This is a genomic window from Deinococcus aerius (genome assembly GCF_002897375.1).
GTDB lineage: Bacteria > Deinococcota > Deinococci > Deinococcales > Deinococcaceae > Deinococcus > Deinococcus aerius.
This window is the reverse complement of the sequence record NZ_BFAG01000018.1, coordinates 1-57,671: the sequence shown is the minus strand read 5'-3', so window position 1 is coordinate 57,671 and position 57,671 is coordinate 1. Positions and strand designations below refer to the sequence as shown.

The 57,671-nt window shown below is 70.9% G+C and carries 44 protein-coding genes and 1 pseudogene (1 of these 45 running past the window's edge); 31 read left to right on the top strand and 14 right to left on the bottom strand.

Annotated features, from left to right (window positions below):
* Window positions 1-455, top strand: partial view of a peroxiredoxin gene (locus tag DAERI_RS19685; protein WP_103131147.1) — the 3' portion only. It extends 37 nt beyond the left edge of the window; only the last 455 of its 492 coding nucleotides appear in the window; its start codon lies off the left edge, out of view; its stop codon occupies window positions 453-455.
* Between the two features lie 429 nt (window positions 456-884).
* Here DAERI_RS19685 and DAERI_RS19680 read toward each other — a convergent pair.
* Together DAERI_RS19680 and DAERI_RS22155 are read right to left on the bottom strand one after the other, a co-directional pair.
* A pseudogene (locus DAERI_RS19680) lies at window positions 885-1,127 on the bottom strand (IS4 family transposase); the annotation flags it as partial.
* A gap of 468 nt (window positions 1,128-1,595) precedes the next feature.
* Window positions 1,596-3,239 (bottom strand): hypothetical protein, encoded by a 1,644-nt coding sequence (locus DAERI_RS22155; RefSeq protein ID WP_133162084.1) that lies wholly within the window; start codon window positions 3,237-3,239, stop codon window positions 1,596-1,598.
* Window positions 3,240-3,681: 442 nt separating this feature from the next.
* On the opposite strand from DAERI_RS22155, the gene DAERI_RS19675 reads away from it, so the two are divergent.
* Window positions 3,682-4,215: a GNAT family N-acetyltransferase gene (locus tag DAERI_RS19675; protein ID WP_235610477.1), complete on the top strand. Its 534-nt coding sequence runs from the start codon at window positions 3,682-3,684 to the stop codon at window positions 4,213-4,215.
* A gap of 56 nt (window positions 4,216-4,271) precedes the next feature.
* Here DAERI_RS19675 and DAERI_RS19670 read toward each other — a convergent pair whose 3' ends face one another.
* A complete protein-coding gene (locus DAERI_RS19670; RefSeq protein ID WP_103131145.1) occupies window positions 4,272-5,144 on the bottom strand; it encodes a DNA repair protein in 873 nt (290 codons plus the stop codon).
* Between the two features lie 165 nt (window positions 5,145-5,309).
* Here DAERI_RS19670 and DAERI_RS19665 point away from each other — a divergent pair, with 165 nt between their 5' ends.
* Window positions 5,310-5,843 (top strand): hypothetical protein, encoded by a 534-nt coding sequence (locus DAERI_RS19665; RefSeq protein ID WP_235610476.1) that lies wholly within the window; start codon window positions 5,310-5,312, stop codon window positions 5,841-5,843.
* A 3-nt stretch (window positions 5,844-5,846) separates the two neighbouring features.
* Here the strand turns inward: DAERI_RS19665 and DAERI_RS19660 are convergent, their stop codons facing one another.
* The 4 genes from DAERI_RS19660 to DAERI_RS19645 all read right to left on the bottom strand — a co-directional run bounded on the left by DAERI_RS19660 (window position 5,847) and on the right by DAERI_RS19645 (window position 8,880).
* A complete protein-coding gene (locus DAERI_RS19660) occupies window positions 5,847-6,680 on the bottom strand; it encodes an ABC transporter permease (protein WP_103131144.1) in 834 nt (277 codons plus the stop codon).
* A gap of 83 nt (window positions 6,681-6,763) precedes the next feature.
* A complete protein-coding gene (locus tag DAERI_RS19655) occupies window positions 6,764-6,976 on the bottom strand; it encodes a TOBE domain-containing protein (protein ID WP_103131143.1) in 213 nt (70 codons plus the stop codon).
* Window positions 6,977-6,985: 9 nt separating this feature from the next.
* Window positions 6,986-7,744, bottom strand: a complete 759-nt coding sequence (gene modA, locus DAERI_RS19650; RefSeq protein WP_103131142.1) for a molybdate ABC transporter substrate-binding protein — start codon at window positions 7,742-7,744, stop codon at window positions 6,986-6,988.
* 8 nt (window positions 7,745-7,752) lie between these two features.
* On the bottom strand, window positions 7,753-8,880 hold the full coding sequence (locus DAERI_RS19645; protein ID WP_103131141.1) for an XRE family transcriptional regulator: 1,128 nt from the start codon (window positions 8,878-8,880) through the stop codon (window positions 7,753-7,755).
* A 397-nt stretch (window positions 8,881-9,277) separates the two neighbouring features.
* Here DAERI_RS19645 and DAERI_RS19640 point away from each other — a divergent pair, with 397 nt between their 5' ends.
* Together DAERI_RS19640 and DAERI_RS22150 are read left to right on the top strand one after the other, a co-directional pair.
* Window positions 9,278-10,753 carry a chymotrypsin family serine protease gene (locus DAERI_RS19640; RefSeq protein ID WP_103131140.1) on the top strand — a complete coding sequence of 492 codons (1,476 nt, stop codon included), beginning with the start codon at window positions 9,278-9,280 and terminating at the stop codon, window positions 10,751-10,753.
* Window positions 10,754-10,794: 41 nt separating this feature from the next.
* Entirely contained in the window at window positions 10,795-11,253 is a 459-nt protein-coding gene (locus tag DAERI_RS22150; RefSeq protein WP_133162083.1) for a hypothetical protein, read from the top strand.
* Between the two features lie 722 nt (window positions 11,254-11,975).
* Here DAERI_RS22150 and DAERI_RS19635 read toward each other — a convergent pair.
* Both DAERI_RS19635 and DAERI_RS19630 read right to left on the bottom strand, forming a co-directional pair.
* Window positions 11,976-12,902 (bottom strand): tyrosine-type recombinase/integrase, encoded by a 927-nt coding sequence (locus tag DAERI_RS19635; protein WP_103131139.1) that lies wholly within the window; start codon window positions 12,900-12,902, stop codon window positions 11,976-11,978.
* Between the two features lie 671 nt (window positions 12,903-13,573).
* Entirely contained in the window at window positions 13,574-15,064 is a 1,491-nt protein-coding gene (locus DAERI_RS19630) for a glycoside hydrolase family 3 protein (RefSeq protein ID WP_235610475.1), read from the bottom strand.
* Window positions 15,065-15,193: 129 nt separating this feature from the next.
* On the opposite strand from DAERI_RS19630, the gene DAERI_RS19625 reads away from it, so the two are divergent.
* The 10 genes from DAERI_RS19625 (at window position 15,194) to DAERI_RS19580 (ending at window position 27,068) form a co-directional block, all read left to right on the top strand.
* Window positions 15,194-15,919, top strand: a complete 726-nt coding sequence (locus tag DAERI_RS19625) for an N-acetylmannosamine-6-phosphate 2-epimerase (protein ID WP_103131138.1) — start codon at window positions 15,194-15,196, stop codon at window positions 15,917-15,919.
* On the top strand, window positions 15,916-16,770 hold the full coding sequence (locus DAERI_RS19620; RefSeq protein WP_235610474.1) for a MurR/RpiR family transcriptional regulator: 855 nt from the start codon (window positions 15,916-15,918) through the stop codon (window positions 16,768-16,770). The genes DAERI_RS19625 and DAERI_RS19620 overlap by 4 nt, the downstream gene beginning before the upstream one ends.
* A 31-nt stretch (window positions 16,771-16,801) precedes the next feature.
* The gene (locus tag DAERI_RS19615; protein ID WP_103131137.1) at window positions 16,802-18,031 is read left to right on the top strand and encodes an ABC transporter substrate-binding protein; all 1,230 of its coding nucleotides are present in this window, start codon (window positions 16,802-16,804) and stop codon (window positions 18,029-18,031) included.
* A 183-nt stretch (window positions 18,032-18,214) separates the two neighbouring features.
* Window positions 18,215-19,450: an ABC transporter substrate-binding protein gene (locus tag DAERI_RS19610; RefSeq protein ID WP_103131136.1), complete on the top strand. Its 1,236-nt coding sequence runs from the start codon at window positions 18,215-18,217 to the stop codon at window positions 19,448-19,450.
* 83 nt (window positions 19,451-19,533) lie between these two features.
* The gene (locus tag DAERI_RS19605; RefSeq protein ID WP_235610473.1) at window positions 19,534-21,564 is read left to right on the top strand and encodes a beta-N-acetylhexosaminidase; all 2,031 of its coding nucleotides are present in this window, start codon (window positions 19,534-19,536) and stop codon (window positions 21,562-21,564) included.
* Window positions 21,565-21,566: 2 nt separating this feature from the next.
* The gene (locus tag DAERI_RS19600; RefSeq protein WP_439952263.1) at window positions 21,567-22,493 is read left to right on the top strand and encodes a carbohydrate ABC transporter permease; all 927 of its coding nucleotides are present in this window, start codon (window positions 21,567-21,569) and stop codon (window positions 22,491-22,493) included.
* A gap of 30 nt (window positions 22,494-22,523) precedes the next feature.
* Complete coding sequence (locus tag DAERI_RS19595; protein WP_103131133.1) at window positions 22,524-23,405, top strand: carbohydrate ABC transporter permease; 882 nt, start codon at window positions 22,524-22,526, stop codon at window positions 23,403-23,405.
* On the top strand, window positions 23,405-24,772 hold the full coding sequence (locus DAERI_RS19590; RefSeq protein ID WP_103131132.1) for an FAD-dependent oxidoreductase: 1,368 nt from the start codon (window positions 23,405-23,407) through the stop codon (window positions 24,770-24,772). The genes DAERI_RS19595 and DAERI_RS19590 overlap by 1 nt, the downstream gene beginning before the upstream one ends.
* Window positions 24,769-25,539, top strand: a complete 771-nt coding sequence (locus DAERI_RS19585; protein ID WP_103131131.1) for an alpha/beta hydrolase family protein — start codon at window positions 24,769-24,771, stop codon at window positions 25,537-25,539. The genes DAERI_RS19590 and DAERI_RS19585 overlap by 4 nt, the downstream gene beginning before the upstream one ends.
* Window positions 25,536-27,068, top strand: coding sequence for a DUF4127 family protein (locus tag DAERI_RS19580; RefSeq protein WP_235610472.1), 1,533 nt, complete (start codon window positions 25,536-25,538; stop codon window positions 27,066-27,068). Before DAERI_RS19585 ends, DAERI_RS19580 begins: the two co-directional genes overlap by 4 nt.
* Window positions 27,069-27,284: 216 nt before the next feature.
* Here DAERI_RS19580 and DAERI_RS23190 read toward each other — a convergent pair whose 3' ends face one another.
* On the bottom strand, window positions 27,285-29,279 hold the full coding sequence (locus DAERI_RS23190) for an AfsR/SARP family transcriptional regulator (protein WP_133162082.1): 1,995 nt from the start codon (window positions 29,277-29,279) through the stop codon (window positions 27,285-27,287).
* Window positions 29,280-29,842: 563 nt separating this feature from the next.
* Between DAERI_RS23190 and DAERI_RS19570 the strand changes: the two genes are divergently transcribed.
* From DAERI_RS19570 to DAERI_RS19525, 10 genes are all read left to right on the top strand, one after another.
* Window positions 29,843-31,399, top strand: coding sequence for a hypothetical protein (locus DAERI_RS19570; RefSeq protein WP_103131129.1), 1,557 nt, complete (start codon window positions 29,843-29,845; stop codon window positions 31,397-31,399).
* 420 nt (window positions 31,400-31,819) lie between these two features.
* Window positions 31,820-32,719: an AfsR/SARP family transcriptional regulator gene (locus tag DAERI_RS19565; RefSeq protein ID WP_165794298.1), complete on the top strand. Its 900-nt coding sequence runs from the start codon at window positions 31,820-31,822 to the stop codon at window positions 32,717-32,719.
* Between the two features lie 104 nt (window positions 32,720-32,823).
* Window positions 32,824-33,072, top strand: coding sequence for a hypothetical protein (locus tag DAERI_RS19560; RefSeq protein ID WP_103131127.1), 249 nt, complete (start codon window positions 32,824-32,826; stop codon window positions 33,070-33,072).
* Between the two features lie 46 nt (window positions 33,073-33,118).
* Window positions 33,119-34,045: a hypothetical protein gene (locus tag DAERI_RS19555; protein WP_103131126.1), complete on the top strand. Its 927-nt coding sequence runs from the start codon at window positions 33,119-33,121 to the stop codon at window positions 34,043-34,045.
* Window positions 34,046-34,051: 6 nt separating this feature from the next.
* Window positions 34,052-34,585, top strand: a complete 534-nt coding sequence (locus tag DAERI_RS19550; RefSeq protein ID WP_103131125.1) for a hypothetical protein — start codon at window positions 34,052-34,054, stop codon at window positions 34,583-34,585.
* A complete protein-coding gene (locus DAERI_RS19545) occupies window positions 34,582-35,166 on the top strand; it encodes a hypothetical protein (protein WP_133162081.1) in 585 nt (194 codons plus the stop codon). The genes DAERI_RS19550 and DAERI_RS19545 overlap by 4 nt, the downstream gene beginning before the upstream one ends.
* 28 nt (window positions 35,167-35,194) lie before the next feature.
* Window positions 35,195-35,764: a hypothetical protein gene (locus DAERI_RS19540; protein WP_103131123.1), complete on the top strand. Its 570-nt coding sequence runs from the start codon at window positions 35,195-35,197 to the stop codon at window positions 35,762-35,764.
* Between the two features lie 62 nt (window positions 35,765-35,826).
* Window positions 35,827-39,726 (top strand): S8 family serine peptidase, encoded by a 3,900-nt coding sequence (locus DAERI_RS19535; RefSeq protein ID WP_103131122.1) that lies wholly within the window; start codon window positions 35,827-35,829, stop codon window positions 39,724-39,726.
* A gap of 36 nt (window positions 39,727-39,762) precedes the next feature.
* On the top strand, window positions 39,763-41,340 hold the full coding sequence (locus tag DAERI_RS21825; protein ID WP_114149465.1) for a DUF2272 domain-containing protein: 1,578 nt from the start codon (window positions 39,763-39,765) through the stop codon (window positions 41,338-41,340).
* Between the two features lie 18 nt (window positions 41,341-41,358).
* Entirely contained in the window at window positions 41,359-44,088 is a 2,730-nt protein-coding gene (locus tag DAERI_RS19525; RefSeq protein ID WP_103131121.1) for a peptidoglycan-binding protein, read from the top strand.
* A gap of 250 nt (window positions 44,089-44,338) precedes the next feature.
* Here the strand turns inward: DAERI_RS19525 and DAERI_RS19520 are convergent, their stop codons facing one another.
* On the bottom strand, window positions 44,339-46,249 hold the full coding sequence (locus tag DAERI_RS19520) for an SIR2 family protein (protein ID WP_103131120.1): 1,911 nt from the start codon (window positions 46,247-46,249) through the stop codon (window positions 44,339-44,341).
* An 83-nt stretch (window positions 46,250-46,332) separates the two neighbouring features.
* Window positions 46,333-49,371: an ATP-binding protein gene (locus DAERI_RS19515; RefSeq protein ID WP_103131119.1), complete on the bottom strand. Its 3,039-nt coding sequence runs from the start codon at window positions 49,369-49,371 to the stop codon at window positions 46,333-46,335.
* A gap of 471 nt (window positions 49,372-49,842) precedes the next feature.
* On the opposite strand from DAERI_RS19515, the gene DAERI_RS19510 reads away from it, so the two are divergent.
* The 6 genes from DAERI_RS19510 (at window position 49,843) to DAERI_RS19490 (ending at window position 55,405) form a co-directional block, all read left to right on the top strand.
* Window positions 49,843-50,127: a hypothetical protein gene (locus DAERI_RS19510; protein ID WP_103131118.1), complete on the top strand. Its 285-nt coding sequence runs from the start codon at window positions 49,843-49,845 to the stop codon at window positions 50,125-50,127.
* 18 nt (window positions 50,128-50,145) lie between these two features.
* Window positions 50,146-52,248 (top strand): transglycosylase domain-containing protein, encoded by a 2,103-nt coding sequence (locus DAERI_RS19505; protein ID WP_103131117.1) that lies wholly within the window; start codon window positions 50,146-50,148, stop codon window positions 52,246-52,248.
* A gap of 48 nt (window positions 52,249-52,296) precedes the next feature.
* Window positions 52,297-52,995, top strand: coding sequence for a vWA domain-containing protein (locus DAERI_RS19500; protein WP_103131116.1), 699 nt, complete (start codon window positions 52,297-52,299; stop codon window positions 52,993-52,995).
* A gap of 4 nt (window positions 52,996-52,999) precedes the next feature.
* Window positions 53,000-54,061: a hypothetical protein gene (locus DAERI_RS19495; protein WP_235610471.1), complete on the top strand. Its 1,062-nt coding sequence runs from the start codon at window positions 53,000-53,002 to the stop codon at window positions 54,059-54,061.
* Entirely contained in the window at window positions 53,992-54,375 is a 384-nt protein-coding gene (locus DAERI_RS22935; RefSeq protein WP_235610470.1) for a hypothetical protein, read from the top strand. The genes DAERI_RS19495 and DAERI_RS22935 overlap by 70 nt, the downstream gene beginning before the upstream one ends.
* 637 nt (window positions 54,376-55,012) lie before the next feature.
* The gene (locus tag DAERI_RS19490) at window positions 55,013-55,405 is read left to right on the top strand and encodes a DUF4397 domain-containing protein (protein WP_103131115.1); all 393 of its coding nucleotides are present in this window, start codon (window positions 55,013-55,015) and stop codon (window positions 55,403-55,405) included.
* A 177-nt stretch (window positions 55,406-55,582) separates the two neighbouring features.
* On the opposite strand, the gene DAERI_RS19485 is transcribed toward DAERI_RS19490, so the two are convergent.
* The gene (locus tag DAERI_RS19485) at window positions 55,583-56,464 is read right to left on the bottom strand and encodes an N-acetylglucosamine kinase (RefSeq protein ID WP_103131114.1); all 882 of its coding nucleotides are present in this window, start codon (window positions 56,462-56,464) and stop codon (window positions 55,583-55,585) included.
* Window positions 56,465-56,477: 13 nt separating this feature from the next.
* Window positions 56,478-57,671: family 10 glycosylhydrolase (locus DAERI_RS19480; protein WP_103131113.1), on the bottom strand; the 1,194-nt coding region annotated here is incomplete at its 5' end.

Here is a 57,671-nt window from a genome sequence, read left to right as displayed (position 1 = left end):
ACCTCGCCCCCGACTTCACGGTGACCGACGACGCGGGGCAGCCCCTCACGTTCTCGGGGTGGCGGGGCCGCTGGGTCGTCCTGTTCTTCTTTCCCCGGGCGGCGGCCACCCACTGCCAGATGCAGGCGCGGCGCTTCCAGGCCCTCTTCCCCGAGTTCCGGGCGGCGGGGGCGCAGCTCGTGGGCGTCAGCAGCGACACCCGCCAGAGCCAGGTGGAGTTCCGCGGCCTGTGCCAGCTCGACTTCCCCCTCATCCCCGACCGCACCCACGCCCTCAGCAGCCTGTACGGCGTGCTCGACGAGCCCGAGCCCGGCGACGAGGTCCGCCCCGCCCGACGCGAAACCTTCCTGATCTCGCCGGACGGGAGGATCGCCGCCCACTGGCGCGACGTGGTGCCCCACACCCACGCCGCCGAGGTGCTGGAGCGGCTGCGGGCGATCCGGGGGGCGGAGTAATATCGAGCGTCCCTCAGGGCCACCACATTTACCATGAAGCCCAGCGACCCGAACTGGTCCTCGGGTCCTTTGTCGCGGCCATTAGGCTATTTCGCGCATGGATTCCGTGGGTGGCCCGTCTTCTCCTGGAGCTAGGGCCGTTCATCTCTACCCGCTGCCGAATCTCGGAGTCATCACGCCCAGGCTGGAACTTGAGGTCACACGAGAGTCGGAACCGAAACCCGTGCTAAGGGCAAGACGACCAGAGAATCCCGCTAGAAGCGCCTCGATCGCTGGATTCTGTTTCTCATCTCTTGGGCGACCCGCAGGCCAAGCTCTCCACGCGCCGCACTGCCGGGCTCTTATCACGGGAAATGAGTTGCGGCAGGAGCGGCAGGATGCCTTGAAATGTGAGCCAGCTTTCTAGCGCAGGTTTCGCTTCCGCCTCTCGTCGGCCCCCAAGAACACCCTCCGGCCTTGAAGTAAGGGAAGTAGACGTTCGACCAGGGCGATACGGGTCGCCATGTTGCTGTTGCCGCCACGCGGCAACAAGGTCCACAAGAGCGGGAAGCTGAAGGTTTGCCACCGTACACTCAGCAACAGGATGTTCAGGTCGTGCTTACCGCCTTTCCAGTTGGTCCGGTCGAGGACGAGCAGCGCCTGCTGCTCGTCCCGGAGATGCGCGACAACGAAGAGGACAGGCCGTCCTCTTTTGAATAGTTCAAGTGACGCAACCCATGTCACACAGGTCACGTCACTTAAACCACTTGGTCCCTAAATAACGAACCTCAAATCGTATTCAGATGCATTTTACGGTACGATTCACAAATTCGCTTGCATTGCCCTCAACAACGTACTGCCCGCTCCTTTCACTAATATTAATGATTGTGGGCACGACTGTAGGAATCTGACCCCTAAAGCCCGTCGTCTTACCCTGTTGATCAAGTTCAATACAAATTTGTGTGCCCACTGCATCGTTGTAAACGTAACTGATGCCTTGACCAGCAGCGAGAACCGCCTGCTTGACGGGCATCGTGTTCAGATAGAATGAAACTCGCGCCTCACTACTCAAGTCGCTTACGGTCGCCGTAAGTTGGCCTACGTTTCGCTGACCACATGCCGTGAGGAACACCAGCAATGTTACCCCTATCCACCCTCGATTCATGGGGCCTCCTCAATCCAATATACACCTGCGATGGGAACCCACCAGGCACTGAGATTCAAGCTGGTGCGCCCGCTTACGGGACCATACTGCAAATCAGCCCAAAGGTCTCCAAACGGATCCCAGTTAAAAGACTTCAATACGCCGGAGTGCTGGATGCCCAAGCTGAACTCGAGCCCCACAACAGGCTGCTCTCGGCTGAACTGCTGTTTGAGGATATCTAGGGTCCGCCCCCAGGCTATAGGACCCCAACCATAGTGTGATTTTGCCGCAAGTTTGTATTTGTTGGTTAGACCTTGATTACGTCGATCGAGGTATGTTTGTAGTCCCGACGCATAATTCCAGGGGTTTGTTGCACGTTGCTTATTGGGTAGTTTGAAAAACCAAATGCTGTTATACGCCTGCATGTCGGATACGAGAGCCTTCGCGGCGCGCTCGTATCCCGAGTCGCGGTAACCGTAATAGACTCCATTGACTGGACGAGCGTAGCGATAGTCTACATCGTAGTCGTTGTCAATCACGTCTTTCCCACCGCGCACCTTCCACCACCACAACATAGACGCGCCGGAGGCAGGACCACACCCCCAGTACGAGCTACTATCGTACAGGAGCTGGTAGTCCTCCTTCGCGTACTTCGCCTCAGGCATTGCGCCGCGCCAACCAGTACGGCATGTTGTCCAGCCCCACCAGAGGAAGCGATAGTTTCGACATGTCTGGTATGAATCTATACTCTGGATTCCAATAGTAGAAGACCCGCCAACACTAGTTTGATTAATTGGGTCTATAACACACGTTCCAGGCTCTGTTCCGCCGTTGCACCCAGAGGGCGAAAGTTTGAACTCATTATTCATTGCCTGCCACTTATCAGTAGCGTACGAAGCAATATTGGAATCGTTCGCCATCCGATCAAGCATTTCGGCGTACTTTTGCCGAGCCTGTGTGACATCATTTGCACTTACCCAATCACGTTTAAGAAGGTCGAAGAAGCGGCCATCTCGCATCTCTGCCCAATATTGCCGCTCGGCAGGCATCACAAAGCGAGAGATGTTGTCAGGACTGAAACCCTTAGACTGAGATCCACTGCTATAGATACCGTAAAGAATGGGGAAACCGTAAAGAGTGTCGCCGATAGGTGTGCGTCGAGTATTGGCACCCGTAACATAGGTGCTATCTTGCCAGGTTGACTGATCTGGGCTCGGGGAGGCATCAGGATCATAACGTGCCGCCAGTGTTGAGGGATCATTGTCCGCTGTGTTCGTGGACTGCGAAACATGGTTAGCGTATGCAAAGCTTACGCCGTTCAGGTCATAAAAAGTAATTGTGTAACCGTCTTGTAAACTACTTCCCGTTGAACCCGAGGCTTGTGGCCGAAGGGATTGCGGGGCCTGGCTCGTATTGCGTGGTGCCCACGGTTTGAGTGGGTCTACAGCTTGGGCTGAGCCGAACACCTTTTGAATATCAGCTTGTACATCATTGCCTAGGGCTTGTATTTTGCCGACCCCTTGAGGTATGACCGGGGGTTGATCTATCAGGCTGGTGGGTCCCATCCCTAGCACGGCAACAGTGTTTGAAGCTGGTGCCTGCTTTCCACAAGAGAACAGAAGGAGGCCGAGTGCGATTAGAGGAAATGGCTTCGCGAGCATATATCTCCCTTCGTAAGACAACATGTCAATAGCACTAGGCGATTAGTGCGAAAGAATGAGACATGAGCCTTCTCAAGAACAGTAGCAATCCCAACCTCTCTACCTTGCCGCAAATTCGACCAACCTCCATGGGTTAAGTTTCCATTAAGCCAATCCCAGGTAAAGCTCATGGCTTTTCGTCTCAACGTCATGCATCCCCTGGAAAGCGGGTCTGGGTCAGGGCCAGTTGGTTTGGGCTTAGGCGACCCGCAGGCCAAGCTCTCCACACGCCGCACTGCCGGGCTCTTATAACGGGAAATGAGTTGCGGCAGGAGCGGCAGGATGCCTTGAAATGTGAGCCAGCTTTCTAGCGCAGGTTTCGCTTCCGCCTCTCGTCGGCCCCCAACTTCATGGGGCCACGGATGACCTGCTGGCCCGGCTCCTCCCCATCGTCCGCGCTGGAGTGGCCGGGCGGCAGCCTGACCCCTTCGACGACCCCATGTCCCTGTACGAGGACAATCCGCTGCGGGAACGGAAGTGGCTTCAGGCCATCTGGCGCGGGCGCGGCACCGTCCGCCCGGAGTCCTGGCGCCTGTACTTCGTGGTCCTGCTGGGCGGGGAGGCCGTGGGGATGCAGGATCTGATCGGCGTGAACTTCGACCGCTTCAGGACGGTGACCACGTTCTCCTGGCTGGCCCCGGGCGCCCGGCGACAGGGCCTGGGACGGGAGATGCGCGCGGCCATCCTGCACCTCGCCTTCGGGGGATTCGGGGCGGCGGAAGCGACGAGTGAGGCGTTCTTCGACAACGAGGCGTCGAACCGCGTGTCCGGGGCTCTGGGCTACCGGCCGGATGGCCGGGACTGGGCGACACGGCGCGGCGAGCCCGCCGTGCTGAACCGCTGGCGACTGGGGCGGGAGGACTGGGAAGTGCGGCGCCGGAGCGACATCGAGCTGATCGGCGTGGAGGAGTGCAAACCCGTGCTGTCCATCCAGTAACAGCGGCGGCCCCGCGCCCCTCCAACAATGGAGAGGAACGTGGGGCCGCCTGTCCCTCAGCGCAGGCCGTGGCTCAGCACGTCCGCCAATCGGCGCGTGGCGGCCCGCTGCATCTCGTCGAGCCCCTCGGTGCCCTCACGCAGCATGGCCTTCCAGCGGTCCAGGCTGCGGGCGTCCCGGCCGCTCTCCCGCACGACGGCGGAACTGACCGTGAAGTGCGCCGAGGGCAGTTGCGAGAGGGCGTCCCCCGCCCCGCTGCGCCGCGCCCCCAGCAGCGCGCCCAGCAGGCCGACGCTGTTGCTGCGCTCCATCAGCTCGCGCTGGAAGTTGCGGTCCCGGATGGAGGTGATCACGTCCCACGCGGCGTCCGAGAGGGCGGTCGCCGCCGAGGCCGGGCGGTGAACCTCGACCGCCAGCGTGTCCCCCTGGCGCCAGGTGCGGGTCCACACCCCGCCCCGCTCGGCGGCCCAGTGCGTCTCGAAGTCGCGCGCGTCCTCGACGAGCACCCGGAGCTGCCCGGTGCCACCCTTGAGGGTGACCCGGTGCCCCTCGGGGAGGACGCCCCACTCGCTCAGCCCCTCGGCGTTCGGGGCCTGCATGCTCGTGTACCGCGCGGCGAGGGCGGCGGCCCCCTCCGAGACCCGGCTGACCTCCGCGCCGTCCACCCGCAGCGACACGTCGGGGGTTCCGTTCTCTGCCCGGACTACCGCCGCCTCGTGCCGCAGGTGGAGCAGCCCCAGCCCCCAGCGGTCCTGCGCCAGCCGCAGCGCCCGGGTGAGTTCCCGGTTCAGCGTCTCCTCGTCCGCCCCGCTCTCCGCCAGGGACGCGATCTGGCTGTCCACGTCCGCCGTCGCCATCAGCGCGTCGAAGCCCCGGAAGGCGTCCTCCTGGGGGATGGCGGCTTTGTCCTTTTGTTTCGCTCTCGTCATGGCTGTCCTTCCGGTACGGCGGAAAATAGGACCGCCGCATTCTGTTCTGAACAGAGTATAGCCGAAAAAGGCGCGATGGGCGCGGGTGGGGTCTCCTCCACCAGACCTTGAGGAAACGCCCCTCGCGGCGCGACTTGCTGTACTTAGAGGGGAGAGGAGGCCGGCATGAGCGGAGACGTGGTCACGGACGACAGGACGAGGAGTGTGGAGGAGAAATCCCCGGAGCAGCCCCGACAGGAGAAGGGTCTGATTCAGCGCCTCTGGCCGACCCTCCTCGGCGGCCTGGCGGGGGCGGTCACGGTCACCCTGCTCAACGAGGTCGTGCGGCGCCGCCTGCCCCACGCCCCCCGCATGGACGTGATCGGCGAGCGGGCGCTGGCGGGGTCGCTCGAGGCCGCCCACGTGGACCCGCCCCGGGGCCGCGCCCTCTACGGGTGGACGATAGCCGCCGACCTCGCCTCGAACACCCTGTATTACAGCCTGGTGGGGGCCGGGAGCCCCGGGGGAACGTGGCTCCGGGGCGGGGCGCTCGGCCTGGCGGCGGGCCTGGGCGCCGTACTCCTGCCGCGCCCACTCGGTCTGGGTCGTCAGCCGGGCGCGCGGAGCCCTCGCACGCCCCTCCTGACGGTGGCCTGGTATCTGGCGGGCGGGCTCGCGGCGGCGGCGACCTCCCGGGTGGTGGGGAGAGACCAGGAGTGACCCCTACGGCGCCCGCTGCCGGGCGGCCAGCAGGCGCACGGTGAGCAGCACCCCGAAGGCCACCACGACCATCACCGCCGAGAGGACCAGCGCGGGCGCGAGGTCACTCTCCAGCGCCGAGTAGATCGCCAGGGTGACCGTCCGGGTGCGGCCCGGCAGCGACCCCGCAAACAGGATCGTCGCCCCGAACTCCCCCAGGGCGCGCGCCCAGGTCAGCACCAGCCCCTCCAGCAGGAAGGGGAAGGCCAGCGGCCAGGTGACGTGCCGAAAGGCCCCCCAGCGCGACGCCCCGTCGGTCAGCGCGGCGGCCTCCACGTCCCGGTCCACGGCCAGGAACCCGGCCTTCGCCGCCCGCAGGTAGAAGGGCGCCGCGGTGAAGAGCTGCGCGAGCACCACGGCGGCGGGGCTGAAGGCGAGGGACACCCCGGCGAGTTCCAGCGGCGGGCCCAGCAGCCCATTGCGCCCGAAGGTGAGGAGCAGCCCCACCCCCGCGACCACCGGCGGCAGCACGATGGGCAGGTCGAGCAGCGTGTCCAGCACCGCCCTGCCCGGAAAGGAGGAGCGCGCCAGCAGGAACGCGACCGGCGTGCCCAGCGCCACCGTGAGCCCCACCGCGCAGAAGGTGGTGGCCAGGCTGACCCGCAGCGCATCCAGCACGGCCGGGCTCGCCAGCGTGGGCAGGAAGGCCGGGGTCAGCCCCCGCCCGAGCAGCACCAGGGTCGGCACGAGGAGAAATAGCACGAGCAGCACCGACAGGGCGATTAGCGGGGCCGGAGGACTGCGGCGGCCCGAGCGGCGGGGGGAACGCGGGGGGGAGTTGGAGGGGAGGGCGCGCATCGGGGTTCAGGGGCCGGGCAGACGGGAGATGTTCCGGGCCGCCGGGGAATTCCCCCGAGCCGGAGCCGTCCCGGGGCGAAGCCTCACTCCCCCACCGCGATCATCACGTCGCTCGCCTGGATGGCCGCCGAGGCGAGGCGGCCCACCTCCAGCCCCAGCCGCTCGGCGGACGCGCGGGTGATGGTGGCGGTGGGTTCCACACCGGGCGACACCTCCAGCGGCACCTCGGCCCCGATGTCGCCGAGGGTGAGGGCCCTCACGGTGCCGGTCAGGGTATTGCGGGCGTTGATCCTCATACGGTCACCTCACCGGGGGGCGAGAAAGCCCCACTTGCGCAGGATGCGTTGCCCCTCGCCCGACAGGACGTAGTCCACGAAGGCCCGCGCGGCCTGCGGGCTGCCCGCGTTCCTCACCACACCGATGGGGTAGCTCGCCGCCTGGTTGAAGCGGGTGGGCAGCGCGATCACGCGCACCGCGCCCTTCAGGCTGGGGGTCACGTCGGTGGCGTACACGACGGCGGCGTCCGCCTCGCCAAGCTGAACCTTCAGGGCGACCTGGCGCACGTTGGGCTCCTCGCTCACGACGTTGCGCAGAAACCGCGCGGAGTAGTCCTTGCCGTAGGTGCCCGCCCCGTCGACGGCGGCGAGCATCCGCCGGGTGTAGTCGCCCACCGGCACCGCCCTGTCCGCGATCACCACCCGCAGGCCGGGCGCGGCGAGGTCCGCGAGCGTGCGGACCCTGGTGCTGTTCTTCGGAACAATGACCGTCAGCCGGTTGCGCGCGAAGGTCTGTCCCGCCGCGACCAGCCCCCGGCCCACCAGGGGGCCGAACTGGGCCGCGTTGGCACTCGCGTACACGTCCGCCCGGGCGCCGTTCTCAAGCTGGGTCCGCAGCGCCTGCGAGCCCGCGAACTGGAAGGTGGTCCGGTTCCCGGTCCGGGCGTCGAAGGCCCGCCCGAGTTCGGTGAAGGCGTCGGTGAGCGAGGCGGCGGCGAACACGGTGACGTTCGCGGCGGACGCGCTCCCCACGGCGAGCAGGGCGAGGGCGAGGGTGACTGGGCGCATGGGCCTCCTCAGGCGGTGATGTGCCACAGCTCCCCGGCGTGGGCGGGATCGTACCCCCCCAGCGCGGCGAGTTCGGCGTGAAAGGCGTCCTCCCGGGCGGCGGCGAGCAGCGCCCGCACTCCCGGATGGCCGAGATGCTCGGCGGGCACCACGAGGTCGAAGCGCTCGCGTTGCAGCGGCACGAAGTCCAGGCCCAGGGCGCGGGCGGCGGCGCGGGGGCCGGGTCCCGCGTCCGCCTCCCCCCGCGCCACGCTCCCGGCGAGCGCGAGGTGGGTGGGGTGCGCGGTGGCGTAGCCGGGCAGGCGGGCGCGCTCGGCGGGGGTGAGCCCGGCGGCCTCCAGCCAGGTGTCGAGCAGGACCCGGCTGCCCGCCCCCTCGGCCCGGTTGGCGAGGGTCACCCCCGGCCGGGCGAGGTCGCTGGGGGTCACAATCCCCCTGGGGTTGCCCGGCGCGACGATCAGCCCCTGCTCCCAGTCCCAGAGGGTGAACAGGTGCGCGGGCCGCCCGCCCAGTTCGCGCGTCACGAAGGGGCGGTTGGACTCCCCGCTGCCGGGGTCCCACAGGTGGATGCCCGCCGCGTGCGCCTCGCCGCACGCCAGGGCCCGCAGGGCGTCCAGGCTGGGCAGGTCGCGCCACAGCACGCGCGTGCCGGGGCCCAGCCGGGCGGCGTGCGGGGCGAGCAGCCCCAGGGAGGGGTCACACCCCGCGACGACGGCGGTGCGGCCCGGCAGGCCAGCGTCCACGAGGAGTTCGACCCGCACGGCGCCGTCCGCGACCTCGCCAGTCGTGAGCCCGTCCGCCGGGGCCCGCAGGGCCTCCTCTCCCCCCAGGGGAAAGGCCAGCAGTCGCCCGCCCACCTCGGCGAGCCGCACCCGCGTGCCCGGGGATACCGACCGGCCCACCAGCCGCGCGAACAGCGGCGCGCCGGGCAGATGAAACAGGTCCTCGACCCGGCACCCCAGGGCGCGGGCGAGGCGCAGGGCGGTGACGGTGCCCGGCACGTGGGTGTTCGTCTCGATGGCGTGCAGCGCCTGGCGCGACAGCCCCGCACGGCGCGCGAGTTCCGCGGGCCGCAGTCCGGCCGCCTCCCGCACCTCGCGCACCCGCGCCCGCACCTCCCCCTCCGCCCCGGGCATGGAGGCAGCGTAAACTCCTCTTGACGTACCGTCAAGTAGGGGTGACGGCGGGACAGGTCCGGTCCGGGGGAAGGGATAGGGCCACCCGGGAGCCGCCCCCGGGCCTGCGGGGGTGGGCGGTGGTTTAAGGAAACTGCTACGAAGTGCAAAGTGAAGATTTTCTCGACCGCTCTCACTGACACTTGCTATCCCCCGGGCCAAAGTGATCTTCGAGGACAGCTCGTGTGATATGTCACGTCAGAAGGACCGAAGCCGCAACTGGAGAACCTGACTGAACATGTGCAAAGCCCAAAGATTCAGCACAACGCTGCGCGTCATATCTGTCTGCAGCGGGCGGGGTGAGACCCTGACTTGCACTCCGCCCCCGGACTGACCCGGGGGACATTCAGGAGGCACAATGTCCATTCGGCCCACCACCGCTCTGGTCACCCTCACCCTGCTGGCCCTCACGGCCTGCGGCTCCTCCGAACCTCGCGTGGAGTCCAGCGCTCCCGCTTCTCTCGAGGCACAGTCCAGCCCCATGCCAGCCATGCTGAGCGTTTCGCCCAGCTCTCCGAACGCTGGCCCAGACGACGACCTGGCGGCCATTGCCCAGCAGTACCCTGCCTTCGGCGGCTACTTCGTCAACGACAACAATGAGCTGGTGGCGTTGGTGGCCAAACAGTTCAACAAGAAGCCGATTGGCGACGCGCCGCGTGGCCGCGCCGTGGGCCTGATTCGCAAGGCCGTGCTGGACTACGTCGGGGACGCCGATTCTCCAGTGGTCGCCGAAGACCAAGCCCCAGTCAAGATCCGCGACCTCAAGGTCAAGATCGTGGACTCCGAGCACTCCTTTGCCGACCTGCAATCCTGGCGCCTGCACCCGCGCGGCATGATGCAGTCGGACGCCATCTCCGAACTCAGCATCGATCGCGCGGCTGGCCAGATCAACGTGACGGTCTTTACGGACGCGGACCTGCCGAAGCTGAAGACCAAGCTGGGACAGATGGGGATTCCCGAAAACAGCCTCAAGCTGGGCGTGGGCCGAGCTGGCAAGACGGCCACCCTGCTCAGCACGGTGCGGCCGCCTATGGCTGGCATTGAAGTGCGCGGCCGTGAGGGCTGCACCATCGGTGCCAACGTCACCAACGGCACCACCTCCGGCTTCCTGACCGCTGGGCACTGCTCGGACGTTGAGGGACAGACGGAAGGCACCAACTTCTACCAGGGCCGTGACTCGAACAACGCCCCACTGCAGTACCGGGTCGGCTCCGAAAACAGTGAGGCGACCTGGCTCTCCTCCACCTACTGTGCGGCCAATTCCAGCCAGGGCTCGGCGCTGCCTTGTAAGGATCAAGACGTCACGTTCGTGGCCTACAGCGTGGCCTCCAACCGTGGCCGCATGGTCAAAACTACCGAGTCCACCTACAGCCGCACCATCGACACCACGGCCGCCGGCGAACTGGCGTCCTACGACGTGACGGCGGCCTACAGCAGCACGGAGGTCAAGAACGCCCTGAACCAGACGTTGAACAACGTTGGCATGCGCACGGGCTTTAAGCAGGCCAAGGTCGTCAGCGTGGACGCTGAGGTGAACTACGGCAGCGACGTGCTGGTCCATGCCGTCAAGCTCTACAGCCTGGACGGCAATCCGGTCACCTGCTCGGGCGACAGCGGCGGCCCCTGGTTCAACCGCACCGGCGTGGTCAACGGCATCAACACGGCGAAGCTGGCTGGGATTCAGGCGGGCGGCAACACCTCCACCCCGACGCCCGCACAGTTCGCCACCCTGCTTCCAGGAGAAGCCGGCACCATCAACTGCTACCTCGCCGCCTACATGACCCCTGTGCCGACCATCCAGAAGTACTACCCCTCGATGACCTTTACCCGCTAACCCCTCACGCGTTTCCCGAAGTCCTCTGGCAAGATCAGGCCATGAGGGCTTCTTTGTTGTGCCTGGTCCTTCTCGGGTCCGGGGTCGCGCATGCCGCGGGCGTTCTGGGTGAGCTTATCGTGCCGCTCAATACACCGCAGAATCAGCCCGTGCCCGTGAGCTTCGTGCTGCGCAATGCCAGCGCCGTACCCTTTCATGGCGGTACCCGACCGTGCAGTGTCAACTACGTGGTGTCCGACGCCCGCACCGGGGCCCTACTCTGGACCTTCAAGACGCCCAATCAAGGGTGTAAGACAGTCCTGGGTCCGAAAATCGATCTTCGTGCGGGTGCCGCCGGTGAGCTGTACCGATCGACACTGTATGTGCAATTGGCAGGCCGCCACGGAAAGGTGGGTCTGCGGCCAGGGCAGTACCGGATATCGGGCACGGTCGAGATCAAGGGCAACCAGGAGCCTGCCCGGACCGTGACGACGCCCCCAGTGCTCCTGACGGTGCAGTAAGAGGCTACCAAAAGGGCTATGCGAAAAGGGGCTCGAGCATGTTGCAGAACAGGATACAGGGCGATCAGCGTCGGCAGACCAATGCACAACGTACGTCGCCTTACTGGGAGTTACTGCCCCGGTGAGCCTGGGCCAACTCGTCGTGCACCTGGGTGATCCGGGACGCCTGTGTGGGGAAAGACCCCGTTCCACCCAGCGCAGGACCCGCGCGAGGGCCGCGTCCTACAGGTCCGGCATCAGCGCTCGGGCCGCCTGCTCCGCTTCATCAGCCCGGGTGCCGAGCTCTTCGTGCAACTGCTCCAACTTTTTTGAGGAGAACGCATCTCGTCGACTGCGCATCCCTGCGTAGTCGGCGGTAGTTTAGGGGAGCTGTCACCGAGCCTAAAGTGAAGTGATTTCACAATCGAACAAGAGAAAAGTGCCGTTTTCTAGCAGTGGTGGCAGTTCTGGTGGTCTCTCCCTTCCTAAGTTGGGGAATTCCTGGGTAGATTTCTCCCCCTCCCCCCGCAGTGCCAATGCTATTCACGCAATCGGCGCTCTCGGAAATTCCCCGCCTATATGGACAATACGTCTGAAAGGGCAGAATCCTTACTTTGCGTTTCGTAGCAGCTTCCTTAAACCGCCCCCGGGTGAGCGTGCGTGCGCCTGGCGACCCCCTTCAGCCGGACTGACCGGGAAAATCGTCCCCGTTCCCGTCAGGGCAACCGCTCTCCCCCACCTCTTCAGCCCGGCTTCTCCCCGTCCCCACTCCCCTCCTGGGCCTGGCGACGCAGCCGCCCCTCCAGCCGGACGTAGGGGCGCACGGCGATCAGGGTGCCCAGGCCGAGCTGATCGGCGACGCGCTGGGGGTCACCGGTCTCCTGCCACAGCCGCAGGGCGTAGCGGTGGCGCAGGGCGCGCCAGGCGCGGTACTCGACGTTGGCCTTGCGGCACAGCTTGTAGAGCCGGGCGCGAATGGCGTGATCGGTGAGGGAAAAGAGCGAGCCCCGCGCGTACAGCACCCCCTCGCCCCGCGCGGCCCACGCCCGCAGCGCGTCGGTGAGGCGCTCACTCGCCACGATCTCCCGGCCGTGGACCCGCAGGTGGTCGCCCGCCAGGTCGAGGTCCTCCCAGCACAGCCGCGCCGTCTCCCCGGTGGTGAGCCCCGCGTCCGCCCCCAGCAGCACCAGCGCGCGGTCCTCCACCCCGGCGTGGGCGACCAGGCGGGCGACCTCGTCCTCGCCGTACACCACCTTCTCCTCGCCGGGGGGCGCGTGCAGCTCGGGTCCCCTGACCTCGGCGAAGGGATCGAACCCCGGCCCCACCACCCGCAACTCGCGCAGGGCGTGGTACAGGGCCCGGGCGCGCGAGAGCAGCACCCGCTGGGTCGCCGGGGCGTGGTGCGCGATGGAGGCCAGGTACCGCGCGGCAAAGCCCGGCGTGGGTGCGAGCAGCGACTCCCCGCTCTCCTGGGCGAAGGTGACCAGCTTGCGGATGCCGCTCAGCGTGTTCTTCAGGGTCACCGGATTCTCCCGCGCGTCGGGCAGGTGGCGGCGCACCAGGGGCCAGGCCGCGTCCAGATCATGCCGCAGCAGCGCGCGCCTGACCTTTTCGGCCTCCGTGTTCGGAAGATCACGCAGGGCTGCCTCGAACACGGACCTCTCGCTCATAGCTGTAACTTAAGAGAGCGCCGGGCGTCTGTCCACCCAGCTTGAATTAATACAAAGTAGGACAGGAACACAGGAAGGGAGCGATCCAACTCCGAGCTATTTGATGTTTACTGCCCCCGCTCCACCCTTCGCCCGGTCTCCTCTCCTTCCTGCTTCTGCTCAGGCGTTTGCCGCCTGCGGAATGCAGCAGAGACATGTCCCGGGCGCAACCGTGTGGAAAAGGCTCCGGGCGGGGTCGAGGGCCACAGTCGGGACCAGGACTCCTAGACAGATTCCCTGGGTCCCTGCCCTTCCTTTTTCTTCCGCGGGCACTCTGGGCGAACCCTCGTCCGGCGTTTGGAACCCAGATGCCAGGCCACCAGACGCTCCTCCGGTGAGGGGTGATGTAGAAGCGATCGTTGCCGCAAGACCGGGCTGCCCCGCCACCCCACCCGCCTCTTCCTCTTCCTCTTCAATGTCTGGCCCCCCACGGTGTCCCGTCCGGCGCAGCGTCAGGTGGAGGTAGACGTTGTACGCCAAATCCTTATCCTTTTTGCCCTCGCCTGGGCATCTGCTCGGGGTGAAGGTGGGGAGCGGGATTCCTTTTGGCCCTTGTGACGGTGGGGGGGAGCGGGCTGAGCCTGAACTCTTTGTATTAATTACTTGGTTGGGCCTGAGCAGCTCCCGGGCGTTTAACGAGCCGCCTCGCCGAGGGGTACGGGCAGGCGGCCCCTAGGGGTGATTTCCCCGGCCAGGCAGCGGGTCAGGGCGTCCAGAGCCCCCGGGCGGAAGCCGTAGGTGATCAGGGCGGGGGCGTCCACGTCGAGGGCCGCGTAGGGATTCCAGAGGGCGAGGTGCAGGTCGGGGCGCGCGGCGCGCCAGGCGGGGTGGCGGTGCCGGGCGGTCGTGGCGAGGAGGACGGTGCGGCCTGCCCCGCGCAGGCCGGGCCAGTCCACCCGGGAGGGGTCCTCCACGAAGTGCGTCTCGACCTCGTACAGTCCCGCGAGGCGCCGGGCGAGTTCCGCGCCGCTCACGCCCGCCTCGGCGACGTTCTCGCCCGGCACCTCGGCGACCGAGACCAGGGTGACGCGCGTGCCGGGCGGGGGCGGGACGGGGTCCCGGTAGGGGGTGATGCCCCGCGCCCAGGCCTCGCCGAGGAGGGCGGCGTCGGCGGTGCGCTGCTCCGGCCCGTACCCGTGCGGGTGGCTGGGGAAGCGGCGGGCCAGGGCGTCCAGCCGCGCCATTCGCCCCGCCACGTCCGCCACCCGGCCGTCCAGGATTGCCGCCTCCACCGCCGCCAGCGTCTCCTCCTGGGCCGAGCGGCGGCCGAGCGCCATCACCATGTCGGCCCCCGCCGTCAGGGCCAGCACGGCGGCCTCGCCCCGGCCGTAGTGGCCGTCGATGGCCTGCATCCCCATCGAGTCGGTGATGACCACGCCCCCATACCCCCACTCCTCCCGCAGCAGGCCGGTCAGGACGGGGCGCGAGAGGGTGGCGGGCAGCCCCGGGTCCAGGGCCGGGTAGACGATGTGGGCGCTCATCACGGCGGGGGCGGCGGCCTCCCCCAGGGCGCGGCGGAAGGGCAGGAACTCCCCGGCCTCCAGCTCCGCCCGGCCCTTGTCCACCCGGGGCAGCGCGAGGTGGCTGTCGAGGTGGGTGTCGCCGTGGCCGGGGAAGTGCTTGACGCAGCCCGCGACGCCCTGGGCCAGGCAGCCCTCCAGCCAGGCGAGCGCGAGGTCAGTCGCGCGCCCGGGATCCGCGCCGAAGGCCCGCTCGCTGATCACCGGGTTGAGGGGGTTCACGTTGAGGTCGAGCACGGGCGCGAAGTTCCAGTTGATCCCGGCGGCGGCGAGGGGGCGGGCGACCGCCGCGCCGACCTCGCGGGCCAGCCCCGGGTCGTCACTCGCGCCCAGGCTCATCGCGCTGGGGGCGAAGGGCCAGAAGGGGGTGCGGAACACGGCGCCGCCCTCCTGGTCGATGGCGATCAGCGCCCCCTCCCCCATCACCTCGCGCAGGTCGGCGACCAGCCGGGCGAGCCCCTCCTCGCTCTCCACGTTCTTGCGAAAGAGGCAGACGGCGCGGATGCGGTGGCGGCGCAGGTGTTCACGGGTGCCGGGGTCGAGGACCGGGCCGGGAATATCCACCATCAGCAGGGGTCCGGCGTGGGGGGCATCGGGGAGCATGGGTCCTCCTGTGGAATAAGGTTCCAACTTTCGTGGCGGTTGACAGCGGTTCGCTCCAAAGGTAACCTTATTCCAACTTCACAGTCAAATCTGGAGTTTTGCTCCAGCCCGTGTTCCAGAGGAGGTTTCGTGACCCACCCGCGCCCCCCCCGCAGCGTGCTCAGCCGCCTGCGCTCGCAACTCGTCGTCTCGGTGCAGGCCGACGACGGCAGCCCGCTGCGGGACTCCCGCATCATCGCCGCGCTGGCCCGGGCCGCCGAGGTGGGGGGCGCGGCGGGGCTGCGCGTCCGCTCGGCGGGGGACGTGCGCGCCGTTCGGGCGGTGAGCGCGCTCCCCCTGATCGGCCTGACGAAGACCTGGCGCACCGATACGGAGGTGTACATCACCCCCACCCCGGGGGAGGCGCGGGAACTCGCCGAGTTGGGCTGCGAGCTTGTCGCCTTCGACGCGACCCGCCGCCCCAGGCCGCACCCCGTGGCCGAGATGGTCGCGGCCATCCAGGGGTCGGGCGCGCTCGCCCTGGCCGACGTGAGCACGCTGGCGGAGGCGGAGGCGGCGATGGCGGACGGGGCCGACGTGGTGAGCACCGCCCTGTCGGGGTACACGCCGAACAGCCCCCGGCAGGAGGAGCCCGACTTCGAGCTGATGCGGGCCCTCACCGCCGCCGGAATTCCCTTCTTCGCCGAGGGCCGCCTGAGGACCCCGGCCGAGGCGGCGCGGGCCCTGGACCTCGGCGCCCACGCGGTCGTCGTGGGTTCGGCGATCACCCGGCCCGACGACATCACCCGCTGGTTCGCGGCGGCGCTGCGGGACGCGGCGGAACGGACGGTGTCCCCCGTGACCGAGGCCCTGTGATCGGGGAACGGGCCCGGCTCAGCGGCGCGCTCAGCCGCCTGCGCGCGCAGATGGCGCTGCTCACCCCGGCCCAGCAGCGGGCGGCGGCGTACACGCTGGAGCACCCCCGCGAGGTGGTCTACCAGACGGTCACCGAGCTGGCCGAGGCGAGCGGGACCGGCGTGGCGACCGTCATGCGCCTGTGCCGCGACATCGGGTTCGGGGGCTTTCAGGAGTTCAAGCTCGCCCTCGCCGCCGACCTGGCGGGCGCGCCGAGTTCGCCCGACGCCCTGCCCAGCGGCACGCCGGAGAGCCTGATCGCCCAGGCCGCCCGCGCCTGCGCCCAGGCCCTGGAGGAGACGGGCAAGGTGCTCGACCCGCGCGAGCTGGAACGCGCGCTGAACGCCCTGGCCGACGCGCCATTCATCCTGCTCACCGGGCAGGGGGCGAGCGGCGTCACCGCGCTGGACTTCGCGTACAAGCTGCTGCGACTGGGGCTCAACGCGGCGGCCACGGTTGACCCGCACCTCGCCGCCATGCGGGCCGCCGTGCTGCCCCGGGGGTCGGTCACGGTGGGCATCACCCGCTCGGGAAGCACCATCGACACCGTCCACGTGCTGCGCGAGGCCCGGCAGAGCGGGGCGTTCGTGGTCGCCATCACCCACCGCGCCCGCAGCCCGGTGACGGAGTACGCCGACTGCACGCTGCACACCGCGTCGCCGGAAGACCCGCTGGGGGGCGGGGCGGTCGCCAGCAAGGTGGGGCAACTGCTCGTGCTGGAGGCGCTGTACACCGGCCTCGCCACGCGGGTGCCGGGCGCGCAGGACGCGGTCAGGACGACGGCGGCGGCCGTCGTGGACAAGAGCTACTGAGGCCCACGGCTTACACCACAGGAGGAACGCCATGAAGCGAATAGTGCTCACCCTCGGCCTGCTCAGCCTGGGAGGGGCCAGCGCGCAGCCCACGACGCTGGAGTTCTGGACGCTCTCGCTCAAGCCCTTTTTCACCGACCTCATCCAGGGGCAGATCGCGGCCTTCGAGAAGGCCAACCCGGGGATCAAGGTCAACTGGACCGACATCCCCTTCGACACCGTGACCCAGCGGCTGCTGGCGGCGACGGCGGCGGGCCGCTCGCCCGACGTGGTGAACCTGAACGCGGAATTTCTGGACCGCCTGCAGGAGCAGGGGATCATCGCGCCGCTGGACGGCATCGCGCCGCAGGGCAGCCTGGACCAGTACCTGCCGCGCGCGGGGGCCGCTTTCACGTACGGCGGCAAGCTGTACGGCGCCCCGTGGTACTGGGCGCCCAAGGTCGTGGCCTACAACACCGCGATCTTCAAGAAGGCGGGCGTGACCCAGCCGCCGCGCAACACGGCCGAACTCATCCGCGTCGCCCGGCAGATCAAGGACCGCACCGGGACCTACGGCTTCCTGCCCGACCTGCAAAACCTGGAGTTCCTGTACCTCTTCCAGGAGGAGGGGTTGCCGGTGCTGTCGGGGGACGGCAAGCGGGCGGTGTTCAACTCGCCGCAGCACGTGGCCCTGATTCGCAAATACCTCGACCTGTACAAGGCGGGGTACCTCCCCGAGGCCGCGATCACCAAGGGCTACGAGGCGGCCACCCAGCAGTACTCGAACGGGCAACTGGGCATGCTCATCACCGGGCCGCAGTTCCTGATCCGGGTGCAGAACGACAACAAGAACGTCTACGACCAGACCCGGGTGGTGCCCTACCCCCTGGGCGCGGGCAAGGTTGCCCACACGCCGCTGATGGCCCTCGCGGTGCCGCAGGGGTCGAGGAACAAGGCCGCCGCCGCCCGGCTCGCCACCTTCATGACGGACGACACCCGGCAACTGGAGTTCGCCAAGGCCACGAACACCTTCCCCTCGACCCGGCGGGCCGTTCAGGATCCCTACTTCACCCGGGGCGGGGCGGGGGCCGTGAACGAGTCGCGCCTCGCCATGAGCCGCACTATCGGCGCCGCGCAGGACCTGGGGCTGATCCTGCCCGACGCCAGCCGGTTGCAGAAGGCCTTCAAGGACGGCATCGAGTCGATCTTCTTCAGGGGGGCCGACATCAGGACCACGCTGGACAACGTGGTGAAGACCTGGAACGCGAGCCTGGGGCAGTAGGCCGCTTCTCATGCCGGGCCACACCTTCTCACCCCCCCGCCGCGCAGACGCCCCAGAATGTGACGGACGAGAAAATTCGGGTTCATCCGGGGCGCGGACAGAGCCGCGCTGGCTCCACTCTGTCTTGCCGTTTCACTCCTCGTCCCTCCGCCCACACCACCCCTCCCCGAAAGGAAGTTCGCCATGCGCCGCAACCTTCTCCTGACCGCCGCCCTGCTGGGCCTCTCCGCCGCCGCCGCCCAGAAGACCCAGCTCGAGTTCTGGACCATCTCGCTGGCACCCCTCTTCAACGACGAGATGGAGCGGCTGGCAACGGCGTTCGAGAAACAGAACCCGAACGTCGACGTGAAGTGGGTGGACGTGCCCGCCAACGCCATCGAGCAGAAGCTGCTCGCCGCCGTGGCCGCCGGTCGCCCGCCCGCCGCCGTGAACCTGAATGCCGACATGATCGTGAAGATGCAGCAGCAGGGGGCGCTCGAACCCATGAACGCGGTGGGCCAGCCCGTTCTGAACACCTACTTCAAGGGCGCGCTGAACACCTTCACCATCGACGGCAAGGTGTACGGCCTGCCGTGGTACTGGTCCCCCAAGGTGGTCGCCTACAACACCGACCTCTTCAGGAAGGCGGGCCTGGACCCCAACAACCCGCCGCGCACCATGCAGACCCTGATCGCCGCCGCGCGGCAGATCAAGGACAAGACGGGCATGTACGGCTTCGTGCCCAACATCAACAACCTGGGCTTCCTGTTCATGTTCCAGGAGGCGGGGCTGCCCATCCTGTCGAAAGACGGTAAGAAAGCCGTGTTCAACTCGCCGCAGCACGTGCGGCTGGTGCAGCAGTACGTGGACCTGTACAAGAAGGGCTATATCCCCGAGGACACCATGCGCCGGGGCTTCACGGCGGCGACCGAGCTGTACGGCGCGGGCAAGCTGGGGATGCTCATCACCGGGCCGCAGTTCATCCTGCGGGTCGAGAACGACAACAAGGACGTGTACAACCTCACGCGGGTGGGGCCGTACCCGCTGGACCTGGGCGGCAACGTGATCCATACGCCGCTGATGGCGATGAGCGTGCCCAAGGGCGTGCAGAACAAGGACCTCTCCATGAAGCTCGCCGCGTTCATCACGAACGACGCCAACCAGCTCGCCTTCTCCAAGGTCACGAAGACGACCTTCCCCTCCACCCAGAAGGCCTCGCGCGACGCCTACTTTCAGAAGGGCGGGGCCAACGCGGTGGACCAGGGCCGCCTCCAGGCGTCCAAGCAGCTTCGCCGCGCCCAGGACCTCACCGTTGTGGTGCCGGACGCCTCCAAGCTGTTCAAGGCCTTCAAGGACAACATCGAGGCCGCGGTGGCGGGCACCAAGAGCGTGCAGGCCGCCCTCGACGACGCCGTGAAGGTCTGGAACGCCAGCCTGTAAGACCAGGAGAGGCCAGCGGGCGGACCTCTCCCCCGCTGGCCTCATCAATGCCCCTTTTGCAAGTTTCCCAAGGAGGTTTCCCCTTGCGTGCGCCCCTGACCCTCACCCTGACCGCCGCGCTCGCGTGCGTGTCGGGGACCCTGGCGCTGCCCCTTCAGGCCGTTCCCGATGCCGTGCAGGCGCTCCCCCCGGCCCAGATTCTCCCCGTCCCGCAGCGGGCGCAGTACCCGGCGGGCACGCTGCCCCTCGCGGGTCTTTCCGTGGAGGTGCGCGGCGACGCCCCCGAGCTGAGGTGGGCGGTCCGCGACCTGCAAAGCGAGTGGAAGACCCGCCTGAACGCCGACCTGCCGCTGGCGAGCGGTGGGCCGGGGCGCATCGTGATCGGCACGCGCGCAGATTCCCGGCTGGCACAGGTCGCCCAGAGTAAGGGCCTCCTCACCGACAAGCCCGAGGGGTACGCGCTGTGGGTGGATGCGAGCGGGGCGACGGTCGTGGGGGCCGACCCCAAAGGGGCGTACTACGGCGCTCAGACGCTGCGGCAGCTCCTCACGCCCAGCGGGCTTCGCTTCGCCGGGATCAGCGACTTTCCCCGGCTCCCCCAGCGGATGGCGATGCTGTACCTGGACCAGTACAGCAAGGGCGTGAACGACGCGCTGATCCCCATGCTGGCGGAGATGAAGTACAACGGCGTCCTGGTCATGAGCAACTACGTGCAGTGGGACGCGGCGCGGCAGGGCGGCTTCGCGCATCCGGGCGGCGCGAGCAAGGCCGAGGCGGCGCGGGTGGCGAACCTGGCCCGCAGCTACGGGCTGGAGCCGGTGCCGCTGATCGAGACGCTGGGCCATACCGGGTGGCTGTTCTACGGCGGGGCGAACAAGGACCTCGTGCAGGACCCGCAGAGCCAGAACCCCTTCGCGTACGACACGCTCAACCCGCGCACCTACGACGTGGTGCTCCCCATCCTGACCGAGGCGGTCAAGACCTTCGGCGCGAAACGTGTCCATATCGGGCACGACGAGGTCCGCAACCTCGACCGCTTCCCCGCGCGGGAGAACGGCAAGGCGGTGGGTTTCGAGAAGCTCTTCGTGGACGACACGCTGAGGCTGTACCGCCACCTCAAGAGCCTGGGCGCCGGGACGATGATCTGGCACGATGTGGCCTTTGCGGACGCCTTCAAGGACGAGATTCCACAGATGCTGCCCAAGGACATCGAGGTGATGTACTGGGCGTACAACCCGGCGGCGGACTACCCGCTGCTGGCGGAGATCAAAAAGGCGGGCTTCAAGGCTTACGGGGCCGGGTGGCGGGACAACCTGAACCCCGAGACCTTTGCCCAGAGTGCGGCACGTTACGGGGCGACCGGGTACGTGCAGACGCGCTGGACGGGGTACTTCGGCAACCCCAGCATCTGGGACGGGCAGGCGGATCAGGGCGTCGCCTACGTGCGCGGTGGGGCGAGCGCCTGGAATCCGGGTGCGCCGCCGGTCCAGAACGCCGCCGCCCGTTACCGCGACCTCTATCGGGGGGCGAGCTATACCGCTCGGCGCGGGCAGCTCGTGGACCTGAAGGCGGTGGTCAACCGCGCCCTGACCGACCGCGACGAGACGGGGTGGATCGGGAAGGGGCCGGACACCGACCTCTCCAACCTCCCCACGGGCGAGGTGAAGCTGGGCGCGTACAAGTTCCTGATCTCCGGCGCCGTGATGACGAAGGGCAGCCGGGCCGCCGTGAGTGATCTCCCGGAACGGGTTTCCCTGGACATCGGCGCGAGGGCGGACGGCATCGCCTTTCTGCACACGACGGGCTGGCCCAACCCCAGCGACCGCGAGCAGGTCGGGCGCTACGAGATCGAGTTCGCGGACGGCACCCGGCAGGTGCAGCCGCTGGAGTATGGCCGCCACATCCGCGCCTGGACCGAGCCGCTGGTCACCAGCCTGGTGCAGGACCCGGTGTGGTTCGGCAAGACGAGGGACGGGCTGGACGTGGCCCTGAGCGTGCTGGAGTGGCGCAACCCCACGCCCGACAAGGTTATTAAGCGGGTGACGCTCGTGAGTGAGGGCAAGGGCGCGAACCCGACGCTCCTGGGCCTGACGCTGCTGGGAGGTGCCAGGTGAGCCTGCGGAGGAGTGAGGAAGTCCTGCCCCCCATCACCCAGCGCAGCGGCACGAGCTGGCGGGTGGGCGCCCGCACCACGCTGATCGCGTACGCCTTCCTGCTCCCGTTCCTGGTGCTGCTGGTCCTCTACCACTTCTGGCCGGTCATCTTCGGCACCTACCTGGCCTTCACGGAGTACAACGTGATCTCGCCGCCGAGGTGGGTGGGGCTGGAGAACTTCCGCGAACTCGCGGGGGATGACCAGTTCTGGAGCGGGGTGTACAACAGCCTGAAGTACCTGCTCGTCGTGCCGGTGATCCAGTTCCTGTCCATCGGCGTGGCGATGCTGGTCAACCGGCAGATTCCGGGCATCGGGCTCTTCCGAACGGCTTACTACGTGCCAGTCGTCACCAGCTTCGCCATCGTCGGCCTGATGTGGACCTGGATGTACCAGCAGGACGGGCCGGTGAACTGGGTCCTGACCCACCTGGGCCTGATGGGCCAGCCGCACTCGCTGCTGAACAACCCCGCGACGGCGCTGCTGGCCGTGATGTTCGTGACCCTCTGGAAGGGCATCGGCTACTACATGGTGCTGTACCTGGCGGGGCTCCAGGGCATCCCCCGCGAGCTGGAGGAGGCCGCCGTGATCGACGGGGCCAGCCGCTGGCAGGTGTTCTGGCACGTGACGCTTCCGGGACTGCGGCCCGTCATCCTGGTGTGCAGCGTGCTGTCCACCATCAGCGCGATCAAGGTCTTCGAGGAGATTTTCGTGATGACCCAGGGCGGCCCGGCGGGGTCCACCTACACCGCGATGTACTACGTCTACACCAAGGCGTTTCAGGACTTCAAATACGGCCAGGCGGCTGCTGCTGGCCTGGTCATCGCCGCGATCAGCCTGGTGTTCGGCCTGATCAACTTCCGCCTGACGCGCGGCGGGAAGGGTCTGTAATGCCCTCCCCCTTCCTCGAGGTGTCCTGACATGACCACCCTGGCGCCGACCCCAACGACGGCGGAGCAACTGCGGGCGCGGCGGCGCACCCGCGGGCTGCTCGGCAAAGTCCTCACGTACGGCCTGCTGAGCCTGATCGCCGTCATCACCGTGTACCCCTTCTACTGGACGGTGCTGACCTCGCTGGAGACGACCGGCGCGATTTACACGCCGAAACTGCTCCCCGACAGCGTCACCTGGCGCAATTACGAGGCAGTGTTCAGCAATGCCCCCATGCTGCGCTGGGTGCTGAACAGCGTCGTCATCTGCTTTTTCGGGGTGGTGGGCAGCGTGGTGCTGGCGACGCTGGCGGCCTACCCGCTGGCGCGAATGCGTTTTCCGGGGCGGGACCTGATCTTCTACGCGATCCTGGCGGTCCTGGTGCTGCCCAACGAGGCGGGCTTGATCGTCAACTACATCACGACCGTCAAGCTGGGGCTGCTCAGGAGCGTGCCCGGCGAGTACGCGGCCATCGTGCTGCCGGGCCTGGCGAGCGTGGTCGGGCTCTTCCTGCTGCGGCAGGCGTACCTGGGCATTCCGCAGGAACTGATCGAGGCGGCGCGCATCGACGGGGCCTCGGAACTCACGATCTGGCGGCGGGTGATGATCCCGCTCGCGCTGCCCTCCATCACGGCCTTCGCCATCCTGGACTTCGTGGCGACCTGGAACTCGTTCCTGTGGGCCCGGATCATCCTGAACGACCGCGAGATGTACCCGCTGGCCGCCGGGCTGCTGGAACTCAACGGCCTGTTCAGCACGAATACGCGGGCGGTCGCGGCGGGCACGGTGCTCACCATCATCCCCATCCTGCTGATCTTCCTGTTCGCCCAGCGGTACTTCATGCGCGGCATCGAGGGCGCGGTGAAGGGCTGATGGGGCTGGAGTACAGGGCGTCCGAGCGGCGCTGGGACGTGATCGTCGCCGGGGGCGGCACGAGCGGCGCCATCGCGGGGATCGCCAGCGCGCGGGCGGGGGCGAGGACGCTGATCGTCGAGGCGTTCGGCTCGCTGGGCGGCACGGGCACGAACGCGCAGGTCACGCCGCTGATGCGGAACGTGAGCGCGGGGGTGAGCCTCAACCAGGGCCTCACCGAGGAACTCAAGGCCCGGCTGATCGCCCGTGGGGACGGGGCGGTGGACCGCGGCGGCAACGACAACTGGTTCAACCCCGAGGGCATGAAGTACGTGCTGGAGCAGATGGCGGTGGAATCGGGCGCGGAGTTGCTCTACCACACGCATGTCGTCCAGCCGGTCCTCGACGGGGGGAACGTGCGCGGGCTGGTCGTCCACAACAAAGGCGGCTTAGTCGAACTTCCGGCCAAGGTCATCATCGACTCGACCGGGGATGCAGACGTGGCGGTGGCGGCGGGTGCCCCCTTCCAGGCGGGCGGCGAGGACGGGCTGCACCAGGCGATGAGCCTGCGCTTCACCCTGGCGGGGGTGGACCCCGAGCGGCTGTGCGCCTTTCTGATCGGGCAGGGGCAGCCCCAGGAGAGCCCGCGCTTCCTGCACTTCTGGATGGTCTGGGGCAAGAACTCGACCCTGGAACCCCTTTTCCGGCAGGCCGTGGAGGACGGTGTGCTGCTGGAGCGCGACGGCGACTACTTCCAGGGCTTCAGCGTGCCCGGGCGGCCCGGCGAGATCAGCTTCAACTGCCCGCGGCTGGCCCCCGAGCTGAACGACGGGGCCGACCCCTGGCAGCTCAGCGCCGCGCAGGTGGACGGCAAGGCGGCGGTCGAACGCCTGGTCCACTTCTGCCGCCGTTACCTGCCGGGCTGCGAGGCCTCCTTCCTGGGAAGTTACGCCCCGATGGTGGGCATTCGGGAGACGCGGCGGATCGTCGGGGACTACGTGCTGACGCTGGAGGACATTCTGGATTGCCGCACCTTCGAGGACGCGATCTGCCGCAACCACTACCCGGTGGACATCCACTCGCCGCGCGGCAAGAAGCTGTACCACGAGCGGGAGGGCCAGTCGCCCTACTTCCGCCCGGACGCCTACCACGAGATTCCCTACCGGGCGCTGATTCCCCGGGGGCTGCGAAACGTCCTCGTGCCGGGCCGCTGCGCGAGCGCGACCTTCGAGGCGCAATCCGCGATCCGCGTCCAGCAGAACTGCCACTCGATGGGCGAGGCGGCGGGGCTGGCGGCGGCGTGGGCCTCGCGGAACTGCGGCGACGTGCGCGGGGTGGACGGCGTGGAGTTGCGCGCGGCTCTGCGGGCTCAGGGCGCCAACCTGTGAGCGGACCGCCGTATGCCACCCCTCTCATCGGCACTACGCCCTACGCGATAGAGCGCCGGGTCCTGGCCGGAATCCCCTGCCTGATCGAACGTCCCCTGGACCCCCCGCGCGGCCTGGTCCTCGTGTACCACGGGGTCACCGCGAGCAAGGAGGGCAACCTCGGCATCTTCACCCGGATGGTGGAGGCAGGCTGGTTGGTCGTCCTGCCTGACGCCGTAGGACACGGCGAGCGCCGCGAGGCGAGCCTGACCCCGGAGACGCTGGGCTACCGCAACTTCCTGCGTTTGTGTGCGGTGAGGACGGCGCTGGAGGCGCACGGCCTGATCGACGCCTCGCACGAGGTCTTCGGCGAACTCCCCACCGCCGCGGTCGGTATCTCAATGGGAGGCTTCGTCGCTCACTATCTGGCCCTGCGCGAGAAGCGGGTGGGGCAGGTGGTCGTGATCTCCAGCGAGGGCGTGTGGGACGAACCCGAGGTCACCGTGCCGCTGGCCCGCCGCTTTGTGGAGGCGCACCGTCCGGTCCTCCACGCCGAGCAGGCTCCCCCCACCCGCCTGCTGCTGCTGCACGGCGAGGCCGACGCGGTGTTTCCCCCGCCCCTCCACGAGGCCACGGTCGCCGCCTACCGCCGGGCCTACGAGCAGGCCGGGCAGGCGGACCGCTTCACGGCGCAGATCTACCCGGACACCGGACACTACACCTCGCCTGGGATGCGCGACGACGCGATGGCCTTCCTCTCCACCCCCAACCTTTTCCCCGCATCATGAACATCCTGCTGATTCCCCCCGACGTGCGCCCCCAGACGCTGGACCATCCCGTGCAACTGGCGCGGATGGCGGGCGCCGAGGTACGTGTTCCGCCGCCACAGGCCCTGCCGCGTCTCAACGAGCCCGGCGACACGGCGCTGTTGCGCTCCTGGCTGCTGGACGAGGCCCCGCGCACGGACGCCCTGATCGTCTGCCTGGAAACCCTGACTTTAGGCGGCATGATCCCGGCCCGCCGGGTTTCGGACCCTCTTGACGCCGTGCTGGAGCGGCTGGGCGTGCTGGAGGAGGCCCGCCACCTCAATCCCCGGCTCCGCATCCTGGCCTTCGGCGTGATCGTCCGGGTGGCGCACGACAATGATCCCCTGGAGGAGAAGCCGTACTACGGCGAGTGGGGCCGCGAGCTGCGCGCCTACAGCACGGCCTTCGACCGCCACGCGCGGCACGGGGAGGCCGAACGCCCGGCCCTGGAGGCGGCGAGGGCGGCGGTTCCGGCATCGATCCTGGAGGACTGGCTGGCGACCCGCGAGCGCAACCGCACCCTGCACCTGGAGGCGTTGAATCACGTCCAGAACGGCGTGATCGAGCACCTCTGCCTCACGCTGGACGACACCACCCCGTACGGCCTGGCCGCCCACGACCGCCGCCTGCTGGAGGCGCGGACGGACGAGCTGGGCGTCTGGCCCCGGGTGGACATCTACCCGGGCGCGGACGAGGTGCCCGTGACGCTGCTGGCCCGGCTGCTGCGCGGGGGGACGCCGAGGGTGTATGTGCGCTACTCCGGCACGCTCGGCGGCGCCGCGGGCCTGCTGTACGAGGACCGACCCGCCGGGGAACTCGTGCAGGCGCACCTGCGGGCCGCGGGCTGCGTCCCCGCCGACGGGCGCGCGGACGCGGACTTCATCCTCGCAGTGAACACGCCCGGCGAGCGGCAGGCGAATGTGCAGCCCGACTACGGGGCGGTGGACACCACGGCCCGGCACCTTCCCGCCTTCGTGGACTTCGTGCGGGACGCCCTGGAACGGGGCGAGCGCGTGAGCCTGGCGGACATCGCCTACCCGAACGGGGCCGAGCGGCGGCTGTGGCGGCTGCTGCAGGGCCTGCCCCTCGCTCGGCTGGCGGGCTATGCCGGGTGGAACACGGCGGGGAACTCCCTGGGCAGCGCCATCGCCATGGGTGCCCTGCCGGTGCGGGACGAGCGTGCCCGGGTGGAGGCGCTCTTCTCGCGCCTGGTGGACGACGCGCTGTACCAGGCCGAGGTGCGGGCGCAGGTGCGGGCCCGGCTGCACGAGCCCAGCCCCTTCGACCTGGGGGAGCAGCTTCCGCGGGCAAACGGCTGGGTGGCCGACCTGATGCTGCCGCAGATGCGCGTGCTGTGGGAGCGCCAGTTTTCCGGGCTCGGCTACCGGCTGGAGCTGGCAAGGCCCCACCTCGCCTGGCCGCGGCTGTTTACCGGTGTGTTTCCGCTCAGGGTGGAGGATTCCGAACCTTCCCCGCGTCCCCGGGAAAGCCCCGTCCCGGCGAAGCCCTGACCGGCGCTCAGCCCCCGCGCCGTGGGAGTGGTCCCCCAGCTCGCCCGGCGGCAGGCCCTGGCGAGGACCTCATACGAAATTGCGGTGAGTCGAAGACGAACCCGAGCGGACTGGCACAGCTCCGAAGGAGAGCCAGCAGCAACGAATACCAGCTTGCTCTGATTCCAGAACATACGGACAAGCCACGGAATGTTCTTCCATCGCCGCAAGCCGGTATCAGTGGGTGGAGAGCCAGGGGTCCCGGCGCAGGGCGAGGAGGGGTTCGGGCACCTCGCCCAGTTCGCGTTGGAAGACCTGCGACGCCCGCTCCAGTTCCTGCCGGGCGGCCAGGCTGCCGCGCACGGTGTGCAGCGCCCGCACCAGCAGGCTGGTGATGCCCACGTCGAGCGGCTGCACCTGGAGCAGGCGCTGGGCGAGGCCCACGCAGGCGGCGGCGTTGCCCTGGCGCTGGAGCGTCTCCAGCGTTTCCAGGCCCACCCGCGCCAGCGACCATTCCAGGTCCTCGCGCACGGTCGCCGCCCAGGCGGTCTCGGACCCGGGGAGGAAGCGGCCGGTGTACAGGCCCAGCGCCCGGCGCAGCCCCACCTCGCCGCCCAGGTGGACGGCCCGGCGCACCTCCTGCACGTCCCAGCACAGCCGCACCCCCTGGGGCCGCAGGCGGTACGCCCGGCGTGCCCGGTCGAAGGGGACCCCAAGCTGCGGCAGCGCCTTACCCAGCGCGTTGCGGGTGACGTGCAGGTAGTCGCGCGCCTGGCGGGGCGGGTGGTACTCGAACACGTGCGTCTGCACCTCCTCCAGGGTGGCCTCGCCCCGCTCCAGCAGGAAGGCCAGCAGCTCCACCGTGCGGGCCATCCCCACATTCAGGCGCACCCGCTCGCCCGCCAGCGTCAGCCCGCAGCCCCCCAGGGTGGTCAGGGTCAGGCGGGGAGGCAGCCCGGCCTCCAGCGCCTCCAGGTCCCGGCGCAGCACGTCCAGGTAGGGGGGGAACGGGCCACGCGCCGAGTCCCGCAGGAGGTCGAGCGTGGCGGGCAGGCCCCGCAGCTCGGCGGCCAGCACCGCCCCGCCCTCCAGCGCGTGCCGCACGTCGGCGACCTGTTCGAGGTGGGCCAGGGCGGTGTCGGCCTGCCCCACCCTGAGGTGCGCCTCCGCCAGGTGCAGGTGGGCCAGGCCCAGCTCGCGCGTGAGTTCCAGCGTCCCGAAGCCCTGGCGGGCCGCCTCCAGCACCGGCAGGGCCTGCGGGTCGTGGGCGCGCACGAGCAGGGCGCCCCGGCGCAGGGCCAGGAAGGCCGCCATCCGCTCGCCGGAGGCCAGGTGCCGCGCGCGGGCCAGATGCCGCCGGGCCGCGTCGAGGTCCCCCTGCCCGGTGCTCAGCGCGCACAGGCGCAGCAGGGCGTAAAACTCGGTTTCGGGCTGCCGGGCCTGGCGGGCGGCCCCGGCGCTGGCCCGGTAGTGTTCACCGGCCTCGGGCCACAGGCCGCGGGCGTCGGCCAGCACGCCGCGGTAATAGTCCAGCAGGGGCGCGGCGTCGGGGGTGGCCCCCAGGGCGGCCTCGTCGAGGTCCCGCGCCGCGCCCCCGAAGTCCCCGGTGTGGACGCGGCTCAGGGCTCTGGCCCACAGCAGGGGCACACGCTGCGGTGGGCTGACGCGCCCCAGGGCCAGGCTGGCGTACTCCGCCGCGCTCGCGTCCCGGCCCAGCTCGGCCAGCACCAGGCTGAGGGCGGCGCTGAAGCTGCCCAGGAAGTGCCCGGTGACCGGGTCGCCCGCGGCGGTCTCCCAGGCCCGCTGGAGGAATGAGAGGGCCTCGCGCAGCCGCCCGGCGTGAAACAGCAGCAGGCCGCGCTCGCGCCCGGCGACCGCCCCGCCGAAGGCGGAGAGCCGCGTCCCGTCCAGGCCGGAAAGCACCTCCCCGGCCCGCTCCACCTCGCCCTCGAAGCGGTAGGCGACCGCCACCAGCGCCCCGGCGTCCTCCAGGCCGCGCGCCCGGGCCTGGAGGAGCAGCCGCAGGCCCTCCAGGCGGCGCCCGAGCAGCACCAGGCACTGCCCGCCCCACAGGTCGTCCTCCGGGGACGGCGCCGTGAGGTCCGTGTAATGGCGCAGGCCCTCCCCGAACTGCCCGGCGGCCAGGCAGGCCAGCACGGCGTTCCCCGGGTCCCCCGGCGTCCCGGGGCGGCGCTCCGCTGCATTGCCGCGCGGCCCAAGTGTCCCCTCCACCCCGCACCGCCTTCCTGCGCCCCTCGCCCCGAAAGGGTGCCCAGCCGCGGCACCCTTGGTGCGAGCTGCCCTAAGCGTCCCGCGCCCCCGCGCTCCCGTCACCTAAGCGGCCGCTCTCTACACTGCCCCTACCGTCGAGCTTTCTAGGGCGGTGTTCCCCGGCACGTTGCCAGGAGGCCAGGATGCTCACCTATTGTAACTGGAAGTACCGTCTGACCCTGCTGCTGCTCGCGCTGTCCGGGTGGGCGCTCGCCAACCCCACGACCGGGGCGGGCCACATCGGGGGGTGAGACGGAATTGCGGCGAGTCGCAGACGAAGGGCGACCGGACTCGTAGAGCTGCGCAGCAGAGGGGGAAGCAAAGAAGACCGACTGGCGGCGATGGACCATGAGCGAGTCATCCTCCGCCGTGCCCAGCAAGAAAGGCGAGGGGCCGCCCCTGAGCCTGGGGCCACCCGAACATCCGGGAAATCACCGGATGTTCTGGAATCAGAGCAAGTCGGTCTGAGGGAAGCTCGACACGTCAAGGAACAGGTCGCCCCGCGTCATTCAGGGAGGAAGGCCGTGAGCGGGAACTCTTCTCAAGCCAACCGCTTCTCCGGGGAGCAGTACGGTCAACTGCGTTTCGAGGTGGTACGTCACGATGCCCTCATCGACGTGGCCGTGCCCGAGGTCCCCGAGGGACATCCCCTCTACCCGATCTTCTGCCGCCGTCCCACCGTCCGCATCCTCTTTTACACCGACGACCGCCGGGGCAGGGTGGTGTTTGAGAGTGCCCAGGATTTCGGGGTCAATCACCTGCGCGACCTGATCATCGGGCGCAACCCTTTCTACGTCAATTTCCAGATCGATCTGATCAATCGCCACGACGGGGGGCACGCCGCGAACAAGCTCACCACGGCTCTTCTGGGCCGTTACGACCAGATCTGGTTTTTCGGGGTGGGGCAATGCAACCTGCCCGGTGAGCCCGAGAACGAGCTGACGAACGCCGAGGTCGCGGCGCTCTCCACCTGGATGGGCCAGGGGGGAGTCCTGATGACGGGGGACCACGCGGACCCCAGGCCCACGGGGGCGGCGGCGTCGCTCGACGACCTGCTGAACCTGGGGCGGGCGATCGGACACCGGGTGCCCCGAGCAGGCGAACTGCGCAAGTGGGAGGGCCCGCCGGGCGCCCTCGCGGGCAACAGCCACAACACCCAGGAACCCGACGGCGTGAACAGCCTCGATAACCTCACCCTGCAAGACGATGCCATTCCGCAGCGGCTGATCCTGAAACAGTATCCCCTGCGCGGGTATTTCCCCCGCTGGGTGATCCGCTCGCGCCCACACCCGCTGTTCTGCGGGCGCAGCGGACCTATCCGGGTTTTCCCGGACCATATGCACGAGGGCCAACTGCTCATTCCGTCCAGTTTTCCCCCGCAAACCTGGCCCAGCGGCCCCGCCAAGCAGCCCGTTCCCGAAATCGTCGCCTGGGGAACCGACAAGCGCACCGGCGCCGTCTACGGGGTGACGGCCGCTTACGACGGCAGTGTGGCGGGCGTGGGCAGGATCGTGGCGGACTCGACGTGGCACCACTACTTCAACGTCAACCTGCGGGGATTTCCGCTGGGGACGACGCTGGACAACATCAGCGACTATTACGTCAACCTGGCGGTGTGGCTGTCGCCCACGGCAAAGCGGGACGCCATGCGGTGCCACCTGTGGTGGTGGCTGGCCCTCCACCCCGCCGTGTTCATGGTTTCCAGCAATCCGGTGTTCGTGCTGGGTGAGACGGCCTACGACGTCCTGGGCAGGGTGGCCAACCGATGCACCATCACTGAATTCATCTTTCCACCCCTGTTCATTGAACGGCTGCTCCCCGAACGTTTTCCGTGGCCCCCTGAGGAGCTGGTGCTGGGCGGCATCATCGCGCAGTACCACGAGGCCATTCGCCTGGCAGAGGCCGGGGAGAGGCCCCCGGAGGTGCAGACGTTGTACGCCAGGGGCGTGCAGCTCGGGTTGCAGACCTATATCGAGGAACTCAGCGGCACCCTGAAGGGCAGTCAGGCCCTGGCAGAAGAGCTCGGGCAAGTCCTTGCTGACCGTCAACAGGCGGGGGATGGAGGAGAATCCCGGGAGTGACCGACCCCTGGGGCCAGAGTTTTTCCCCGGAGGTCCCCGTCCCGGACCCTGCAGGGCGCCCCACCTGCGGGAGAGGCTCATGGTCGTGCGGGCTACTGCTCCCTGATAGTGGCCCGGGGGGACGACGCCCTTCTCCCCGGTGTGGAGGCCCTGACCTCCCGGGTGGCAGCGCTGGCCGTCGCCCCCTCCCCCTGACGTGCGGGGCGAACTCGCCTCTCCCGCGCGGGCGACGGCCCGGCGAATATGAGCGGCACCCGCATGGTGCAAGCCCATATGGAGCGGGCGTGATGGGGCCGTCACCCCGGCGACGCCGGGGGCTGCCTCCAGCTTCACGGTGAGGCGCCGGTGCGTGACCTGCCGGGAACCACGAGCCCGGGCGCACTTCGTGGGGTGACGGACCGGAGAGAAAGGAGGACGGGTGTGCTGGAAGTCCTGCTCTTCGGCGTCTTCCGGGCGCGGGACGACTCGGGCCGGGCGCTCGCGCTGGAAAGCCAGCGGGCGCGCGAGCTGCTGAGTTTCCTGCTGCTGCACCCGGGCCAGCCGCACTCGCGCGAGGTGCTCGCCAGCGCGCTGTGGGGGGGCGAGGCGGGCACAGGCTCGACCGCCCAGTCCCTCAAGGGGCTGCGCCAGGCGCTGTGGCACCTGCACTCGGCCCTGCCGCCGGGCCTGCACGCCGAGCTGCTGCACCTGGGGGGGGACCGCGTCGAGCTGCGGCTCCACCCTGACCTGAGCTGCGACGCCCTGACCTTCGAGGGGACCGTCCGCACGCTGCGGGGCCGGGCCGGGGCGGAGCTGACCCCCGCCGAGGCGCGGGCGCTGCGGGAGGCCGCCGCCCTCTACCGGGCCGACCTGCTGGAGGGCTGGATGGCCGACTGGTGCCTGGCCGAGCGCGAGCGGCTGCACAGCCTGCACCTGGCGGCGCTGGAGAAGCTGACCGACCACGCTGAAGCCTGCCGGGACTGGGAGGTGGGCCTGGCCTATGCGGGGCGCCTCCTGGCCTTCGACCGGGCCAGCGAGGACACCCACCGGCAGGCCATGCGGCTGCACTTCCGGTCGGGGCACCGCACGGCGGCCCTGCGCCAGTTCGCCCAGTGCGAGCGCGCCCTGCGGGAAGAGCTGGGGGTGCGGCCCTCGCGCGCCACCCTGGCCCTGTACGAGTGCATCCGCGACGACCGCCCCCTGGAGACGGCGTGGGAAGTGCCCGCACCGGCCGCCGCCCCACCGGAACCCGCCCTGGAGCTGCTCCAGGAGTTGCGGGCCGCCGTGCGCGAGCTGCGGGCGCTGCTGGCCGAGGGGCGCCGGGTGCGCGGGGAGCCATAACCCCCGGCGAGGCGGGCGCGAGACCGGGCCGAGACGCCCGCGAGACGGCCTGGCCCGACGATAGGGGCGGGCCGCGTCCGTCTCTTCGCCGCCGCGAGGTGCACATGTTCGACAGCGCGCAGTCGTTCGTCATCAAAGTCTGGCTGGAGCGGGGGGACCCGGGCGCCCGGTCCCGCGGCCGCGCGCCGTGGCGGGGGCAGATCACCCACCTGCCCAGCCGCGAGAGCCGGGCGGTGCGGCGCCTGGACGAGATCAGCGGGATGATCGCCGCGTGCCTGGAGCGTTCCGGGGCCGACCCCGGCTGGAGCTGGCGCTGGCGCCGCCGCTGGCAGGGTTGGACTGGGCGGGTGTGAGGGCATGCCGCCCACCACGGCACACGGGACTTCTTGGGGAGGGGTCATGACCTACGCGCAAGTCGGCAACGGGCCGGGCACGCTCTACCCGCACCTGCGGGAGATGCTGAGTCCCCAGTACGCGCACCTCTCGGACGCGGAGCTGGAGTCGGCCTTCGAATCGGCCTTCGGCGAGGGCGTCACGCCCGCCGAGTACGAGGAATTCTTCGGCGGGTTGGGGCGGGCGCTGAGCAGCGTGGGCCGGGACATCGGCCGCTTTGCCCAGCAGGCCGCCCCCGTGGCGGGAAGCGTCCTCTCCGGCGCGGCACAAGGAGCGCTGACCGGCTCCGCGCTGGGACCCTGGGGGGCGCTGGGCGGGGCCATCGCGGGCGGCGTCGGCTCGGGGCTGGCGCAGCACGGTCCCCGGGGGGCGCGCGGGGTGGGCCAGGCGATCAGCGGCGTGATGGGTGCGGCCGGAACGCTCACCGGGCGCGGCGCCGCGGCGGGCGGGGCGATGAACGCCCTGAGCGGCCTGCTGGGCGGGGGCCGGGGCGGGGCGGCGGGCCAGCTCATGGGCCTGCTGGGGCGCCCGGAGACGCTGCGGGCGATCCAGTCGTTGGCGGGCGGGCAGAACCGCGCCATCCCGGTGGGGGCGGGCGGCACCCCGGTTCCGGCGAGCGCCTTCGCGGGCTTGCTGGGCGCCCTGGGCCGCGAGGCCGAGGCCGAGACGGGCTCCTTCTCCGGCGAGGCGGTGGACAGCCCCCCCGCCTACCTGATGAACAGCGCCGGGCAGTTCGTGGTGGACCCGGGCGACCCCGACCAGCGCGCCGCGCGGCTCCTCCAGATGCTCCAGGCCGCCCCGCCGATGCTGCGCCGCCCCCTGCCCGAAGCGCTGGACGAGGGCGAGGCGTTCGAGGACGAGGAAGCCTACTACGACACCGAGGACTACGAGGTGTGGGAGGCCGACGAGGCGTCCCCGGTGTGGGGAGGCTGAGCGGCCGTGAACGACGCGCTGCTCGACGCCCTTCGCCAGCAGGCCGGGAGGGACGCGGCCGGAGCGGACCCGGTGCTGGGACTGCTCTCGCAGATGCTCGCGCAGCGCGAGCAGTCCCTCACGCGCGACCTGGAGGCGCGGGGGCAGGAGGAAGGCCACCTGGAGGCCGAGGCCCGCGCCGCCCAGGAGGCCCGCCGCCTGGAGGACCTGCGCGGGCTGGAGGAGGAGCAGCGGCAGGCCGCGCGCCTCGCCCGGCTGGAGCGGCTGCGGTTCCGGCTGGAGACGCTGGAGGGTGGCCTCGCCACCGCCCAGGCGCGGCTGGACGACCTCGCGCTCGCGCTGGGGGCCTGCCCGAACTGCTGGGGCGAGGACCCGGAGTGCCGCCTGTGCCGGGGCCGCGGCCAGCCCGGCTTCCTGCGGCCCGAAGCGGCGGCCTTCCGGCGGCTGGTGGTGCCCGCGCTGAAGGCCGCGTCCCGTCACCCTGAACCCAGGGCGTTCGCGGGCGAGGAGAGGCCCGCACCCGAAAGGACCACGCTATGACGATGTACGCCGAAGACCTCGACTCCTTCCTCGACAACCTCGAATTCGACGAGTCCGACGAGCGTTCCCGGCGGGGCGGGCGCCGGAACCAGCAGCCGCTGCGGACCCCCTCGCCGCAGAGCAGCTTCCAGCCCAGGCCCTCGCAGAACTACGTCACCCAGGCGCAGCTCCAGGCGGCGGTAAAGACGCTCGACGGCAAGATCACCACGCTGGCGAGCAATGTCAAGACGCTGGAGACGCGCACGAACTCGGTCGCCGCCGAGCAGGACCGTTTGAGCGCCGCCCTGCGCAAGGAGGTCGAGGAGCGCAAGAAGACCACCGACGCGACCCGCCGCGACCTGCAACAGACCAAGACGCTGTCGGTGCTGCTGCCGCTCATGACCCAGAAGGCCGAGGACTTCCAGAAGCGGGACGGCACCCCGATCAAGGTGCTGACGCAGCCCAGCGACTCCCTGCGGACCATGCTGCCGTTCCTGCTGTTGATGGGCGGCCCGACCGGCGAGGCGTCCAGCGGAAGCGGGCCGCTCGGGGACAACACAATGCTGCTGATGATGGCCGTCTTGCTGTCCGACCGCAAGTGAAGAGCCGCAGCCCGAACGGAGGGGACGTATGCCCGAGCCGCAAAGAGAGACCTTCGAGGACGTGGTGGGAGGCGGCGCCGCCACGACTGGCGCCCAGAAGGTCCTGCCCGCCGCTGTGGGCCAGCCGATCTACCTGAGTAAATTCGTGGGCAAGACGCGGGCCGACGTTGAAAAGGAACTGCAAGACCCGAAGGTCAAGAGACTGCTCCAGGCCCAGGACGTGCGCGTGACCTTCAAGGCGGTGCAGGGCAGCGTGGGCCCGAACACGGTGGACAAGGTGGTGGACCAGGACCCGCCCCCCGACGACGACGGTGATTTCACCGAGGTGTACCCCGGCACCACCATCACCCTGTCCTACCTGGAGGGTGAGCCGGACGAGGCACTGGCACAGCAGGTTCTCAAGAAGCTCGACGACTTCGACGCGGCAGCCAAAGACCGCTTCGAGCAACTCATGCAGGCGATTCAGGCTATCGGTGGGGGGACACCGCCCTCCAGCGGAGGAACGCAGAGTTCCGGCACCTCATCATCGGGGGCAAAGGGGCAGCAGTCCTCCACGGCCTCCACCGCATCGCAGGCGCAGCAGACGCCGAAGCCATAGCTGGGCGCCGAGCCTGGGGCGGCCTGTGAAGCTGGCCGCCCCGCTTCCTCCCGAGGCCACGCATGGACCCCGAGCTGTACGAACTCTTGCAGGAGGGCGACCCCGCCGACGAGGTGGCGGTGGTCATGCGCCTGCTGGACCCGGCGCAGGCCCCCGCCGGGACCCGCATCGTGGCCCGCTTCGGGGAGGTCGTCACGGCAAGGGTGCAGCGCGCTGCCATCCCCGAGATTTGGCGCAGTCCGGTGGTGGAGAGCCTGAAAGCCCCGCGGGGCCTCAGCGCGGACCTGGAGCCGCCGGTCCTCCAGAACCTGCCGGAAGACCTGGCGGTGACCCCGCGCGACGACCGCCGACCGGAGGGGCTGGGCGTCACCGGGCGCGGGGTGGTGATCGGTGTGGTGGACTGGGGCTGCGACTTCGCGCACCCGGACTTCCGGCACCCGGACGGGACCACCCGCCTGCTCGCCCTGTGGGACCAGCGCCCGCGCGGTGCAGCCGACGCCGTGCCCTACGGCTACGGGCGAATCTTCGGGCCGGAGCAGATCAACGCCGCGCTGCGGGCTCCAGACCCCTACGCGGCGCTGGGCTACCACCCCGCCGACGCGGACCCCGGCCTGGGGGCGCACGGCACGCACACCCTGGGGATCGCGGGCGGCAACGGGCGGGGCGGTGGTCCCGTCGGCGTGGCCCCGGAGGCGGACCTCGTGTTCGTCCACATGGGGGCGCGCGAGGGGCCGGACGCGGTGCCGCTGGGCAACTCGGTCGAGCTGCTGGAGGGGCTGGACCTGATCTCGCGGGTGGCGGCGGGGCGGCCCTGCGCGGTGAACCTCAGCCTGGGGCGCCACGCGGGCGAGAAGACGGGGCGCAGCCTGGTCGAGCAGGCGCTCGACGCCTGGGTGTCGCTGGCCCCCGGGCGCGCCATCGGGCAGAGCTGCGGCAACTACTTCGGGCGCCGCACCCACGCCCAGTGGCTCCTGCGCCCGGGCGAGACGCACACCTTCGAGGTGCGGGTGAGCCCCGGAGACCGCAGCCCCAACGAACTCGACCTGTGGTATCCGGGCCGCGACCGCCTGGGGGTGGAGGTGCGCTCGGCGGACGGGCGCCTGCTCGCGCGGGCCGCGCGGGGCGAGCGCGCCTCGGCGCGGCTGGAGGGGCGCGAGGTGCTGCGCGTCTACCACCGCGCCTTCGACCCCAACAACGGCGACCATCAGGTCAGCGTGCGCTTCGAGGTCGTGCCGGGGGTGAGCACCTGGCAGGTCATCCTGACGGGCGAGGACGTGCAGGACGGCCGCATTCACGCCTGGATCGAGCGTGACAGCGCCTGCGGGAGCTGCCAGTCACGCTTTCCCCGCGAGGAGGCGCGCTCCCGCTCCACCCTGGGCACGATCTGCACCGGCTACCGCACCCTGGCGGTGGGGGCGTACGACCCGCACCGCGAGGAGCGCCCGCTGGGCCACTTCTCCAGCTCCGGCCCCACCCGCGACGGGCGGCCCAAGCCCGACCTGATCGCCCCCGGCGTGATGATCCTGGCCCCGCGCTCGCACGGTCGGGACGGGGGGGAGGACCGGCTCTACACCCGCATGTCCGGCACCAGCATGGCCGCCCCCTGCGTCACCGGCACGTTGGCGCTGATGTTCGAGGCCGCCGGGGCGCCGCTCGACATCGTCCAGACCCGGCGGTTGCTGCTCGCCAGTTGCGAGCCCGCCCCCCCCGACCTCGACCCCGCCCGCGTCGGCAGCGGCTACCTGGACATCGCCCGGGCGGTGCGGGCCGCGCGGCTCGGCCAGGCTCCCCCCGCCGCAGAGGAGGCCCGCCCCATGACCGACCCGATCCCCCTGCCCGACAGTAACTTCCCGGCCGAACTCACCGCGCCGGAGGCGAGCCCGGAAGGCACGGACGAGGCGCCCGGGGGAGAGGAGGTTTTTCCCTCGGACGTGGACCCCGACCTCACGGCGCTGGAGTTCGGCCCTACAGTCGAGGACGAGACGTTTTCCTCGGACGTGGACCCGGACCTGACCGCCCTGGAATTCACCGCCCAGGTGGAGGGCGAGTCGGCCGACCTCTCCCCGGAGGCCGAGTCCTCTCCCCTGCCGGGGACCGAAGCCACCGTGGCCGATTCCCTTCCGGCGGGTCTGCGTTTCCTTGAACGGTTCGAGGCCGGGCTGGACCGCGAACACCCGCCCTCGGCGGCGCGAGTGCTGCGGGAGGTGGCCGGGACGGGTCCCCTGCGGCCCCACGAGGTCTGGCAGGCTTACGCCGGAAGCGGCTTCCCGGCGGTGCGCGCGGCGCTGGAACCGTCGCTTACCCTGGTCGGGGCGCCGGGCGGGACGCTGCCCGGCCTGGAACCGGGGGACCTGCTCGTGCAGCGGGCGGGCGGCAGCCCCTTCACGGCGGTGTCGGTGGTGCGCGCCCCGGGGCAGGCCGCCGCGCCGGTCTGGCGGGTGGCAGCCGGAGAGGTGCGGCGCACCTACGGGCGGGCGCTCGACGACGCGGGGCGGGTGGCGGCGAACACGGTGGTGCTGCGGCCCCGGTCCGCGGAAGGGCGGGCCGTTCCCGACTCCGCCGAGGCTGCCGGACCCTGCCCGGACGTGACCGTGGCGCCCGCCGACCGCCCCCGCCTGCTGATCCGCGGCTCGGTCCACCCCGCCGTGCGCGAGGTGCAGCGCAAGCTCAACGCCTTTCACTTCGCCCAGCTCCTGCGGGGGCAGCCGGGTCTGCCAGGAATCCCCCTCACCGACGACTGCATCTTCGGGCGGCTGACCCAGGCGGCGGTGCTCGAATTCCAGCGGCAGGTCTTCCCCGGGCTGGGCGCCGAGCACGACGGCAAGGTCGGCCCCCACACCTGGGCGCAGCTCGACGCGGTGGTCCTCGACCCTGCCACGGGCACGGCGGCGGTCACCGTGGAGACGCTCGCCATCCTGGACGACGCCTTCGCCCGCGATCTGGGCTGGGACGACGTGATCGGGCTGGACGTGGCGCGGCTGAACGTCCGGCTGCGGGCGAGCGGTCTCCCCGACGCCGTGATGCCGGGTGAGATCGCCGTGTTCGTGGCGAGTCGGCCCCCGAATGGGGACAGCGGCACAGCCACCCTCGCGGGCAAGACGCTGAATGTGGCGCGTTCCGGACCGGCTCCCAGCGGCGGGCTGGAGTACCGCCTCTCGGTCACCCCTGCCGACCTGGGGGACTTCCTGGCCGTGGAGACGCGGCGGGGGGAGGTCGCCACCGTCGTCCGCATCGGCGGCACGAGCGACGCGGAATTCAGGACGGCGCTGGGCTGGGCGCCGCGCGGCCGGGGAACCCAACCCGCCACCGCCTCGGCGGGGACCGGCGACGCCGCCAGCGAGCGGCCCGACGCCCGCAAGCTCTTCCTGGCGGGCGGGGCGGAGGTGCTGGAGGCGCGGGTGTTCCCGCAACCCGGCCTGCGCGACACGGCGGGGAGGAAGGTGGCCCTGATCCGCAGCCCCGCCGACGTCTTCTACTACTCGGGCCACGGGCTGGGGGCGAGCAACTGCCTCGCGGTCGAGACCGCGCCCCACACCTACGCCTGCTGGCTGAGGCCCGCCGACCTCCTGCCGCACTGGACCAGCCCGATGGACCTCGACGTGCTCATCCTCGCGGGGTGCTCGGTGCTGCATGTGGAGCTGTCGGGGTCGAGTGCGAGCGGCCCCGGGGCCGAGTGGGCGAAACTCCTGCGGACGAAGGGCGGTCCCCTCACGGCGCTGCTGGGCTACGAGGCGTCGGCCCCCCTCGACCGCCCCAACGGTGACGCCATCGCCCGGGATATGGGGGCGCGGCTGGCGGCGGGCTCGCGCCGCTTCGCCCGCGACTGGATGGAGGTCAACGCCGCCCACAAGGCCTGGAACGCCGTCGCCATCGACACGAGCGGGTACTGGGACTTCGACTGCTTCCGCAGCCTGCACACCTGCGACCTCGGCGACCTGCGCGGCCCGCGCCCGCTGCCCTGACCCCGGCTGTTCCCCACACGGAAAGGAGCCTGCCCCATGACGCTGACGCCCCCCCTCTCCCGCCCCTGGGAGGCCGAGCCCGAGTGGACGGCGACGGGCGACCTTCCCGACGAGTTCTTCCCCGGGGTGAGCGGGGTGGCGTCGGGGATCGGCGCCCAGCCGCTGCACCTCCTCCAGGTCATGATGGCCGAGAGCGGCATCCGCCCGGACGCCCACAACCCGCACGGGCATGCCAGCGGCCTGATCCAGTTCATGCCCGCCACGCTGGCGCGCCTGGGCTGGACGGCGGGTCACGAGGCCTTCCGGCGCCTGAGCGCCCCCGAGCAATTGCCCTTCGTCCTGCGCTTCTACGGGCCGTACCGCCCCGCCGGGCTGACCTCCACCGCGCGGCTGTACCAGGCGACCTTCCTGCCCGCGACCTTACCCCTGGGCTCGGACCCGAACACCGTGCTCTGCGGGCGGGACGGCCCGTATCCCAGCGCGTACGCCGGGAACAGCGGCCTGGACCGCCGGGGCGACGGCACCATCCGCGTCTCCGACCTCACGGCGGCGGTGGACCGGCGCTGCCGCGGCCCCCGCTGGGAGGAGGCCCGGGCGCGGCTGGAGGGGGCGTCCCCGTTGCCGGTTCCTCCGGTTCCGATCCCGCCGGGTCCCACGCCAGGCACGCGCCCCACCCTGCGCGCCGGCTCCCGGGGCGAGGCGGTGCGGGAGGCGCAGCGCAAACTTAACGCCATCCACGCCCGGGAGGTGGCCGCCGGACGGCCCGGCCTGCCCGGAGCCCCCCTGGCCGAGGACGGCACCTTCGGCCCCAGGACCCGCGCCGCCACCGTCGTCTTCCAGCGGCTCGCCTTCCCGAATCAGCCCAACGAGCACGACGGGGTGATCGGGCCGCGCACCTGGGCCAAGCTCGACGAGTGGGCGGGTGGGGGCGGGCCGACGCCCGGGCCCACGCCGCCGACCCCCACCCCGCCCGTCCCCACTCCCCCCACGCCCGGCACCCCCTGGGCACAGCTCAAGGCCGACGCCGTGCGAATCGCGCTGGAGGAGTACGCCCGCTGGCGTCCGGGCGGCGCGGCCCGCTCCGAGACCGACGCGGAGATGCGCCCCACCCTGCGCGGGTACTGGATGGAGGGCGTGGGGCTGGGGGGAAACGCCGCCGACAGCGCCATCGACTCGCGCCTCGCCTGGAGCGCCGCCTTCATCTCCTGGGTGATGCGGCGGGCGGGGGCGGGCACGCTCTTCCGCTACGCCTCCGGCCACACGACCTACTGCGCGGCGGCCAAACGCAACCGCGCGGCGGGCGACCTGCAAAACCCCTTCTGGCTCTACCGCATCAGCGAGCGAGCGCCGGAACCCGGCGACCTCGTCTGCACGGGGCGCCAGGACAGCGGCGTGACGTACGACAACGTGGACGACGGCAATTTCCGCGCCTCCCACTGCGACGTCGTGGTGGAGGTGAGCCCCGGGCGGCTGGGCGTAATCGGCGGCAACGTGAGCAACACGGTGGGGCGCAAGGTGCTGCGGACGGGACCCGACGGCCGGGTCCTGACCGACGGCGGGCAGCGCCAGTACTACGGGGTGCTGCGTGTCCGCGCCGATCCATCCCAGGAGTGAAACGAGGAGGACCGACCCATGACCGCGCCCTTCGACTCCCCCACCCTTCCCCAGCTCCCCACCCCCTCCGCCCCGGGCCGCGAGGAGGTGCGGGACGTGCCGGGGCTGGAGGGCCACCGGGGGCCGGGACCGGCGCTGATCCTGCGCTGGAACACCCTGAATGTCACCGACCGGGTGGACGTGGTGCTGCACTTCCACGGCTTCTCGGGGCGCGGCGCGGCGATGGATCTGGTGCGCGACAAGGAGCCCGCGAGCGGCCTGGACTGGGGCGACCCGCGCGGCCTGGACCCGACTCCCGGACGCACCCGGCCCACGCTGGGCATCCTCCCGCGCGGCCACTTCTACGGCGGGCGGACGGGCACCGGGTACGACTTCCCCGCCCTGGTGCGGCCCGGCGCGGCGCGCGAATTGATCCGCTGGAGCCTGGACCGCTTCGCAGCGCGGGTGGGCGTTCCGGCCCTGACCCCCGGGCGGCTGATCCTCACGGCGCACTCGGGGGGTGGGGCGGCGCTGTGGCGGGTGCTGGCCGACCTCGACCCGCACGAGGTCCACGCCTTCGACGCGCTCTACCAGAGCCCCGACCCCCTGCTCCGCTGGGCGGGGCGGCGCATCGAGCGGGACGCGGCGGCACCGGCGGATGGTCTCGACGCCTATATGCGGGAACAGGGCGGGGCGCTGCGGGTACTCTACACCGCGGGCGGCGGGACCGCCGGGAACAGCCTGGAGGCCCGCCGGGGACTCGACCGGCTGCTGGCCGGGCATCCCCAGCTTCGCCGCTGGTACGCCGCCGAACTCACCGCCGTCTCCCACGGCGAGGTGCCGCGCCGCTTCGGCTGGCGGCTGCTCGCGGACGCGGGGGCGGCGCTGCCCGGCCTGTCCTCGCCCGGCACGCCGTCCACCCCTTCAGGCCCGGGCGGGCGGCCCACCCTGCGCGTCGGCTCCCGGGGCGAGGCGGTGCGCGAGGCCCAGCGCAGGCTCAACGCCGTCCATGCCCGCGAGGTGGCTGCCGGACGACCGGGTTTGCCCGGAGCCCCCCTGGCCGAGGACGGGTCCTTCGGGCGGGCGACCCAGGCCGCCGTGACCGCCTTCCAGCGCCTCGCCTTTCCGGGTGAATCCGGGCGGCACGACGGGGTGATCGGCCCCGCGACCTGGGCGCGGCTGGAGGCGGGGGGAAGCGGCCAGACCGCCCCCGGGGAGGACTTCCCCGACGCCGAGACTTTCGAGTTCCCCGACGAGGAGGAGGCGGAAGGCGCCCCCCCTCCCCTGCCGGTGCGCGCCGCGCCGCGCGCCGTGCCGCCGGACGACCCGGTGCCGTTCGCGCCGCCGCCCTCCCCCGGCGCCTTCTGGCCGCTGCGGACCGATGACCCGCGGGGACGGCTCGTGTCCTACGTCACGGCGGACGGCCGGACGGTGGGCGGGGCCGGGCGGGTCTTCATGGCCCAGCGCCAGGGGACCCGCGACGGCCAGACGCGGCCCCGCTGGCACGTGGGGCTGGACCTCTTCGCGCGGTCGGGTGACACGGTGGTCGCCTGCGAGGGGGGGCGGATCGTGGAGTTCGCCTTTTTCTACCGGGCGCGCTCCGGGCAGCGCACCTATCGCCTGCTGGTGGCGCACCCCGGGGTGGTCGTCAACTACGGCGAGGTGACCGCCGACTCGCTGACCCGGCACGGCCTGTCGGTGGGCGACGCGGTGCGGGCCGGGCAGCCCATCGGCGTGGTGAGCGACACGAACATGCTGCACTTCGAGACCTACACGCCGGGCACGGCGCGCAGCTTCCAGTGGTGGCCGGACCTGCCGCGCCCCGCGAACATCCTTAACCCGACCCGCTACCTGCTGTTCCTGCAAGAACATGGGCTGGGGAGTGCCACGCCGGCCAGCCCAGCGCCGGGCGAATCCCCGGGAGGCCAGGCCCCGGGGGAACCCACCCCCTCCCCGGGCGGCCCCGCCCCCCTGACCGGGCCGCGCGTTCCCCCGGGCTTCCGGGCGGTGGCGCGGCGGGGCCAGGTGCGGGGGCTGGCCCGCTACGGCGGCGGGCGGGTGGACGAGGTGCTGCGCGGGCTGGCCGCGGCGGGCCGTCTCTCCCTGCGCGAGGAGGACATCGACACCTTCCAGCGCGTCGCCAACGTCGAGACCGGGGGGCTGATCCAGGGCCTGAACTCCTGGGACAGCGCCGTGGTCAGCATCGGCTTCATGCAGTGGACCCTTCAGCACGGCAAGGTGCAGGAGTGGATTCGCCGGGCGGAGGCGGCCTTTGCCCGCCACGGCATCGAGCTGGACCCGGGCCGCACCTACACCTGGACCCGGGAGGGCCGGGTCGTCTCCGAGCAGGGCGCCATCCGGGGCGCCGCGACCCGCGACGAGCTGCGCTGGGACGGCTGGGCGGCGCGCTTCTTCGCGGCGGGCCTGGACGAGGAGGCCATCGTGGCGGAGGCGGCCCTGGCGGCCGAGCACCTGCGGCGGCACCTCACGGGGCTGCGGGCGCACCTGCGGGACCCGGCGCTCTACGGCGTGTTCACCGGCCACTACCGGGCCTCGCCGCATGTGCGGGGCATGTTCCAGGCGGCCTACAACAACCTCCCGGCAGCGGCCAAACGGGGGACAGCGTCGGCCCTCCAGGCGGCGGGTGACGCGCAGACCAGCCGCTTCGAGGAGTTGCTGGCCGAGGCATTACAGAACGCCTACCGCGAGCGCGGGGACAACGGCTCCCGGATCGTGTCGGAGACGCGGACAGGGGCGCGCGGACCGTAAACGTTGATGACTTTCCCAACGCCAGGTTCCAAAAAACCGCTTCGGGCCGTGATTTTTGCTCCTCCCCCTTGAGGGGGGAGGCCAGGTGGGGATGAACAAGCACGCCCTTCCAGCGCGGCGAAATCTCAATCCCCCGGAAAACGTACCGGGCCACCGTACCCAGGAGAAAAGTCGCGCGGGACGGCGAGGTAATTCCTTCCCCCTAACCCGCGGAAGGCGAGGTCGAGTTCTCCGGGGCGCGGGTAGGACTTCAGCGGGTGTTGTCGGGAAGGGGACGCGTGGTATCCACCGGCCCCCGGCCCTTTTCACGCTCTCCTCCCGCTGGCTGGGGGCGCAGCCGCAGGTTCATGGTCGGCACGACCACCGTGTCCGCCGTGACCGGCAGGGTCGGCGCCAGCGGGGGGTCGAGCTGGACCTCCCACTCCCCGGGGTTGGTGAGCCCGCAGATCGCCAGGAGTCTCGCCACGGTGGAGGTGGCGTCCGGCGAGGTGACGCTCAGCACCTCCGACTCCCCGGCGGCGTCGCGCATGTCCACGGTGTACTGCTGGATGTCCGAGGACAGCAGCGCGGTCACCGGGAGCTTGCCCGCCATCAGCGGGTGCCACACCCCGGGGTGGTCGATGTACAGGACGATCTCCCGCAGTGTCCGGGCGGGCATCCCGGTGACGAACAGCCGCACCCCCCGCAGCATCTGGGCGAAGGGGTGGATGGGGTTCCAGTGGGCGCTGCGCCCCGACGCGACCGGCAGGACATGCACGCGCCCGTGGCGCCCGGTCTGCTCCACGGCGGCGAGGGCGGTGCAGACGGCGGGCGCGATCACGCCCAGGTCGCGGTCGTTGCGCCCCTCGTCCGAGGTCCGGGCCACCACGGCGAACAGGGGCGCGCCGCCGTACTGAAAGGCCTGGTGCCCGGTTTCGGAGGCCACCCAGCGCCGGGGTTCCAGGGGCAGGCTCACGCCCGGACACGGGGCGAGCGCCCCCAGGGCCAGCGCCTGACGCCCCAGGACCGGGCGCCCCTCCCGGCGACCCGCGTTGAGCACCAGGGCGTCCCCGGCGGCCCAGGCTACCTGCGGCGCGGCGACCCGGCCCCGCCGCAGCACCAGGCGAACCGGGTGGGGCGCCGGGGGCGGCTGAAGGGTGTAGACGATCTCCTCAACCTGCGCGAAGTCCGCGGGGGGCGGCGGCTGATCGCGCGGCCAGTGCACGTCCCGCGCGAGCTCCTCCAGAAAGCCCGGGACCTCGTCGTGGCGGTCGTAGAAGACGGGGACGACGCCCAGGCGGGTTTGCAGGAACGCCGGGTCGTACAGGTCCGGGGCGCCGTCCCGCCGCAGCAGGGCGAAGTGCGGCATCTGGCCGGGGCCCTGGTGGTACAGGATCTCGCTGAACAGGTCCACGAGGTAGTTCTCCAGCAGCCCCGACCCCAAGAACAGCAGCGAGCGGCGGCGGAATACCTCCCCGAAGGCGCGGCGGAAGTGCGGCGCCGCGTGGATGGCCCGCTGGTACTGCTGGTGCCCGGCCACCACCTCCAGCGCCAGGGTCCGGCGCCGCGCGTCGGAGGGCACGGACGCTTCCGGCGGGGCGCACTGGCCGCCCAGGTACCCTTGCAGCGCCCACAGCACCGGGCGGCTGGGCTCGGACAGCGAGCGCAGCACCCGGTGGCAGTCGGACAGCGAGCGGCCCAGCACGGCCAGGGGCTCGGGGGGGTGGCCCTCCTCGCGCAGGGTGGCCTGGCGGGCCGCCCAGTACAGGTCGTCGTAGTTGGTGGTGAGCACGAGCGGCCAGTACAGCCGCGTCAAGGCCCGGAGTTGAGGCGTCGGCGGGATGAACTCCGGCGCCTCCTTCAAGGCCTGCCGGAACACCTCGTCGCGGGCCTGGCGCGGGCGGGAGCGCAGCAGCATCGTCACCTTGTCGGCCAGCCGGTAGCACTGCTCGGGGGTGGGGGAGCGGCCGGGGTCCTGAAAGGCGGCGGGCAACTCCCGCAGGCCCGCCCCCTGGGCCAGCCGGACGAGAAAGGTCCGCCAGCTCGTGCAGGCGGGCTGCCCCGGCGCCCCCAGGCTCATACCCGACCCCACGAACGGGGTGAGCAGGCCGTCGCGGTACAGCGCCGCCAGCAGGGGGGCGACCTGCCGGAATTCCAGGCCCTCGACCGCCGGGGTGGTCATGGCCTCACCTCGCCTTTCCGGGAATGGGCGGCGAGAGGGATGCGGGGGCGGGGCCGTCTCGCCGCCTGTCCAGGAACCCCGCGTCACGCTCCGCCGTCATGGCGCCCCTCCTTCACCCTGTCCCGCGCCCCGGCCTCCCCCCACGCTGCGGCGAGGCGGCGGCGGCTGGGAATGTTGTTCACGAACCGCTCGCGGTCTGGCCCCTCCAGCCCGCTGGCCTGGCGTTCGAGCCGCCGCCAGCCCTGTTCGAGCACCTCCCCGGCCCGCGCGTCGCCGCAGGCGTGCAAGACCTCATAGCAGGCCAGGCAGGGTTCCGACCAGTCGTTGAGGAGATGAGGCTGCTCCAGCCGGGGGAGAAGGGCCTCCACCAGCCTCAGCGCCCGCTCGGGGTGATTCCGGGCGGACTCCACCTGGATCAGCCCCGTCTGCCCCGTCTGCCCCTGCAGCCACGGGCCCGGCTCGTGGGCATACTTCCGCTGGTACGCCTGGAACGCCGCCTCGGCTTCCTCCAGCCGGTCGAGGGCGAGCAGCGCCCGGGCTTCCTCCAGCGTGGGGGCCGTCCCGATCTGCCGGGCCAGCTCCAGGGCCTTGTCCGCGTGGCCCTGACACAGCTCCAGTTCGGCCAGGCCTTGCAGGGCGCCGTCCACGGAGTTCAGGGCCTTGGCCCCGGCCTGACCCGCGTTCGGTCTGGAGGCCTCGAGTGCGGCCCCGAACAGCGCGGAGGCCTCGGGAAAGTTGCCGAGGAAGGCCTCGATCCCCCACAGATGCAGTTGGGCGTCAATGGCCATCAGGGTGCCGATGCTGCGGTAGATATCCAGCGCCGCCTGGGCGTACTGGCGGGCCTGGAGGTACTCGCCCTCCGCGAGGCTGGTCGGGGCCAGATACAGCAGGGCCCCGGCCTCATGCGAGCGCACCCCGATCTCCCGGGCGCCCTCCAGCGCGGAGGTGAGCCGCGCCCGGGCCTCCGGGAAGCGGCGCTGCTTGTTGGCGACGATGCCCAGGGCCAGGCTGGCGAGTACCTCGTTGCGGCGGTTTCCCAGCCGCTTGGCCCCGGCCACGCTCTGCTCCAGCAGTGTGGTCGCCCGGTCATACTCCTCAAGGTTCAGGGCGACGATGCCCAGACTCTGGACCACCAGGTTCTCGCTCCGCAAATCGCCAAGCTGGCGGTACAGCGTCAGGGCTTGCTGAAGAACCGCCTGGGCCTGCCGGAAATCGTGGTAGGCGGCAATCGCCCCGAGGTTATGGAGCACGGCGGCCTGAACCCACTCCAGCCCCGGCCCGGCCACTTCGAGGGCCCGTTGCAGACAGGTTTCGGCCTCCTCCAGACGGCCGCAGCCGCGCAGGGCCATGCTCCAGGCCAGGTACCCCTCCGCCCGCAACTCCTCACGGCCCGCCGCCTCGGCGTGGGCCACCGCCTGCTGCGCCGCCGCGATGGCCGTGGGAAAGTCGTTGACCACCTCGGCGTATCCCGCCCGCCGCAGCGCCGCCTGGCCCCGCCTCCCGGCATCCAGCGCCTCGGCCAGCCGCTCCAGCGCCTCCACGTCCCGGAGCTGCGCTTCACGCCTGCCCTGGAGGTTGAGGGCTTTTTCCCGGGTCAGGTACACCTCGAACCGCCGCGCCGGGTCGGATTCGGGGGTCAACTCCAGCGCCCGGGTCAGCAGCCGCTCGGCCTCCTGGGGGGCTCCCTGGCGAATCGCCTGCTCCCCGGCCTGGCGGTAGGCCTCGGCGGCCCGGTCGTCCTCCCCCGCCCGGTCGTAGTGCCAGGCCAGCCGCACCGGGTCGGGCGCCTCGGCGTACAGCTCCTCCAGGACCCGGCCCACCTCGCCGTGGAGCATCCGCCGCTCGCCACTTCCCAGGTCGCCGTACAGGTAGTGCTGGAACAGGGCGTGGGCGAAGCGGTAGCCCGACAGGCGCCGCCGTCCGGCCCGGAGTTCGCCCCCCTCCTGCACGAGCGCGTGGCGACCCTCCAGATTCTGCGAGAGGTCACGGAGCACCTGCCGGGGTGCCTGCCCCTGCACCTGGGCCACGACCTCGGCGGTAAAGGCCTCACCCTCCACGCTCGCCACCCGCAGCAACTCCTGCTGGGCCGCCCCCAGGTTCCCCAGGCGCTGCTCGATCACGCCCTCGACCCGGGGGGGCAGGGCGCCGAACTCCAGCCGGGGGCCGACCACCCAGCAGCCCCCAGCGTCCCGGATCAGGTCGCCCCGCTCCTGAAGGCTCCGCAGCAGCTCGACCGTGAAGAGGGGATGCCCCTCGGTGTGCCGAAAGAGGGCCTCGCGGAAGTCCGCGCCCAGCCGGTTGGGCTCGGTGTCCAGCAGGCGGTTCACGAAGTCGCGCCCCCCCGCCTCGTCCGCCCGCAGGTCCACCCACACGTCCCCGGCGTACCGCTTGATGTCGGCCAGCACCCGTTCTAACGGGTGACGCTCCGTTCCGCGCGGGGCCAGTTCGCCCCGCCGGTACGTGCCGACCAGCAGCGCGGCGCTGCCCTCCAGACGGCGCGACAGGTGGAAGAGCAGGTTGACGGAGGCCGCGTCCGCCCAGTGCAGGTCGTCCACGACCACCACGAGCGGACGCTCCGAGGCGAGCGCCCGCAGGACGTTGGCGTACTGCTCCAGCAGGTGTTCGGGCTGGACTGCGGCCTGGGCGCCGGGCTTGCGCCCCGCGAGTTTTTCCAGCTCGTCCAGCCACCCCGCCTTCTGCGCCAGCGCCTTGCCCGCCTTGGCGACCAGCACCCCGCCCGGGATGATGGTGCCCACCAGGTCGGGGCCGACCTCGATGAGCACCTGGGTGGAGCGGACCAGCCAGTGCCGCAGGCGGCTCCCGGCCGGGGGCTCCTCGGCCGCCGCCCGCCCGGTCACCCCGATGAGCACGGCCAGGAGTTCGCGGAAGGGCAGGTAGGGGTCCCCTGCCCCGCTCTGGGCGTTGCAGTTGCCGAAGGCCACCGCCAGATGCTCGTCAGCGTCCTGCGCCCGGCGGGTGAACGCCTGCACGAGCGCGGTCTTGCCGCCCCCCGTCTCGCCCGTGACGAAACACACCTGACCCTGCCCCGCCACGGCGCGCTCCAGAAACCCCTCCAGCCGCGCCAGCTCCCGCTCCCGCCCCACAAACGGCTGTTCGCTCATACCCCTGCTTTCCGGGAGGTCACCCACCTCAAGCGCTCCTGAATTCGCCCACGCTGGCCTTTCCAGAGCGGGCGGGTTGGGTCGGCTGGCCCCCGGTGGGCATAACGAGGCCCGGCCTCCGGGAGTTCATGTGCTGCGTCCAGCGGCGCCGGGGACGGGCGCGGCCCTCCTCTGGCGGCTGGAATTTGCTGGGCCGGGGAGGACTGACGGGGACCAGGCGGGGAGAACAGCGACGAATGCGTTCATGACGCCTCCTGCCAGGAATGGGAGCGGGCGCGGTGGACCCCCATTGTGCGCCTGAGCCCCCCGGGCTAGAAGTGCGCCGGTTGGCCGGGCAGCGTTCTGAGCCCGGTGGGCCGCCGCTCCACCCCGGAAGGGCGGGCGAGGCACGCGCGGCCCTTCCCGGCGCCCGGGTCCAGGCTCCCCCCAAGGATGGACGCGCTCCTCATGGAGGGCCTCTAGACTCGCCGCATGAGCTTCGTGCGCAAGCCCCGGCCGTACTCGTCGGGCCTGCCCTCCCTGACCCCGCCCGCCGCCCCGGCCCCCGAGCCCCGCCGGAAGCCGCGGGAGGGGCGCGCCCGCCCGGCTCCCGCACGCCGCCTCCCCGGCTCGCCCTGGTCGACGGCGGTCACCGCGCTCGCCGTGCTGGGTGCCGTGCTGGTCACGCTGGTGGGCGTGTCGGGCCTGGTCAACCAGATTTCCCGGGACGCCCAGTTCCGCTCGGCGGCGGCGGGCGTGGCGGATGTCCTCCGCTGAGCCGGTGCGGGTGAGGACTTGAAGTTCCCGAGGCGACTGGCGCCCTGGCCGCGCACCCCCTTCGTCACCGGGCCGCGCCCCTGGACCCTGCGGCGGGCGGCGCGGGCAGGGCTGGCGGGGGTCGGCGCGGCGACGCTGGGGATGCTCGCGCTGGGGGTGGCGGGGGCGGCCTCGACCGGGGCCTTCGGGCGGGTCTGGAACCTGCGGGTGGAACTCCAGCCCATCGAGGTGCAGGACCGCCGGGGGGAGGCGCTGGGCGTGATCGACCACTGCCGCGAGGGCGCGGTGGTCAACGCCGTGCCGTGCCGGGAGTCGCTGAGCGTGCCGCTCACGGGCGTGTCCCCGGCCTTCCTGCTCGCCTACGTGGCGAAGGAGGACGTGCGCTTCTTCTCGCACGTCGGTGTGGACCCTGGCCGCCTGCCCCGGGCGGTTCTGAGCGGCGCGGGCGGCAGCACCCTGACGATGCAGCTCCTGAAGAACAACGTGCTCGCCGGGCATTTCGACTACGACACGGGCCGCCGGGGCGTGGGCCTGGTCCTCACCCGCAAGGCGACGGAGTTCGTGCTGGCACCCCTCGTCACCTGGCGCTATGGGCGGCGCGAGGTGCTGGCGATGAGCGTCAACAGCCTGCCGTGGCTGGGCATCGGGCAGCGCAAGGGGGTGTACGACGCGGCGCGCGGGGTGTTCGGCGTTGATCCTGCGGACCTCACGCTCGCGCAGTCGGCCTTTCTGGTGGGGTTGCTGCCCGCGCCGGGCCGTTACCTGGTGGCCCAGGACACGCCCCCCGACGTGGCGACCGCCCGCTTCCGCTGGATGAGGGCTCAACAACTCGTCACCCTGCGAATCCTGCGCGACCACGGCCTGATCGGGGAAGGCGAGTACGTGCGGGCGGCGGGGGAACCCCTCCAGCCCCGCCTGTGGCGGGTGGAGTACGCGGGGAGCGGCGGTGACCTGCGGGTGGTTTCTGCCGGGCGCAACCCGGACTACACGAACGAGCCGGAGCCGGTGTGGGCCCTTCAGGAGCTCGTGCGGCGCGAGCTGCGGGCGGCGGGCCTCGATCCCCGGCGGGTCGGAAGGGTGGTCCTGACTCTGGACGCGCGGGCGCAGGCGGCCCTGGTGCGCCGCGTGACCGGGGAGGGGCCGACGGGGGGCCGTCCCGCCGGGGTCGCGGAGGGGGCCGCCGTCGTGGACGTGCGGGGGGGCGGCATCCTCGCGCTGGCGAGCAGCACGGGCGGGGACCAGAGCAGCGAGCCCGGGCGGCAGTGGGCTGTGGCCGCCCGCCGCCCGGTCGCCAGCACGGTCAAGCCGCTGCTGTACGCGACCGCCTTCGGGGAGGGGGTCACCCAGCTCAGCACCTTCCGGGACGCCGCGACGAGCTACGCCGGGCGGCCCATCCGCAACAACTCGGGCACCTTCCTGGACCGGGCCGTGACCGTGCGGGAGGCGAATGCCCGCAGCCTGAACACCGTCGCCGTGCGGGTGGGCACCGAGCGCGAGGCCGAGTTGCGCCGGGTGCTGGAAAGTGTCGGCTACGTCGAGGACTCCGGCAATCGCTCCAGCCCCGCGCTGGGCACGTACCGTTCCTCGCCGCTGGGGGTGGCCGCCGCATACGCGAGTTTTGCGGGTGGGGGCCAACTCTGCCCGCCCCACCTTCTGGCCGAGGCGTACGACCGCGCGGGCCGCGCCCTGCCCCTGCCGCGCCGGGCCTGCGCGCCGCTGTGGAGCCCGGCCGTGGCCTACGAGACCTTCGACCTGCTGACGGGCGCCGTGGAGGGCCGCACCGGGCACGTGCCCTTCCTGCGCGCCCCGCTCTACCAGCGCCTGCTGGGCACCGCCGTGCCGCTGGGCGCCAAGTCGGGCACGACGGACGATGTGCGCGACACGTGGTGCGCCGGGGTCACGCCCGGGTACGCGATGGCGGTCTGGATCGGCGACCCGCTGGGCGTGGCGAGCGTGCCCGCCGACCTCTACCGCGACCAGGCGGCCTGCCGCGAGCTGGGCCTGCTGCGCGAGTTGCCGCACGGGGTAAGCACGTTGGAGATGCCCGAAGGCATCACGCGGGTGGGTGGTGTGGCCGTTCCCGCGCCCGGCGCCGACATCCGCAACCCCACGCCGCCCTGAGCGGGGCATCCTCTTTCCTCCACCCTCCCCCCATCTCAAGGAGTCCCCATGTCCCTGTCCGCCGTTGCCCTCCAACTCCTCCCGCTGCTCGCGCCCACGCCGCTGAGCGCGTCCACGATCCTGGGGCTCAGCACCCCGCCGCTGCACATCGTCATCGCGGCCGACATGACGGGCAGCTCCAAGAATCCGGCCTACGGGTACGCCGCCCAGGCGAAACTCCTCGCGCAGAGCGTGCTGCTCAACCAGGTGCGCTCGGGCGACACCGTGACGCTGCTGCGGGTGTGCGACGGCGTGCAGACCGTCGGCAACTTCCCTTTCCAGTCGAAGAACGGCGCGCGGATGGGCAAGGCGGACATCCTGCGGTACACGAATGCGCTGACCCAGCCCTGCACCGGGAAGGGGAGCGCCATCACGGCGGCGCTCGGGCAGGCGAGGACGGCGCTGGGCCGCACCCCGGGCGTCCGGGGCGTGGTCGTGATGTTCACGGACGGGGCGATCCTCGACGACCCGAAACGGGCGGCGCTGGGGCAGACCGTCCAGAATCTGCTGGGCGCCTCCCAGACCCGCGCCCTCTTCTTCGCGGGCCTGAGTCCCGAGAAGGGGACCGGGGGCGACTCCATCCGCGACTCGTTCATGAAGGCGCTGGGCCGGGGCGCGGACGACTCCCGCGTCCTGACCGCCGGGGCCTACGACCTGAGCGACGTGTACCCCTCCTTCGCGGCGACCGTGAAGAAGGTCAGGAAGTGACGACGTGACCGAGAGAGACGAACACGCCGCCGAATCTGCCGCCCTCCCGGTCACTTCGCTGGGCGAGTACGAGGCCGCGCTGCCCCATCCCGACCCCCTCACCGCCGAGCAGTTCATGCCCGTGCTGCCGCCGGGCCATTTCGCCGCCTTCCTGGACGAGCTGACGCGCGAATTGCCCCCGGTCGAGGACGAGGCGGCGCGGGGCGCGCTGACCACCCGCGCCCGGGTGCTGCGGCTGAATGTCGAGCAGTACCGGGTGAACTACGAGGTGACCCGAGCGGGCCTGACGCGCATCCTCGCCGAGACGGGCGCGGGCGTGCGCGAGGCGTGGGCGCGGCAGGAGGGGCACCTGCGTTTCATGAACGGGGCGAGCGCGGAGGTGGAGCGGGGCTACACGCGGGCGACCGGGGACATCGAGCAGGCCCGCCGGGAGCGCTTCGACGTGCTCACCCTGCACGGCGCCCGGCCCGACACGATCAGCGCCGAGAGCTTCTACCAGCAGCAGGCGCTCGCCGACCTGGCGCGGGAGGGCCAGCCCATCCGCCCGCCGGAGGAGAAGACGGGGAGCAAGCGGGTCTTCAACGGCTTCGCCACCTTCAGCAAGTTCTTCGTGGGACTCATCAGCGGCGTGAGCATCAACCTGCTGTTCAACCCCGAAAGCCGCCTGTACCTGACCGTGATCGCGCTGACCGCCGGGGTGATGTTCAGCGTGCTGCTGCTGTGGCTGGTGGACGAACTCGCCTACCGGGCGAAGCTCGCGGGCCAGACGCCCGGCATGGGCCGCCCCGCCGGGTACATCGCCGGGATCGTGGCCGTCAGCCTGCTGTACCTGGGGGTGGAGGGCTACCTCAACTGGGACGGCATCCTGCGCGTGACCCAGCAGATCGCCGCCAACGCCGCGCAGGAGGGACAACTGACGGACCTCAGCGCGGGGGGGGCGAGGGCGCGGTGCCGCAGCACTGGTCGCTGCTCGCCTTCACGCTCGCGCTGGTGGGCATGGCGGCCTCGGCGGCGCTCCTCCAGGGGCGGGAACGCGCGCGCGCGCTGTTGGAGCGCGAGCGCCTGAGTGCCCGGGTGGCCGGGCTCAAGGCGAGCCGCGAGTACGCGGACGCGGCCCGCGCCACCGATGCCGTGGCGTACCTGGAGGCCGCCCGCGACCGGCTGGAGCCCCCGCGCGACGTGACCAGCCCCGACCACGCCCGCCTGAACGAGCGCGTCCTGAACCACTGGGAACAGGAGCGCGACACGCGGGTGCAGACGCTGGGCGCGGACCTCGTGCGGGACGCGCGGCAGCTTCAGGACGCCCTGGAGGAGTTCGCGGGTCAGGTGCAGTCGGCCCAGCACCCGCAGAAGCGGCCCGGCCTGCTGCGCTTCCTGTAAGAAAAGTCAGCGGGACGCGGGGACGTGAGCTGGTCCCCGCGTCCTTCCTTGCTGCGGAGGCGCCCTTTCCCTCCCGGTGTCCGGCGAGGGCATGGCGACATTCCAGCACAAGGAGCCGTCACGCGCCCGGAGAGCCTGACGCATTGCCCGCTCTCCGGGTGGTGGGGTGAGGGGAGCCGCCTACCCGTCCGGTGATGACAGGGGATGGAGCACCCGCGCGTGACGTGTGCAGAATCCATGCAGGTCAGAAAACACGGCCAGAAGGGCTCTTTTCCCACTGATTGTGAAGGATTCACTTCCAGGCCGCGCCTAGTTCCGGGCTGGCGGGGAGCACCCCCATCCATCTCCCGGCTCCTCGCAAGGCCGCTATGGACGGCTTCCAGCATGTTCAGGGGCACTTTCCTCCGGCGCCTGGGGAGCTTGGCCCACACCCCTTCCCAACTTCACAACTTCTGCACAGATCGTGCCCCGGCCCTGAACAAAGGCCCCGCATACTTCGCCCCATGAACGGGAGAAGGACACCGCTCCACACCCGGGAAAGCGAGGCGTCACTGTTCTGAACATCCTTTTTCCCCCTCGGACCGCCCCCACCCCCCCCGCCCAGCCGGTGCCCCGGCACCACGAAAGGAAACACACCATGCGTACCCCCAAGACCCTGAAGGCCCTGCTGCTCTCCGCCCTCCTCGCCACCGCGGCGCTCGGCGCCACCGCCTCCGCCGGACAGGCGTACTTCTCGAACGAATCCGGCCAGAGCGGCGTGGTGGACGTGTATGTGGACGGGCAGCTCGTCTTCGACAACGTGTTCCCGAACATGCCCATGATGTTCCCCCAGGACCTCGCCGCGGGAACCCACCAGGTCGTCGTGACGCCCTTCTACCTGACCCCCGGGCAGGGCGACGTGCTGGACACGGCGGTGATCATCCCCGACGACGGGACGTACACCCTCACGCTCGCCGAGAGCGAGGACGAGTTGAGCCGTCCAGTCCTGGCGATCGGCGTGTCGGGCGGGAACACCCAGACCAGCGAGTGACCGGGACGCGCCGGGGAGGGCACGCGGGCATACAGGCCCAGTGCCCTCCCCGCTCCTGTGGACTTGACGGGGTTGTGCGCTGGGATGACCGACAGGGCGGGTCGCGGCCCGTCTCCACCACCCAACTCGTTGTGACCATCCCCGTCCTGCCCGTGCGCACGCCGCTGTAACGGCCCCTCACTCCCCGGCTTGCCGGGCAGCCAGGCGAGCGGCGGCCTCCGCGTGATCGCGCCAGGAAACGTTCACCCCGGGCAGGTGCCGGGCCAGCGCGGCGGGGAACAGGGGGCTGACCCGCAGGGCGCCGCCGGTCGCCGTGACGGGGAGAGTCCCGGTCCGCCGTTGCACCCGCCGCGCCAGGTCCGCGAGTGATTCGGCGGCCTCACCGAGGAGCGCGGCGGCCACCTCGTCGCCCCGGTCGGCGGCGCGGCCCACGGCGGGGGCGAGCGAGGCGATGGCGGCGGCCCCCGGCGTGCCGTAGGCGAAAGCGCGCAGGGTGTCCCAGTCCAGCCCCCCCGTGACGAGCGCCGTCTCCCGGGCCAGCGGGGAGTCGGGCACCCGCCCCTCGTCCAGCCGGTCGGTGAGCCAGCGCAGCCCCGCCCGCCCCAGGCTGAACCCGCCCCCATCGTCCCCGATCCGGTAGCCGCGGCCCCCCGCGCGGATCACCTGCCCGTCCTGGCCGACGTGGTAGGCGATGCTCCCCGTCCCGGCGTAGAGCAGGACCCCTTCACCCGGCGCGAGGTGGGCGCGGTAGGCGAGGTCGAGGTCGCCCTCCACGGTCACCTGCCGGGGGTGGAGGCCGAAGGCGGAGGCAAGTACCGCTCTCACCTCCTCGGCGGCAGGGGTTCCGGCACTCAATCCCGGCAGGCCCGCGTGCAGCACGTCCGGGCGATCCGGGAGGGCCTCCACGAGCGAGGTGAGCGCTGCCGCCCCGATTCGGAGGAGCGGCGCGGTGAGGGGGGGCGCGGTGCCCCGCCCGATCACCCCATCATCCCGGAGCAGGGTCCATTTCGTGCCGCTGCCCCCGGCATCCAGGCCGAGGGCCAGGGGGGAAAGCGTCAACGGCCCGCCCGCCTCAAGGCAGGGCCAGCGGGGGGAGCATGGTTACCCGGCCCGCGGGAACCGCCGTGAGGTCGCTGGAAACCTCGCCCACCCGGACCCGCACGTTCGCCGCCGGGGCGTGCATGAAGCCGTAGCGCCCGTTCCCATCCGTGACGGTGCGCCCCAGCTCGGTCCCCTGCCCGTCGAGCAGGAGGACGGTGCGCCCACCCAGGGGACCGCTCGCCACGGTGACCCCACCGCTCAGGGCGCGGAGCCCCGCCGGGTCGGGGCGCTCCCAGCGGGCGGGCTGCGCGAAGGGGCCACCCTCGCCCGTCAGCTTTGCGGTGAGTTCGGGGATCACCTCGGCCCCGGTGCGGGTTCCGGCGTTCACGTCCTTGTCGGGGGTGCGGTACGAGTACCCGGCCCAGCCGCTCAGGCCCGCCGCGCGGGTCTTCAGCACCTGGTTGACGCTGCTCGCCTGGTCGTTCAGGTAGATCGCCGAGCCGCTGACCTGATGCACGCCCGGGTACTTCTGGCGCAGCCCGGCGGCAAAGGTGTTCCACTGGCCAAACCACAGCGCCTGATCCGGCACGAAGTCGCGCTTGTAGTTCATCATCACGTTCACGTCCAGGTAGCCCTCGCGCACCCAGGTCAGCCAGTCCTGATTGACCTCCGCGTAGGGGCGCGAGGTCTGGAAGGCAGCCTCGTCGGCGGGACCCGCGCCGTAGGTGATCGTCGCGGCGTTCACGCTGACATCGGGCCGAACCGCCTTAACCGCCAGCGCGGTCTCCCGCACGAGGTTCGTGACCTGCTGGCGACGCCAGTTGCTCCACTGTGGATCGGCGGGGTCGGGCGTGCCGGTCGCCCCCGTCTCGGTGCGGTAGCGGTCCAGCGCGGTCGGGTTGTAGCCCCATTGGTTGGGGCCTCCCACCGGGTTGTAGTCGGGGTAACGCACCCGGTCGAACTGGATGCCGTCCACGTCGTAGTTCTTGACCACGCTGACGTACATGTTCTTGATGTACTCGGCGGCGTCGGGGTGGCCGGGGTCCATCACCCAGTCGGCGCCGCCGCGGATGGTCCCGTCGGCCTTCACGGTGAGCCAGAAGTCGCGCCCGGTCGCGCCCGTGCCGTGCGTCAGGAAGGCGTGGCCGGGGGGCGGCGCGACCACTTCGCTGTTCCACAGGGCGGTCGTGATGATCCAGGCGTGGACCTGAATCCCCTGCGCGTG

What these genes read in the sequence shown, in the direction of transcription:
- DAERI_RS19490 (WP_103131115.1), top strand. Translation starts at nt 55,013, where the DNA reads ATGCGTACCCCCAAGACCCTGAAGGCCCTGCTGCTCTCCGCCCTCCTC.
- DAERI_RS19560 (WP_103131127.1), top strand. Translation starts at nt 32,824, where the DNA reads ATGTTCGACAGCGCGCAGTCGTTCGTCATCAAAGTCTGGCTGGAGCGG.
- DAERI_RS19535 (WP_103131122.1), top strand. Translation starts at nt 35,827, where the DNA reads ATGGACCCCGAGCTGTACGAACTCTTGCAGGAGGGCGACCCCGCCGAC.
- DAERI_RS19640 (WP_103131140.1), top strand. Translation starts at nt 9,278, where the DNA reads ATGTCCATTCGGCCCACCACCGCTCTGGTCACCCTCACCCTGCTGGCC.
- DAERI_RS19670 (WP_103131145.1), bottom strand. Translation starts at nt 5,144, where the DNA reads ATGACGAGAGCGAAACAAAAGGACAAAGCCGCCATCCCCCAGGAGGAC.
- DAERI_RS19655 (WP_103131143.1), bottom strand. Translation starts at nt 6,976, where the DNA reads ATGAGGATCAACGCCCGCAATACCCTGACCGGCACCGTGAGGGCCCTC.
- DAERI_RS19645 (WP_103131141.1), bottom strand. Translation starts at nt 8,880, where the DNA reads ATGCCCGGGGCGGAGGGGGAGGTGCGGGCGCGGGTGCGCGAGGTGCGG.
- DAERI_RS19520 (WP_103131120.1), bottom strand. Translation starts at nt 46,249, where the DNA reads ATGACCACCCCGGCGGTCGAGGGCCTGGAATTCCGGCAGGTCGCCCCC.
- DAERI_RS19545 (WP_133162081.1), top strand. Translation starts at nt 34,582, where the DNA reads ATGACGATGTACGCCGAAGACCTCGACTCCTTCCTCGACAACCTCGAA.
- DAERI_RS19515 (WP_103131119.1), bottom strand. Translation starts at nt 49,371, where the DNA reads ATGAGCGAACAGCCGTTTGTGGGGCGGGAGCGGGAGCTGGCGCGGCTG.
- DAERI_RS19525 (WP_103131121.1), top strand. Translation starts at nt 41,359, where the DNA reads ATGACCGCGCCCTTCGACTCCCCCACCCTTCCCCAGCTCCCCACCCCC.
- modA (WP_103131142.1), bottom strand. Translation starts at nt 7,744, where the DNA reads ATGCGCCCAGTCACCCTCGCCCTCGCCCTGCTCGCCGTGGGGAGCGCG.
- DAERI_RS19590 (WP_103131132.1), top strand. Translation starts at nt 23,405, where the DNA reads ATGGGGCTGGAGTACAGGGCGTCCGAGCGGCGCTGGGACGTGATCGTC.
- DAERI_RS22150 (WP_133162083.1), top strand. Translation starts at nt 10,795, where the DNA reads ATGAGGGCTTCTTTGTTGTGCCTGGTCCTTCTCGGGTCCGGGGTCGCG.
- DAERI_RS19665 (WP_235610476.1), top strand. Translation starts at nt 5,310, where the DNA reads ATGAGCGGAGACGTGGTCACGGACGACAGGACGAGGAGTGTGGAGGAG.
- DAERI_RS21825 (WP_114149465.1), top strand. Translation starts at nt 39,763, where the DNA reads ATGACGCTGACGCCCCCCCTCTCCCGCCCCTGGGAGGCCGAGCCCGAG.
- DAERI_RS19555 (WP_103131126.1), top strand. Translation starts at nt 33,119, where the DNA reads ATGACCTACGCGCAAGTCGGCAACGGGCCGGGCACGCTCTACCCGCAC.
- DAERI_RS19540 (WP_103131123.1), top strand. Translation starts at nt 35,195, where the DNA reads ATGCCCGAGCCGCAAAGAGAGACCTTCGAGGACGTGGTGGGAGGCGGC.
- DAERI_RS19510 (WP_103131118.1), top strand. Translation starts at nt 49,843, where the DNA reads ATGAGCTTCGTGCGCAAGCCCCGGCCGTACTCGTCGGGCCTGCCCTCC.
- DAERI_RS19500 (WP_103131116.1), top strand. Translation starts at nt 52,297, where the DNA reads ATGTCCCTGTCCGCCGTTGCCCTCCAACTCCTCCCGCTGCTCGCGCCC.
- DAERI_RS19660 (WP_103131144.1), bottom strand. Translation starts at nt 6,680, where the DNA reads ATGCGCGCCCTCCCCTCCAACTCCCCCCCGCGTTCCCCCCGCCGCTCG.
- DAERI_RS19595 (WP_103131133.1), top strand. Translation starts at nt 22,524, where the DNA reads ATGACCACCCTGGCGCCGACCCCAACGACGGCGGAGCAACTGCGGGCG.
- DAERI_RS19635 (WP_103131139.1), bottom strand. Translation starts at nt 12,902, where the DNA reads ATGAGCGAGAGGTCCGTGTTCGAGGCAGCCCTGCGTGATCTTCCGAAC.
- DAERI_RS19580 (WP_235610472.1), top strand. Translation starts at nt 25,536, where the DNA reads ATGAACATCCTGCTGATTCCCCCCGACGTGCGCCCCCAGACGCTGGAC.
- DAERI_RS19630 (WP_235610475.1), bottom strand. Translation starts at nt 15,064, where the DNA reads ATGCTCCCCGATGCCCCCCACGCCGGACCCCTGCTGATGGTGGATATT.
- DAERI_RS19610 (WP_103131136.1), top strand. Translation starts at nt 18,215, where the DNA reads ATGCGCCGCAACCTTCTCCTGACCGCCGCCCTGCTGGGCCTCTCCGCC.
- DAERI_RS22155 (WP_133162084.1), bottom strand. Translation starts at nt 3,239, where the DNA reads ATGCTCGCGAAGCCATTTCCTCTAATCGCACTCGGCCTCCTTCTGTTC.
- DAERI_RS19615 (WP_103131137.1), top strand. Translation starts at nt 16,802, where the DNA reads ATGAAGCGAATAGTGCTCACCCTCGGCCTGCTCAGCCTGGGAGGGGCC.
- DAERI_RS22935 (WP_235610470.1), top strand. Translation starts at nt 53,992, where the DNA reads ATGGCGGCCTCGGCGGCGCTCCTCCAGGGGCGGGAACGCGCGCGCGCG.